54 protein-coding genes (2 of these 54 running past the window's edge) are annotated in these 56,712 nt (G+C 68.5%); 41 read left to right on the top strand and 13 right to left on the bottom strand.

The features are described 5' to 3' along the window. The 13 genes from AC1DTW_RS13520 to ntrC all read left to right on the top strand — a co-directional run. Positions 1–114: the 3' portion of an iron-containing alcohol dehydrogenase gene (locus AC1DTW_RS13520; RefSeq protein ID WP_477981660.1), read on the top strand. Its footprint begins 1,026 nt before the window's first position; the window shows 114 of its 1,140 coding nt (coding positions 1,027–1,140); its start codon lies beyond the left edge, outside the window; the stop codon is at positions 112–114. Between the two features lies 1 nt (position 115). Next, positions 116–946, top strand: coding sequence for a gamma-glutamyl-gamma-aminobutyrate hydrolase family protein (locus AC1DTW_RS13515; protein WP_477981659.1), 831 nt, complete (start codon positions 116–118; stop codon positions 944–946). Further along, complete coding sequence (locus AC1DTW_RS13510; RefSeq protein WP_477981658.1) at positions 943–2,313, top strand: aldehyde dehydrogenase family protein; 1,371 nt, start codon at positions 943–945, stop codon at positions 2,311–2,313. Before AC1DTW_RS13515 ends, AC1DTW_RS13510 begins: the two co-directional genes overlap by 4 nt. 84 nt (positions 2,314–2,397) lie before the next feature. Then, positions 2,398–3,066 (top strand): HAD family hydrolase, encoded by a 669-nt coding sequence (locus tag AC1DTW_RS13505; protein ID WP_477981657.1) that lies wholly within the window; start codon positions 2,398–2,400, stop codon positions 3,064–3,066. Positions 3,067–3,183: 117 nt separating this feature from the next. Then, positions 3,184–4,002, top strand: coding sequence for a TIGR00266 family protein (locus AC1DTW_RS13500; protein ID WP_477981656.1), 819 nt, complete (start codon positions 3,184–3,186; stop codon positions 4,000–4,002). Then, the gene (locus tag AC1DTW_RS13495; protein WP_477981655.1) at positions 4,002–4,832 is read left to right on the top strand and encodes a creatininase family protein; all 831 of its coding nucleotides are present in this window, start codon (positions 4,002–4,004) and stop codon (positions 4,830–4,832) included. The genes AC1DTW_RS13500 and AC1DTW_RS13495 overlap by 1 nt, the downstream gene beginning before the upstream one ends. Positions 4,833–4,896: 64 nt before the next feature. Further along, positions 4,897–6,180 (top strand): YncE family protein, encoded by a 1,284-nt coding sequence (locus tag AC1DTW_RS13490; protein ID WP_477981654.1) that lies wholly within the window; start codon positions 4,897–4,899, stop codon positions 6,178–6,180. A 23-nt stretch (positions 6,181–6,203) separates the two neighbouring features. After that, complete coding sequence (locus tag AC1DTW_RS13485) at positions 6,204–7,115, top strand: EI24 domain-containing protein (protein ID WP_477981653.1); 912 nt, start codon at positions 6,204–6,206, stop codon at positions 7,113–7,115. A 15-nt stretch (positions 7,116–7,130) separates the two neighbouring features. Further along, complete coding sequence (locus AC1DTW_RS13480; protein WP_477981652.1) at positions 7,131–7,925, top strand: competence/damage-inducible protein A; 795 nt, start codon at positions 7,131–7,133, stop codon at positions 7,923–7,925. Positions 7,926–8,159: 234 nt separating this feature from the next. Further along, positions 8,160–9,578 carry a type I glutamate--ammonia ligase gene (gene glnA, locus AC1DTW_RS13475; RefSeq protein WP_477981651.1) on the top strand — a complete coding sequence of 473 codons (1,419 nt, stop codon included), beginning with the start codon at positions 8,160–8,162 and terminating at the stop codon, positions 9,576–9,578. Positions 9,579–9,739: 161 nt separating this feature from the next. Continuing rightward, positions 9,740–10,249, top strand: coding sequence for a hypothetical protein (locus AC1DTW_RS13470; RefSeq protein WP_477981650.1), 510 nt, complete (start codon positions 9,740–9,742; stop codon positions 10,247–10,249). 77 nt (positions 10,250–10,326) lie between these two features. Then, positions 10,327–11,349 carry a nitrogen regulation protein NR(II) gene (glnL, locus tag AC1DTW_RS13465; protein WP_477981725.1) on the top strand — a complete coding sequence of 341 codons (1,023 nt, stop codon included), beginning with the start codon at positions 10,327–10,329 and terminating at the stop codon, positions 11,347–11,349. Between the two features lie 66 nt (positions 11,350–11,415). Continuing rightward, positions 11,416–12,936 carry a nitrogen regulation protein NR(I) gene (ntrC, locus tag AC1DTW_RS13460; protein WP_477981649.1) on the top strand — a complete coding sequence of 507 codons (1,521 nt, stop codon included), beginning with the start codon at positions 11,416–11,418 and terminating at the stop codon, positions 12,934–12,936. A gap of 25 nt (positions 12,937–12,961) precedes the next feature. Here ntrC and xth read toward each other — a convergent pair whose 3' ends face one another. Further along, positions 12,962–13,732: an exodeoxyribonuclease III gene (gene xth, locus AC1DTW_RS13455; protein WP_477981648.1), complete on the bottom strand. Its 771-nt coding sequence runs from the start codon at positions 13,730–13,732 to the stop codon at positions 12,962–12,964. A 230-nt stretch (positions 13,733–13,962) separates the two neighbouring features. On the opposite strand from xth, the gene AC1DTW_RS13450 reads away from it, so the two are divergent. After that, complete coding sequence (locus tag AC1DTW_RS13450) at positions 13,963–16,797, top strand: ATP-binding protein (protein ID WP_477981647.1); 2,835 nt, start codon at positions 13,963–13,965, stop codon at positions 16,795–16,797. Between the two features lie 5 nt (positions 16,798–16,802). Here AC1DTW_RS13450 and AC1DTW_RS13445 read toward each other — a convergent pair whose 3' ends face one another. The 4 genes from AC1DTW_RS13445 to AC1DTW_RS13430 all read right to left on the bottom strand — a co-directional run bounded on the left by AC1DTW_RS13445 (position 16,803) and on the right by AC1DTW_RS13430 (position 19,464). Continuing rightward, positions 16,803–17,474: a PEP-CTERM sorting domain-containing protein gene (locus tag AC1DTW_RS13445; protein WP_477981645.1), complete on the bottom strand. Its 672-nt coding sequence runs from the start codon at positions 17,472–17,474 to the stop codon at positions 16,803–16,805. 194 nt (positions 17,475–17,668) lie between these two features. Then, positions 17,669–18,244, bottom strand: coding sequence for a DUF4337 domain-containing protein (locus AC1DTW_RS13440; protein WP_477981644.1), 576 nt, complete (start codon positions 18,242–18,244; stop codon positions 17,669–17,671). 3 nt (positions 18,245–18,247) lie between these two features. After that, entirely contained in the window at positions 18,248–18,745 is a 498-nt protein-coding gene (locus tag AC1DTW_RS13435; protein ID WP_477981643.1) for a dihydrofolate reductase, read from the bottom strand. Between the two features lie 35 nt (positions 18,746–18,780). Further along, complete coding sequence (locus AC1DTW_RS13430; RefSeq protein ID WP_477981642.1) at positions 18,781–19,464, bottom strand: GntR family transcriptional regulator; 684 nt, start codon at positions 19,462–19,464, stop codon at positions 18,781–18,783. A 144-nt stretch (positions 19,465–19,608) separates the two neighbouring features. On the opposite strand from AC1DTW_RS13430, the gene scpA reads away from it, so the two are divergent. The 9 genes from scpA to AC1DTW_RS13385 all read left to right on the top strand — a co-directional run bounded on the left by scpA (position 19,609) and on the right by AC1DTW_RS13385 (position 31,669). Continuing rightward, entirely contained in the window at positions 19,609–21,765 is a 2,157-nt protein-coding gene (gene scpA / locus AC1DTW_RS13425) for a methylmalonyl-CoA mutase (RefSeq protein ID WP_477981641.1), read from the top strand. A 4-nt stretch (positions 21,766–21,769) separates the two neighbouring features. After that, entirely contained in the window at positions 21,770–22,768 is a 999-nt protein-coding gene (gene meaB / locus AC1DTW_RS13420; protein WP_477981640.1) for a methylmalonyl Co-A mutase-associated GTPase MeaB, read from the top strand. A 7-nt stretch (positions 22,769–22,775) separates the two neighbouring features. Continuing rightward, entirely contained in the window at positions 22,776–24,308 is a 1,533-nt protein-coding gene (locus tag AC1DTW_RS13415) for an acyl-CoA carboxylase subunit beta (protein WP_477981639.1), read from the top strand. A 14-nt stretch (positions 24,309–24,322) separates the two neighbouring features. Continuing rightward, positions 24,323–26,353: an acetyl-CoA carboxylase biotin carboxylase subunit gene (locus AC1DTW_RS13410; RefSeq protein WP_477981638.1), complete on the top strand. Its 2,031-nt coding sequence runs from the start codon at positions 24,323–24,325 to the stop codon at positions 26,351–26,353. Between the two features lie 13 nt (positions 26,354–26,366). Then, entirely contained in the window at positions 26,367–26,834 is a 468-nt protein-coding gene (locus AC1DTW_RS13405; protein WP_477981637.1) for a VOC family protein, read from the top strand. A 114-nt stretch (positions 26,835–26,948) separates the two neighbouring features. Continuing rightward, positions 26,949–27,599 (top strand): glutathione S-transferase family protein, encoded by a 651-nt coding sequence (locus tag AC1DTW_RS13400; protein ID WP_477981636.1) that lies wholly within the window; start codon positions 26,949–26,951, stop codon positions 27,597–27,599. A 12-nt stretch (positions 27,600–27,611) separates the two neighbouring features. Continuing rightward, the gene (locus AC1DTW_RS13395) at positions 27,612–28,583 is read left to right on the top strand and encodes a flavin-nucleotide-binding protein (RefSeq protein ID WP_477981635.1); all 972 of its coding nucleotides are present in this window, start codon (positions 27,612–27,614) and stop codon (positions 28,581–28,583) included. A 43-nt stretch (positions 28,584–28,626) separates the two neighbouring features. Then, on the top strand, positions 28,627–29,163 hold the full coding sequence (def, locus tag AC1DTW_RS13390) for a peptide deformylase (RefSeq protein WP_477981634.1): 537 nt from the start codon (positions 28,627–28,629) through the stop codon (positions 29,161–29,163). A 184-nt stretch (positions 29,164–29,347) separates the two neighbouring features. Then, a complete protein-coding gene (locus tag AC1DTW_RS13385; protein WP_477981633.1) occupies positions 29,348–31,669 on the top strand; it encodes a DUF6600 domain-containing protein in 2,322 nt (773 codons plus the stop codon). A gap of 22 nt (positions 31,670–31,691) precedes the next feature. Here AC1DTW_RS13385 and AC1DTW_RS13380 read toward each other — a convergent pair whose 3' ends face one another. Next, a complete protein-coding gene (locus AC1DTW_RS13380) occupies positions 31,692–32,372 on the bottom strand; it encodes an arylesterase (RefSeq protein ID WP_477981632.1) in 681 nt (226 codons plus the stop codon). Between AC1DTW_RS13380 and AC1DTW_RS13375 the strand changes: the two genes are divergently transcribed. Next, positions 32,371–33,054, top strand: coding sequence for an ABC transporter ATP-binding protein (locus AC1DTW_RS13375; RefSeq protein WP_477981631.1), 684 nt, complete (start codon positions 32,371–32,373; stop codon positions 33,052–33,054). The two genes, AC1DTW_RS13380 and AC1DTW_RS13375, sit on opposite strands and share 2 nt — an antisense overlap. 59 nt (positions 33,055–33,113) lie before the next feature. Here AC1DTW_RS13375 and AC1DTW_RS13370 read toward each other — a convergent pair whose 3' ends face one another. From AC1DTW_RS13370 to AC1DTW_RS13350, 5 genes are read right to left on the bottom strand one after another with little or no spacing between them, the layout of a single operon-like run. Next, complete coding sequence (locus AC1DTW_RS13370) at positions 33,114–33,932, bottom strand: peptidylprolyl isomerase (RefSeq protein WP_477981629.1); 819 nt, start codon at positions 33,930–33,932, stop codon at positions 33,114–33,116. A 23-nt stretch (positions 33,933–33,955) separates the two neighbouring features. Continuing rightward, positions 33,956–34,225: a BolA family protein gene (locus AC1DTW_RS13365; RefSeq protein ID WP_477981628.1), complete on the bottom strand. Its 270-nt coding sequence runs from the start codon at positions 34,223–34,225 to the stop codon at positions 33,956–33,958. Further along, positions 34,225–34,875, bottom strand: a complete 651-nt coding sequence (locus tag AC1DTW_RS13360; protein WP_477981627.1) for a septation protein A — start codon at positions 34,873–34,875, stop codon at positions 34,225–34,227. Before AC1DTW_RS13360 ends, AC1DTW_RS13365 begins: the two co-directional genes overlap by 1 nt. A 28-nt stretch (positions 34,876–34,903) precedes the next feature. Beyond that, the gene (gene msrB / locus AC1DTW_RS13355) at positions 34,904–35,302 is read right to left on the bottom strand and encodes a peptide-methionine (R)-S-oxide reductase MsrB (protein WP_477981626.1); all 399 of its coding nucleotides are present in this window, start codon (positions 35,300–35,302) and stop codon (positions 34,904–34,906) included. Then, positions 35,299–36,831: a protein adenylyltransferase SelO gene (locus tag AC1DTW_RS13350; RefSeq protein ID WP_477981625.1), complete on the bottom strand. Its 1,533-nt coding sequence runs from the start codon at positions 36,829–36,831 to the stop codon at positions 35,299–35,301. The genes msrB and AC1DTW_RS13350 overlap by 4 nt, the downstream gene beginning before the upstream one ends. Before the next feature lie 188 nt (positions 36,832–37,019). Here AC1DTW_RS13350 and AC1DTW_RS13345 point away from each other — a divergent pair, with 188 nt between their 5' ends. The 17 genes from AC1DTW_RS13345 (at position 37,020) to AC1DTW_RS13265 (ending at position 56,055) form a co-directional block, all read left to right on the top strand. Then, entirely contained in the window at positions 37,020–38,297 is a 1,278-nt protein-coding gene (locus AC1DTW_RS13345) for a branched-chain amino acid ABC transporter substrate-binding protein (RefSeq protein ID WP_477981624.1), read from the top strand. 113 nt (positions 38,298–38,410) lie between these two features. Next, positions 38,411–39,445, top strand: coding sequence for a branched-chain amino acid ABC transporter permease (locus AC1DTW_RS13340; protein ID WP_477981623.1), 1,035 nt, complete (start codon positions 38,411–38,413; stop codon positions 39,443–39,445). A 4-nt stretch (positions 39,446–39,449) separates the two neighbouring features. Next, on the top strand, positions 39,450–40,793 hold the full coding sequence (locus AC1DTW_RS13335; protein ID WP_477981622.1) for a branched-chain amino acid ABC transporter permease: 1,344 nt from the start codon (positions 39,450–39,452) through the stop codon (positions 40,791–40,793). Further along, entirely contained in the window at positions 40,790–41,575 is a 786-nt protein-coding gene (locus tag AC1DTW_RS13330; RefSeq protein ID WP_477981620.1) for an ABC transporter ATP-binding protein, read from the top strand. Before AC1DTW_RS13335 ends, AC1DTW_RS13330 begins: the two co-directional genes overlap by 4 nt. After that, positions 41,575–42,270 (top strand): ABC transporter ATP-binding protein, encoded by a 696-nt coding sequence (locus AC1DTW_RS13325; protein WP_477981619.1) that lies wholly within the window; start codon positions 41,575–41,577, stop codon positions 42,268–42,270. The genes AC1DTW_RS13330 and AC1DTW_RS13325 overlap by 1 nt, the downstream gene beginning before the upstream one ends. Before the next feature lie 139 nt (positions 42,271–42,409). After that, positions 42,410–44,503 (top strand): 3-hydroxyacyl-CoA dehydrogenase NAD-binding domain-containing protein, encoded by a 2,094-nt coding sequence (locus AC1DTW_RS13320; RefSeq protein WP_477981618.1) that lies wholly within the window; start codon positions 42,410–42,412, stop codon positions 44,501–44,503. A gap of 30 nt (positions 44,504–44,533) precedes the next feature. Then, positions 44,534–46,009, top strand: coding sequence for a M20 family peptidase (locus AC1DTW_RS13315; protein ID WP_477981617.1), 1,476 nt, complete (start codon positions 44,534–44,536; stop codon positions 46,007–46,009). An 11-nt stretch (positions 46,010–46,020) separates the two neighbouring features. Beyond that, positions 46,021–46,635: an HD domain-containing protein gene (locus AC1DTW_RS13310; RefSeq protein ID WP_477981616.1), complete on the top strand. Its 615-nt coding sequence runs from the start codon at positions 46,021–46,023 to the stop codon at positions 46,633–46,635. Between the two features lie 16 nt (positions 46,636–46,651). Next, entirely contained in the window at positions 46,652–47,827 is a 1,176-nt protein-coding gene (locus tag AC1DTW_RS13305; RefSeq protein WP_477981615.1) for an acetyl-CoA C-acyltransferase, read from the top strand. Between the two features lie 25 nt (positions 47,828–47,852). Then, a complete protein-coding gene (locus AC1DTW_RS13300) occupies positions 47,853–49,697 on the top strand; it encodes an acyl-CoA dehydrogenase (RefSeq protein ID WP_477981614.1) in 1,845 nt (614 codons plus the stop codon). A 210-nt stretch (positions 49,698–49,907) separates the two neighbouring features. Next, on the top strand, positions 49,908–50,111 hold the full coding sequence (locus AC1DTW_RS13295; RefSeq protein ID WP_477981613.1) for a hypothetical protein: 204 nt from the start codon (positions 49,908–49,910) through the stop codon (positions 50,109–50,111). Then, entirely contained in the window at positions 50,108–50,902 is a 795-nt protein-coding gene (locus tag AC1DTW_RS13290; RefSeq protein ID WP_477981612.1) for an SDR family oxidoreductase, read from the top strand. The genes AC1DTW_RS13295 and AC1DTW_RS13290 overlap by 4 nt, the downstream gene beginning before the upstream one ends. A gap of 13 nt (positions 50,903–50,915) precedes the next feature. Next, positions 50,916–51,353, top strand: coding sequence for a PaaI family thioesterase (locus AC1DTW_RS13285; protein WP_477981611.1), 438 nt, complete (start codon positions 50,916–50,918; stop codon positions 51,351–51,353). Between the two features lie 16 nt (positions 51,354–51,369). Continuing rightward, positions 51,370–52,386, top strand: a complete 1,017-nt coding sequence (locus AC1DTW_RS13280) for an NADP-dependent oxidoreductase (RefSeq protein WP_477981610.1) — start codon at positions 51,370–51,372, stop codon at positions 52,384–52,386. 118 nt (positions 52,387–52,504) lie between these two features. Next, entirely contained in the window at positions 52,505–54,154 is a 1,650-nt protein-coding gene (locus tag AC1DTW_RS13275; RefSeq protein ID WP_477981609.1) for an isovaleryl-CoA dehydrogenase, read from the top strand. A 29-nt stretch (positions 54,155–54,183) separates the two neighbouring features. Beyond that, positions 54,184–55,113 (top strand): glutathione S-transferase family protein, encoded by a 930-nt coding sequence (locus tag AC1DTW_RS13270; RefSeq protein ID WP_477981608.1) that lies wholly within the window; start codon positions 54,184–54,186, stop codon positions 55,111–55,113. 30 nt (positions 55,114–55,143) lie between these two features. Next, positions 55,144–56,055, top strand: a complete 912-nt coding sequence (locus AC1DTW_RS13265) for an SDR family oxidoreductase (RefSeq protein WP_477981607.1) — start codon at positions 55,144–55,146, stop codon at positions 56,053–56,055. A gap of 17 nt (positions 56,056–56,072) precedes the next feature. Here AC1DTW_RS13265 and AC1DTW_RS13260 read toward each other — a convergent pair whose 3' ends face one another. Beyond that, positions 56,073–56,651 (bottom strand): hypothetical protein, encoded by a 579-nt coding sequence (locus AC1DTW_RS13260; RefSeq protein ID WP_477981606.1) that lies wholly within the window; start codon positions 56,649–56,651, stop codon positions 56,073–56,075. Continuing rightward, positions 56,648–56,712, bottom strand: partial view of a hypothetical protein gene (locus tag AC1DTW_RS13255; RefSeq protein ID WP_477981604.1) — the 3' portion only. The gene runs 370 nt beyond the window's last position; 65 of the gene's 435 nt are visible here — the last part of the coding sequence; its start codon lies off the right edge, out of view; it ends in the stop codon at positions 56,648–56,650. Before AC1DTW_RS13255 ends, AC1DTW_RS13260 begins: the two co-directional genes overlap by 4 nt.

Below are 56,712 nucleotides of genomic sequence, written 5' to 3'. Positions count from 1 at the left end.
CGCGAGCATTTCGCGCGGCTCGTCGAGATCGCGACCGCGGATGGCTGCCATGCGACGAACCCGCGCGCCTGCGCCCCCGCCGACTTCGAGCGCTTCTTCACGGAAGCCTTTTGACATGGCCCGCCCGCTGATCATCGGCATCTCTGCGCGCATTCACCACCCGGTGGGTCCGGTGCTCGACCTCGGCGGCGTCTACACCAAGACGCTGCATTACCTCGAACAGTCGGTGGCTCATTGGGTGCTCGCGAAGGAGGTGCTCGCGGTGATGATCCCGGCGATCGAGAGCGAAGGCCTGATCCAGCGCAGCGAGATGAGCCTGTCGTCGTACGCCGAGCACCTCGACGGCCTGGTGCTGCAGGGCGGTGCCGACGTGGCGCCCGAGAGCTACGGCGAGACGCCGCTGACGCCAGAATGGTCCGGCGACCGCGTACGCGACCGCTATGAGATCGATCTGTTCAACGCCTTCGTCGCCGCGGGCAAGCCGGTCATCGGCATCTGCCGCGGCTGCCAGCTGATCAACGTGGCGCTCGGCGGCACGCTGTTCCAGGACATTCCGACGCAGGTGTCGCAGGCCATCTCGCACCGCGACGCCGACCTGTACGAGCGCGCGCTGCACGACGTGAACCTTGTTGAGGGCACGCGCCTCGCGCAGATGTACCCGGGGGTGAAGCAGGCGAAGATCAACTCGATCCATCACCAGGCGGTGAAGGACCTGGGTCGCGACCTGGTCGTCGAGGCGCTCGGCGCGCCCGACGGCATCATCGAGGCGATCCGCTGGCGCGGCCCGAGCTACGTGTTCGGGATGCAGTGGCACCCCGAGTTCCTGGCGCTGAAATCGCTGGATACGAGCCAGCTCGATGGCAGCGCCATCCTCACCGACTTTCTCGCCACCGCACGCGCCGCCCGCGCCTCGTGGGGCCGCCCGCTCAAGAAACGCAAGACATGATGAAGATCCACAACCCTGCCACCGGCGCGCTGCTCGCCGAAGTCCCCGAAGCCACGCCGCAGATCGTCGCCGAACGCACGGCCGCGGCGCGGGCCGCGCAGCCGGCGTGGTTCGCACGGCCGCTGGCCGAGCGGCTCGAGATCCTGCAGCGCTTTCGGGTCGCGGTCGCCGCCGAGGTCGAGCCGCTGGCGGTCACGCTGACGGCCGAGGTCGGCAAGCCGATCCGCCAGTCGCGCAACGAGATCAACGGGCTGCTCGGCCGCATCGACTTCTTCCTCGCGCAGGCCGAGGCGACGCTCGGCGCACAACAGGTCGCCGACGACGGCGGCACGCGCGAGGTGATCAGCTTCGATCCGCTCGGCGTGATCGTCAACATCTCGGCCTGGAACTACCCGTACTTCGTCGGCGGCAACGTGTTCGTGCCGGCGCTGCTGGCCGGCAACGCGGTGCTCTACAAGCCGTCTGAGTTCGCGACGCTGACGGGCCTGCACATCGCGCGGCTGCTGCACGAATCGGGCGTCCCGCCGGACGTGTTCGTCGCGCTGGTCGGCGGCGGCGCGGTCGGTGCGGCGCTGCTCGCGCAGCCGATCGACGGCGTGTTCTTCACCGGTTCGCACGCGACCGGCAAGCGCATTGCCGAGGCGGTCGGCGCGCGCTTCATCAAGCTGCAACTCGAGCTCGGCGGCAAGGACCCGACCTATGTCGCCGACGACGCTGACGTGCAGGCGGCCGCCGAGTCGCTGGCCGACGGCGCGATGTACAACGCCGGCCAGAGCTGCTGCTCGGTCGAGCGCATCTACGTGCACGAGCGCATCCACGATGCATTCGTCGCGGCCTTCGTCGCGGCCGTGAAGGGTTTCAGGCTCGGCGATCCGGCCAGCGAGGACACCTACATCGGTGCGATCGCGCGTGCGCCGCAGCTCGATGTGCTCGACGCCCAGGTGGCCGACGCGACCGCGAAGGGCGCGCAGCTGCTGGTCGGCGGCCGGCGCCTCGCCGACCGCCCGGGCAACTGGTTCGAGCCGACCGTGTTCAGCGATGTCGACCACACGATGGCGCTGATGCGCGAGGAAAGCTTCGGCCCGATCATCGGCATCCAGAGGGTTGCCGATGACGCGCAGGCGCTGGCGCTGATGAACGACACACGCTACGGCCTGACGGCCGGCGTGTTCACGCGCGACGAAGCGCGCGCGCAGACGATCCTCGCGAAGGTCAACGCCGGCAGCGTCTACTGGAACTGCTGCGACCGCGTCAGCCCGCGGCTGCCGTGGTCGGGCCACGGCGATTCCGGCGTCGGCCTGACCTTGTCGACACTCGGCATCCAGACCTTCACACGGCCCCGCGCCTGGCACTTGCGCCGACCTTGACGTGAGCGCCGCGCCGGGCCGCCCCAAGCAAGCGAACACTCCCTCGGGGAGTCGCTGGCCGTACCCGGCCAGCGGAGGGCACCAATGACCCGGCTCGCGCTGTTCGACCTCGACCACACGCTGCTGTCCGGCGACAGCGACGAGCTGTGGTGCGAGTTCCTGATGGACCAGGGTCTGCTCGACCGTGCCGAGTTCGGGCCGCGCAATGCCGAGATGGCGCGGCGCTATCACGCGGCCAGCGTCAGCGCACAGGACTTCTGCGAGTTCTATGTCGCCACGCTCGCCGGCCGCACGCCGGCCGAGTGGCGCGGCGTCTGCGAGCGCTTCCTCGCCGAGGTGATTGCGCCGCTGATCCCGGCGTCGGCGCACGCGCTGATCGCATCGCATCGCGCGCGCGGCGACCGCCTGGTGCTGACCACCGCGACGAACCGCGTGCTGACCGAGCTGACCGCGCGGCACCTGGGCATCGCCGACCTGCTCGCGACCGAGGTCGAGCTGCTCGACGGCCGCTGCACGGGCCGGACCGCCGGCGTGCTGAACATGCGCGAAGGCAAGGTCACGCGCCTGCACGGCTGGCTGGCTGCGCAGGCGCTGCCGGCCGCGCTGCTCGCCGAGGCCGTGTTCTACAGCGACTCGAGCAACGACCTGCCACTGCTCGGGGCGGTCGGCGAAGCGGTCGTCGTCGACCCCGATGCATCGCTGCGGCGCCACGCCGATGCGGCGGGCTGGCGGGTGCTCGAACTGGCGCGCTGAGCTCGCCGCGGCTCGGCCCGCGGGCGCCGCGATAATCGCGGCTTTCCCGGCCGCGCGCACGTGCCCGACGCGCCGGGTTCAGCCGATCTGCAGTCTGAATCGAAAGGAGTTTCACCGATGGCAATGGACGTGGTCGACTACGAGATCAAGGGTTCCGAGATGCAGTTCGTCGAGGTCGAACTCGACCCCGGCGAGGCCGCGGTCGGCGAGGCCGGCAGCATGATGTTCATGGACGCCGGCATCGCGATGGACACGGTGTTCGGCGACGGTTCGCAAAGCGGCGCGAGCGCCGGCTTGTTCGGCAAGCTGCTCGGCGCCGGCAAGCGCCTCGTGACCGGCGAGTCGCTGTTCACGACGGTCTACACGAACCAGAGCGCGGGCAAGCTGCGCGTCGCGTTCGCGGCGCCGTACCCGGGCAAGATCCTGCCGATGGATCTGCGCCAGCTGGGCGGCATGCTGATCTGCCAGAAAGACGCGTTCCTTTGCGCGGCGCGCGGCGTTTCGCTCGGCATCTATTTTCAGCAGAAGCTGTCGGTCGGCTTCTTCGGTGGCGAGGGCTTCATCATGCAGAAGCTCGAAGGCGACGGCCTCGCGTTCGTGCATGCCGGCGGCACCGTCGTGAAACGCGAGCTGCGCCCGGGCCAGACACTGCTGGTCGATACCGGCTGCCTGGTCGCGATGACGCCGGACGTCGGCTTCGAGATCCAGTACGTCGGCAAGATCAAGACCGCGCTGTTCGGCGGCGAGGGGCTGTTCTTCGCGAAAGTCAGCGGCCCCGGCACGGTCTGGCTGCAAAGCCTGCCGTTCTCGCGCCTCGCCTCGCGCGTGTTCGCGGCGGCGCCGCAGCGCGGCGGATCGCGCGAAGAGGGCTCGGTGCTCGGTGGCTTCGGCGCCGGCGGCTTGCTCGGCAGCGTGCTCGGCGGAGACGACGACTGATGCGCACCGGGTCGTCGACGCGCGGGTCGGCCCGGGCCTGGCTGTTCGCGCTGCTGGTCGGCGTCGCCGGGCCGGTTGTGGCGGCGCCGTCGTCGAGCCCTTACCTCGAGGAGCTGACCTGGACCGAGCTGCGCGACCGCGTCGCCGCCGGCGCGACGACCGTGCTCGTGCCGATCGGTGGCACCGAGCAGAGCGGGCCGCACATGGCGCTGGGCAAGCACAACGTGCGCGCGCGCGTGCTCGCCGCGCGCATCGCGCAGCGGCTTGGCAATGCGCTGGTGGCGCCGGTGATGGCCTACGTGCCGGAGGGCGCGATCTCTCCGCCGGCCGCGCACATGCGCTTCGCCGGGACGATCACGATCCCGGATGCGACCTTCGAGGCGGTGCTCGAGTCCGCCGCCCGCGGCTTCCGCCAGCACGGCTTTCGCCATGTCGTCTTCCTCGGCGACCACGGCGGCTACCAGCACAGCGAAGAGAAGGTCGCGGCGAAGCTGAATCGCGAGTGGGCCGCGCAGCCGGGCTGCAAGGTGCATGCGCTGGTCGACTACTATCGCGTCACGCAGACGGCCTATGTGCAGGCGCTCGCCGGTCGCGGCTTCGGCCCGGACGAGATCGGCACCCATGCGGGCCTGGCCGATACCGCGCTGATGCTGGCGATCGACCCGTCCATGGTGCGGCAGGACGCGCTGGCGCAGGCCGCGAAGGCCGGTGCGCGCGAGGGCGTGCACGGCGATCCGCGCCGCGCCAGCGCCGAGCTCGGGCAGCTGGGGGTCGACGCGATCGTCGACAAATCCGTTCAACAGATCAGGCAACTGACGCAGGCGCGTTGAGCTCGTCGAAAATACCCGCGAAACCCGAAGACAGTCGGATGAAAGAGTCCAGATGAAGTTTGCGATGAAGAAGACCCTGGCCTGCGGGCTGGGCCTGGCGGCGCTGATCGGCCTGCTGGCCGCCAACCGCGTTCAGGGCGCCGCCGCGAGCGCGCCCACGACATCGGCTGCGCCGGCCGCGATCGTCCCGGTGCCCGGGATGGCGCCGGTGCCCGATCCGCGCAATCTCTACAGCGAGACCGCGGCCGGCAAGGTCGATGCCGCGCTGGGCGGCGATCTCGAGCGCGTCTACGTGCCGAACCTGCGCTCGAACGATGTCTACGTGATCGACCCCGCCGCGATGAAGGTGGTCGATCGATTCAAGGTCGGCGTCGGCCCGCAGCACATCGTGCCGTCCTGGGACATGCGCACGCTGTGGGTCACCAACAATGCCGAGGGCCGCACCGATGGCAGCCTGACGCCGATCGATCCACGCACCGGCAAGCCCGGCAAGCCGGTCGGCGTCGACGACCCGTACAACATGTACGCGACGCCCGACGGCAAGTCGGCGATCGTCGTCGCCGAGGCGCGCAAGCGGCTGGACTTCCGCGACCCGAAGACGATGGCACTGCAGTTCTCGATCGACACGCCGGGCTGCCCGGGCATCAACCACGCCGACTTCGCGATCGACGGCCGGTTCGCGATCTTCACCTGCGAGTTCTCGGGCTCGCTGGTCAAGATCGACCTGGTCGAGCACAAGGTTCTCGGCTACCTGCTGCTGCAGATGCCGGCGACGCGCTTCAAGGAGGTCAAGGGCGCGCCGCGCACCGCGCCCGGCCAGCCGTGGCAGCCCGGCGAGACCGAAATCTGCGCCGTCAACAAGGGCATGCCGCAGGACATCCGCAGCGCGCCCGACGGCAAGCGCTTCTACATCGCCGACATGCATGCCGACGGCGTGCACATCGTCGACACCGCATCGTTCAAGAAGGTCGGCTTCATCCCGACCGGGATCGGCGCGCACGGCCTGTACCCGAGCCGCGACGGCAAGCTCCTCTACGTCGCGAATCGCGGCTCGCACGAGATCCACGGCCCGAAGCTCGGCGACGGCGGCGTCACGGTGATCGACTTCGCGACCGAGAAGGTCACCGCGCGCTGGCCCGTGCCGGGCGGCGGCAGCCCCGACATGGGCAACGTCAGCGCCGACGGCAAGTGGCTGTGGCTGGCCGCGCGCTACGACAACGTCGTCTACCGATTCGACACGGGCAGCGGCGCGGTCGCGCAGATCAAGGTCGGCGCCGAGCCGCATGGGCTGACGGTGTGGCCGCAGCCGGGCCGGTATTCGCTGGGGCACACCGGCAACATGCGCTGAGCTGCGATCGCCGGGCCCGCATCGTGAAGAGACTGTTCGACTCGTTCTGGCGCGCCGCCGCCTATTGCCTGCACTTGCGGGTGATCGTGCTGTCGCTGCTGCCGCTGCTGCTGATGGCCGGCCTGGCCCTCGGCCTGGGCTACTTCTTCTGGGAGCCGGCGATCGACGCGGTGCGCTCGACCTTCGACTCCTGGGCGATCCTGAGGACGATGGTCGGCTGGCTCGACGGCGTCGGCCTCACGGGCCTGAAGACCGTGCTGGCGCCGATGATCGTGGTGTTCCTGACGACGCCGCTGATCGTCGTGCTGTCGCTGCTGCTGGTCGCCGCGTTCATGACGCCGGCGATGGTCACGCTGGTCGCGGGCCGGCGCTTCCCGCTGCTCGAGCGCAAGCATGGCGGCTCGTTCCTCGGCAGCACGTTCGGCGCGCTGTGGGCGACGCTCGCGGCGCTGCTCGCGCTGCTGGTCTCGATCCCGTTGTGGTTCGTGCCGCCGCTCGTGCTGATCGTGCCGCCGTTGATCTGGGGCTGGCTGACCTACCGCGTGATGACCTACGACGTGCTCGCCGAGCACGCCAGCGCCGACGAGCGGCGCGAGCTCGTCCGGCGGCATCGCACGACGCTGCTCGGCATGGGCGTGCTGACCGGCTACCTCGGCGCGGCGCCGTCGCTGGTCTGGGCCTCGGGCGCGCTGGCGATCGTGTTCGCGCCGGTGCTGGTGCCGGTCGCGGTCTGGATCTACACGCTGGTGTTCGCGTTCTCGGCACTGTGGTTCGCGCACTTCACGCTGGCGGCGCTGCAGGCGCTGCGGGCCGAGCGCGAGCCGTTCGAGATCCTGCCGCCGCGCGGCACCGCGCGGCGCGACGCCGAGCCGATCGACGACACGCGCCTGACGCCGCTGCCGCCCGGCGATGCGGCCGGCAGCCCTTCCCACTGAGCTTCGAGAGCCTCCATGAACTTCGGCCTGATCATCATCGGCGACGAGATCCTCTCGGGCAAACGCGCCGACAAGCATCTGCCCAAGGTGATCGAACTGCTGGGTGCGCGCGGCCTCGAGCTGAGCTGGGCGCGTTACGTCGGCGACGATCGGGCGCGCATCACCGCCGACCTGAAGCACGCGTTCGAGTCCGGCGATGTCGTGTTCTCGTGCGGCGGCATCGGCGCGACGCCCGACGACCACACGCGCCAGTGCGCTGCGGCCGCGCTCGGCGTGCCGCTCGCACTGCACCCGCAGGCGCGCGAGCTGATCCTCGAACGCATGCGTGACACGGCGCGCGAGCAGGGCATTCCGTTCGAACCCGAGCGCCACGACAACGTGCACCGGTTGAACATGGGCGTGTTCCCCGAGGGCGCGACGATCATCCCGAACCCGTACAACAAGATCGCCGGCTTCAGCGTCGACAAGGTCCACTTCGTGCCGGGGTTCCCGGTGATGGCCTGGCCGATGATCGAATGGGTGCTCGACCGGCACTACGCCGAGCTGCACGGGCAGGGCGCGACGCGCGAGAAATCGGTCATCGTGTTCGGCGCGATGGAGGCGACATTGACGCCGCTGATGGAGCGCATCGAGGCGCAGTTCGACGGTGTCAAGGTCTTCAGCCTGCCCAGTGTCGACCACGCGTCCTACGGCCGGCACATCGAACTTGGCGTCAAGGGCCGCCCCGAGCTGCTCGATGCGGCGTACCGCGTGCTGCTCGACGGGCTCGCCGCGCATGGCGCGAAACTCGGCCCGGAATTGGTGCGATAGCGCGCCCCGGTACAGTGCGGACGCCTGCACCGATCCGGAGCCTGATTTCGTCGCCGGCCTGCAGCCCGCGCCCGGTGCGGCTTCGGGCTTGGCCGGCAGCGCCGGCGAGGCGTCGCGGGCATGCTTTCTGCTACATTCCTGTGCGCGTTTTTTGGGCCTGTGATCGGGCCTTTTGAAGGCCGACCCCGCATTTCCCCTCCCCAATCCCCCGAACAATTCCACCAGGAGTTCCAGATGGCCAGCAAGACCGTTGCCGACGTGATGAAGATGGTCAAGGAGAACGAAGTCAAGTTCGTCGACTTTCGCTTCACCGACACCCGCGGCAAAGAGCAGCACGTCAGCGTGCCGGTATCGCATTTCGACGAAGACAAGTTCACCGCCGGCCACGCGTTCGACGGCTCGTCGATCGCCGGCTGGAAGGGCATCGAAGCCTCGGACATGCAGCTGATGCCCGACCCGAACACCGCCAACATCGATCCGTTCTTCGAAGAGCCGACACTGATCCTGACCTGCGACGTGGTCGAGCCGTCCGACGGCAAGCCCTACGAGCGCGACCCGCGTTCGCTCGCGAAGCGCGCCGAGGCCTACATGAAGGCCTCGGGCCTGGGCGACACCGCGTTCTTCGGCCCGGAGCCCGAGTTCTTCGTGTTCGACAGCGTGCGCTGGGGCAACGACATGTCGGGCTGCTTCTCGAAGATCGAATCCGAAGAGGCCGCCTGGAACAGCGGCAAGGAATACGAGCACGGCAACTCGGGCTACCGCCCGAGCGTGAAGGGCGGCTACTTCCCGACCCCGCCCGTCGACTCGTTCCAGGACATGCGCTCCGAGATGTGCCTGGTGCTCGAGTCGCTGGGCATTCCCTGCGAAGTGCATCACCACGAAGTGGCCAACGCCGGCCAGATGGAAATCGGCACCAAGTTCAGCACGCTGCTGCAGCGCGCCGACTGGGTCCAGCTGCAGAAGTACGTGATCCAGAACGTCGCCCACAGCTACGGCAAGACCGCGACCTTCATGCCCAAGCCGATCGTCGGCGACAACGGATCGGGCATGCACGTGCACCAGTCGGTCTGGAAGGACGGCAAGAACCTGTTCGCCGGTGACGGCTACGCCGGCCTGAGCGAATTCGCGCTGTTCTACATCGGCGGCATCATCAAGCACGCGCGCGCGCTGAACGCGATCACGAATCCGGGCACGAACTCGTACAAGCGCCTCGTGCCGGGCTACGAAGCGCCGGTCAAGCTGGCGTACTCGAGCAAGAACCGCTCGGCGTCGATCCGCATCCCGCACGTCGCGAACCCGAAGGGCCGCCGCGTCGAGGCGCGCTTCCCGGATCCGCTGATGAACCCGTACCTCGGCTTCTCGGCGATGCTGATGGCCGGCCTGGACGGCGTCGAGAACAAGATCCACCCGGGCGAAGCCGCCAGCAAGGACCTGTACCACCTGCCGCCGGAAGAAGACAAGCTGATCCCGACCGTCTGCCACAGCCTCGACCAGGCGCTCGACTACCTCGACAAGGACCGGGCGTTCCTGACCAAGGGCGGCGTGTTCACCGACGCCTACCTCGACGCCTACATCGAGCTGAAGATGGCCGAGGTGACGCGTTTCCGGATGGCGACGCACCCGGTCGAGTTCGACATGTACTACACGCTGTAAGCCTTGCCCTCGCGGCATTGCGCACGGCAGGGGGGACGGCGGGAGCCGTCCCCTTTTGCGTTCGGCGCGGCCAAGGGAACCCGCTGCGCGACAATGGACTCCAGCACTGTTGTCGGCGCCGATTCGCTGCGCCGCGTTGAACAGGCCAGGAGACTCACCGCATGAAGTTCGTTGCCGCTGGTCCCGTTCTGCTTTCGATCGTGCTGTCGAGCGCCGCCACATTGCTGGTGCCGTTCAGCGCCGCGCGCGGCGCCGACGGCACGACGATGTACCGCTGCCCCGGCAACGAGTACAACAACACGCTGAGCCCGAAGGAAGCCAAGGACAAGGGCTGCAAGACGATCGAGGGCGCGCCGATCACGATCATCCAGACCGTCAAGCCGCGGGCGCCCGTGGCGAGCTCGGGGCCGGCCGGCAGCAAGGTCGACCCGGCCGAGCAACGCGCACGCGACAGCGACGCGCGCCGCATCCTCGAAGCCGAGCTGAAGCGCGAAGAAGACCGCCTGGCCGCGATGCGCGCCGAGTACAACAACGGCGAGCCCGAGCGGCAGGGCAACGAGAAGAACTACCAGAAGTACCTGGATCGCGTGGCCGACATGAAGTCTGCGATCGCCCGCAAGGAAAGCGACATCGCGGCGCTGAAGCGCGAGATCGCCAAGCAGCCGCAGTGAAGCGCCTGCCGACGCCGCTCGACGCCCCCGTTCCTCTCGGCTCGGCGGCGTACGCCGCGTTCGACCACCTCGCAACGATGGTCGCGGTCGTCGCGGTCGACGGCCAGTGCGTGTTCGCGAACGCGTCGTTCGAGAGCGTGCTCGGCCTGTCGCGCCGCAGCGTGCAGCGCGGCTCGGTGTTCGACTGGTTCGTCGACCCGCAGCGCCTGCGCGACACCGTCGTCGCGGTGAGCCGCAACGACTACGCGACGAGCCGCCTCGAGGCGCTGCTGCGTCGTCCCGGCGCGCTGCACGGCGAGCCGCTGCCGGTGCATGTGATCGTGAACCAGATGGAGGGTTCGGGGCACGTCATCGTCGAGCTGGTCGAGATCGAGCAGCAGACGCGTCAGGATCGCGAAGAGCGCGCGCTCGACCAGGCGCAGGTCACGAAGGAGCTGATCCGCAACCTCGCGCACGAGATCAAGAACCCGCTCGGCGGCATCCGCGGCGCGGCGCAGTTGCTCGAGATGGAGGTCGAGTCGCGCGCGCTGCACGAGTACACGCAGGTCATCATCGGCGAGGCCGACCGGCTGCAGGCGCTCGTCGACCGGCTGCTCGCGCCGCACCGCAAGCCGCATGTCGTCAGCGACGTCAACATCCACGAGGTCTGCGAGCGCGTGCGCGCGCTGATCCAGGCCGAGTTCCCGCGTGGCCTGGCGATCGAGCGCGACTACGACATCTCGATCCCCGACTTTCGCGGCGACCGCGAGCAGCTGATCCAGGCGGTGCTGAACATCGCGCACAACGCCGCGCAGGCGCTGGCCGAGCGCATGGCCTTCGGCGATGCGCAGATCACGCTGCGCACACGCATCGCGCGCCAGGTCACGCTGGGCAAGCAGCGCTATCGTCTGGCACTGGACTTGCATATTGAGGACAACGGCCCGGGCGTGCCCGAGTCCATTCGGGAACGAATCTTCTACCCGCTGGTATCGGGGCGGGACGGCGGCTCCGGACTGGGGCTCACGCTCGCGCAGACCTTCGTGCAGCAACACCTCGGCACGATCGAATGCGAGAGCGAACCGGGCAGGACCATTTTCAAGATCGTGATTCCGTTGCCCTGACGAGTCGATCGGCGCCACAAGCGCTGACCAGCGACGCAGGAGCAGTCAGAGAACGCAGGGCAGGGCATGAAACCCATCTGGATCGTTGACGACGACCAATCCATCCGCTTCGTGCTGGAGAAGGCGCTGGCGCGCGAAGAATTCGCGGTGCGCAGCTTCACGAACGCACGCGATGTGCTGCTCGCGCTCGACGACGACGAGCCGCAGGTGCTGGTCTCCGACATCCGCATGCCCGGCGGCTCGGGCATCGAGCTGCTTGCCAAGGTGCGCGAGCGCATGCCGGCGCTGCCGGTGATCATCATGACCGCCTACTCCGACCTCGACAGCGCCGTCAGCGCGTTCCAGGGCGGCGCCTTCGAGTACCTGCCGAAGCCCTTCGATGTGCCGAAGGCGGTCGAGCTGATCCGCCGCGCGGTCGAAGAGAGCGTGCGCGAAGAGGTGCGCGACGACAAGGCCGCGCAGATGCCAGAGATGCTCGGCCAGGCGCCGGCGATGCAGGATGTCTTTCGCGCGATCGGGCGGCTGAGCCAGAGCATCGTCACGGTGCTGATCACCGGCGAGTCGGGCTCGGGCAAGGAGCTCGTCGCGAACGCACTGCACAAGCACAGCCCGCGCGCCAGCGGGCCGTTCGTCGCGATCAACACCGCGGCGATCCCGAAGGACCTGCTCGAGTCCGAGCTGTTCGGCCACGAGCGCGGCGCCTTCACCGGCGCGCAGACGACGCGCCGCGGGCGCTTCGAGCAGGCCGACGGCGGCACGCTGTTCCTCGACGAGATCGGCGACATGCCGTTCGACCTGCAGACGCGCCTGCTGCGCGTGCTGAGCGATGGCCAGTTCTACCGCGTCGGCGGCCACAACCCGATGCGCAGCAACGTGCGCGTGATCGCCGCGACGCACCAGAACCTCGAAGATCGCGTGCGCCAGGGCGCGTTCCGCGAAGACCTGTTCCACCGCCTGAACGTGATCCGCCTGCGCCTGCCGGCGCTGCGCGAGCGCGCCGAAGACGTGCCTTCGCTGACCCGCTTCTTCCTGCAGAAGAGCGCGAAGGAACTCGGCGTCGAGGCCAAGCGCATCACCGATGCGGCGCTCGCGCGGCTGATGCGCTTCGACTTCCCCGGCAACGTGCGCCAGCTCGAGAACATCTGCCACTGGCTCACCGTGATGGCGCCGGCGCAGATGATCGAGGCCAAGGATCTGCCGCCCGAGCTCGCGAACGAGACCTTCGCCGCCGAGATCGCGCCGGTCGCGCCGGCACGCGTCACGAAGGAAGCGCCGGTCGCCGAGCTGGCGCAGGCCAGCGCCTCGGCGGCGCCGATCGCGCCGGTTGTCGCGCCGGCTGCACCGATCGCCGCCGCGGCGCCGCCGGTGGCGTTGCACTGGCTGACCGGTCTCGAGCAGGATGCGCGCGCCCTGCTGCAGGCCGGCGACCCGCAGGTCTGGGACACGCTGACCCACAAGTTCGAAGCCCAGCTGATCCGCACCGCGCTCGAGATCACGCGCGGCCGCCGCATCGAGGCCGCGCAGAAGCTCGGCATCGGGCGCAACACGATCACCCGCAAGATCCAGGAACTCGGCCTCGACGATTAGGCCGAGGTCCGGTCCAAGACAAGCTTCAGTCGAGCTTGAGCTCGGCGATCACCGGCGCGTGATCGCTTGGGCGCTCGTTCTTGCGCGTCAGCCTGTCGATCACGCAGCTCGTCACGTGCGGCTTCAGCGCCTCGCTGACGAGGATGTGGTCGATGCGCAGCCCCTTGTTCTTCTGGAAGCCGAGCATCCGGTAGTCCCACCAGCTGTACTGTTTGGGCGGCTGCTCGAAGAGGCGGAACGAGTCGTGCAGGCCGGCTGCCAGCAGCGCCTTGAAGTGCGCGCGCTCGTCGGTCGTGCACAGCACCTGGCCGGACCACGCGACAGGATCGTGGACATCGCGGTCTTCGGGCGCGATGTTGTAGTCGCCGAGCAGCGCGAGCCGCGGGTGCACCGCCTGCTCCAGCGCGATCCAGTCGCGCAGCGCGGTGAGCCATGCGAGCTTGTACGGGAACTTTTCGCTCTCGACCGACTGGCCGTTCGGCACGTAGGCGCCGATGATGCGCACGCCGCCCACGGTGCCGGCGATCACGCGTGCCTGGGCATCGTCGTGGCCGGGGATGTTGCGCACGACATCCAGCGCGGGCAGCTTGCTGATCAGCGCGACGCCGTTGTAGGTCTTCTGCCCGAACCAATGCACCTGGTAGCCGGCGGCCGCGATCTCGGCCTGCGGAAACTTGTCGTCGGCGAGCTTGGTTTCCTGGAGGCACAGCACATCGGGCTGGTGCAGCGTGAGCCAGTCCAGCAATTGCGGCAGGCGCACCGCGAGCGAGTTGACGTTCCAGGTGGCGAGTTTCAAAGGCGGTCCTCGGTCGTCGTGTTCGGTGAGCGCATCTCCTGCAATGCGCAGATCGGTCTGGCCGTCCATCGTACAGGGGACAGGCGGGGCATCAAGGTAGGGATGGGCAGGCCCCGGCGCACACCGGACAGGTAAACTTCCGAGATGCTTGTTTCTGTCGGGGCAGTGCCGGAACCGTGGCCCGTCGATGGTCGGGAGGTCGCGCATTTTGGTGCGGGATTTCGCTCGGCATGAGTGAGTCGCGTGCGCTGCTCCTGACCGATGTGGTCGACAGCACCCGGCTCTCGCAGGAGCTCGGTGACGCGGCGATGGCCGAGGTCTGGGCGGCGCACGATCGCGTCGCACGGTCGCTGCTCGATGCGCGCGGCGGGCGCGAGATCGACAAGACCGACGGCATGCTGCTGATGTTCGATACGGCAGCCGATGCGGTCCGCTACGCGCACGACTACCACCGCGCGCTCGCCGGCCTGCCGGTGCCGCTGACCGCACGCGCCGGGCTGCACGTCGGCCCGGTGATCCTGCGCGAGAACAGCGCCGACGACGTCGCCCGAGGCGCGAAGCCGCTCGAGGTCGACGGCCTGGCCAAGCCGATCGCGGCGCGCGTGATGTCGTTCGCGCTTGCCGGGCAGACGCTGCTGACCGCCGATGCGCGCGAGGACCTCGGCAAGACGGCGCTGAAGGTGGTTTCTCACGGCCACTGGATGGTCAAGGGTGTCGCCGAGCCGCTCGAGGTGTTCGAGGCGGGAGACGACGACGCGCCTTTCATGCGGCCGCCCGACAGCGAGAAGTGCTTTCGCGTCGTGCGCACCGGAGACTGGTGGCTGCCGGTCCGCGACATCCCGAACAACCTGCCGCACCAGCCGACCTCGTTCATCGGGCGCGAGCGCGAACTGGCCGAGGTCAAGGCGCTGATGGGCAGCGCGAAACTGCTGACGCTGCTCGGCATGGGCGGGCTCGGCAAGACGCGTCTTTCGCTGCAGGTTGCCGCCGAACTGATCCACCTGTTCCCCGATGGCGTCTGGTTCCTCGACCTCTCCCCGATCCGCGACGCCGATCTCGTGGTCGCCGAAACCGCACAGGTGCTCGGCGTGCGCGAGGACGCGGGCCGGACGCTGCTGCAGACGCTTTGTGCCCACCTGAAGCCGCAGCGCGCGCTGCTGATCCTGGACAACTGCGAACACGTCATCGGTGTCTCGGCGGAGCTGGCGAACGCGGTGCTGAAAGCGGCGCCCAACGTGCGCATCCTGGCCTCGAGCCGCGAGGCGCTGCGCACGCCCGGCGAGCAGGCCTATCCGGTCTCGCCGTTGCCGGTGCCGGCCCGCGGCGACGGGATCGACCTGCTCTCGCGCTCGACCGCAGTGCGGCTCTTCATGGACCGGGCGCAGCTGCACAAGCCGAGCTTCTCGCTGAACGAGCGCGACGCACCGATGATTGCCGAGCTGGTCGCGCGGCTCGAAGGCATCCCGCTCGCGCTCGAGCTCGCCGCGGCGCGGCTGCGCTCGTTGAGCGTCGCCGACATCAACGCGCGCCTGAAAGACCGCTACAAGCTGCTGACCGGCGGCGCCCGCGTGCTTCAGGAACGGCAGCAGACCTTGCGGGCGCTGGTCGACTGGTCGTACGAACTGCTCGAGGCCGAAGAGCGCACGGTGCTGACGCGACTCTGCGTCTTCATCGGCGGCTTCGATCTGGCGGCGGCCGAGGCAGTCTGCAGCGCCACCCCGCTCGAGCCCGACGACGTTCTCGACCTGCTCGGTTCGCTGGTGGAAAAGTCGCTCGTGATGCTCGAGGAACGGGACGACGGCGCGCGTTACCGCATGCTCGAGACGATCCGCGAGTACGCGCACGAGAAGCTCGAGCAGGGCGGCGATGATGATCTCGCCGCCACCTCGGCGCGGCACTGCGAGCATTACTTCGCGATGGCGAAGGCGGCGAACCGCGGCCTGTCGGGACCCGAGCAAGCCGACTGGATCTGGCGCATCGAGACCGAGCTGGACAACATCCGCACCGCGACCGCGTTGTCGCTCGCCGGCAGCGTCGACCCGTTTATCGCGGTGAAGTTCGCCGTCGCGATGCAGGGCTTCTGGATCCTGCGCGGTTATTCCACCGAAGGGCGAAACATCGTGCGGTCCGCGCTGGCGCTGCCGGCGATCCAGGAATCGCCGGTGGCCCAGGCGTGGGCGCTGTATGTCGGCGCCGCGCTGGCCGAGAGCCAGAGCGATTATGCCGAAGCGCGCGAGATGCTCGAGACCTGCCTCGAACTGCGCCGCGAGCTGGCCAGCGAGGTCGACATCGCCGCGACCCTGTCAACCCTGACGCCGGCGCGCCTGTACGCCGGCGACGCCGAGGGCGCGGCGGCAGGCGAGCGCGAGGCGCTCGACATATTCCGTCGGCTCGGCGACCGCGTCGGCGAGGCGATCGGTCTGCTGCACCTGGGCCAGATCGGCGTCTTCCTCGGCGACGATGCCGAGGCGTGCGCGCAGCTCGACGCCTGTCTCGCGATCGCGCGCGCGATCAAGCACCAGGAACTCGAAGGCGAGTGCGAGCTCGTGCTCGGCGAGTCGTTGCTGCAGACCGACAACCTCGCGCAAGCGGAGGTTCGCTTCAAGCGTTCGCTGACCGTCTGCAGCGAGGCCGGCGACAAGCGCGGCGCGGCGAACGCGCAATGGTGGCTCGGCAAGGTCGACGTGAGGCAGCGCGAGCTCGGCTCGGCGCGTCACCGGCTCGGCGAGGCGGTCGCGGCGTTCCGCGCCTTCGAGATGCGGGAGGAGATGATCGGCTGCCTCGAGGACCACGCGGTGCTCGCGTTCGCCGAGGGCCGTGCCGAGCTGGCGGCGAGCCTGGCGGCGGTCACGGCGACCTGGCGCGACCGCCTCAATCTGCGTCGCTCGGCGTTGAGCGAGCAGCGCTGGCAGGCCGAGCTGCAGTCGATGCGACAGGCATTGAGCCCGACTGCCTTCGATGCGGCGTGGCGCGAGGGCGCCGACTGGCCGATCGACCGCGCGATCAACGCCGCACGTGAATCGCTGCAGGCGGCCGAGTCGGCGGCGACCGCGACGGCCGCCTGAAGCGATCAGGCCTGCGCGGCCTGCCGGCTGCGGCGGCGCGCGACCCAGCCGAGCACGCCGAGTCCGGCCAGCATCAGCGAGTAGGTCTGCGGCTCCGGCACGGCGGGCGTGATGGTGCCCACAGCGGCATTCGCCGAGTACCCGCATTCATTCGTGCTGAACGGCGTGCACACCTGCGACGCGGTCGTCGGCTTCGTGTACACGAGTTGCGCGGACGTGCCCTCGTACAGGTACAGGCTGAACGCATAGGCGCCGCCGCCGGCGATCGCGAGTGACGCGCCGCTCGGCACGACGGCGTCGAAGAACCCGGTGTCGATCCCGACGAGCTGGCCGCCGGCGATGTCGAGACCGCTGATGAAGACGTTCGTGTTCAGGTTGAACGACTCGAGGACCGTGCTCGGCGAAGCGACGTCGTAGAACTCGAGCGTCGCGCTCAGCACCGAGAACCCGGCGCACGCGCCGGTGGCGCCGTACGAGCCGTCGGCCTGGCCGAGGCAGGACGCGGGCACGTCGAAGGATGCCGAGGCCTGCCAGCCCAGGCTGGCGAAAGGGGCGCCGTAGGCCGGGTCCCACTTGCCCGTGTAGACCGCGGCCTGCGCCGAACCGACTCCAGCGATCGCCCCGAGAAGAGCGATCGCCGCGCCGACAGAAGCGGCCCGAACGCGTTTTACAGCCATGTTGTTCACCCTGAATGTTGTGAAGCATCAGCACACTCGAACCCAGCGGGTACGACTGCACTGCACCGGAGAACCAGCTCGCCGACGAAGAATTCTAGGGACCGACGCAACATCCGTGTGTCATCCGCACACCCCTGTCTCGGGGGGAGGCACACCACCTCTTCAGGGGGGTGGCGCGCGCCGCCACGCGGCGTTCAGACGTGGAACCATGCCATCCCACCGAGCACGACGCCGATGCCGCTGAGCAAGAACACGCCCTTCTCGAGCCTCTTGCTGCGCGTCAGCAACGCGATCGCCGCCATCGCGATCGCGATCTGCAGCGCGGTCGTGGCCTGGGCCCAGCGGTGGTGCTGGTGGAGCTGTTCATCGCTCTTGCGATCCCATTCCTTCGACTCGTCCTCGAGCTTCTTCGCCGCGACCATGATCTCGTCCTTCTCGCCGCGGTAGCGCTTCGCTTCGGCGGCGTAGAAGGCCTTGCGCGGCTCGGGCGCCAGGTCGAACGCGAGCTCGGCGAGGTTCTGCTTGGCGCTCTTGGCCTGGTAGAACGCCCACTGGTTCGCGGCCTCGGTCTTCTTGATCGCGGCGTCGTTCTTGTGCAGGCCGGCGTTCGATTGCGTCGCGCCGCCCATGTACGCGAACAGCGCGCCGACCGTGGCGATCACCGCGGTGGCGACCGCCAGTTGCCCGGCCATGCCCTTCGGCTCGTGCTGCGCGGCGTGTTCGAGCTCGTGGTCGTGCGGGCCGTGCACGTGAAATCCGTGGTCCGACATGTCTCAGGTTCCTTCGGTTCTTTGGTAGGTGGCAAAGCTGTAGCCGGTCTGCGGTTCGCGCGAGGTGCAGGCGAAGCGGGCGCGGTCCCAGCGCGGAAAGAAGGCATCGCCGTCGAGATCGGCGTCGATCTCGGTCAGCACGAGCTCGTCGGCGAGCGGCAGCGCGAGCGCGTAGATCTCGGCGCCACCGATCACGAAGGCTTTCGGCGTGCCGGCGAGCAGCGCCAGCGCGGCGGGCAGCGAATGCACCGCCTCGGCGCCGTCGGCATGCCAGTCGGCGCTGCGCGTGATCACGAGGTTGCGCCGCCCGGGCAGCGGGCGAAAGCGCGCCGGCAGCGAGTCCCAGGTCTTGCGGCCCATGATCACCGGGCAGCCCATGGTCACGCGGCGAAAGTGCTTCAGGTCTTCTGGCTCGTGCCACAGCAGGCCGTTGTCCTTGCCGATCGTGCCGTTGCGGGCGACCGCGGCGATCAGTGCGAGCCGGGGGGTGGGGCGGTTCATGCGCGCGATTGTCGCAGTGACGCATCGCGCCTCCATCAAGTCAGGGAGGCGGCCTCCTTGCCGTTCGCGAAGTGCCGGCGCATCAGCTGCTGCGCACGCTCGCCGTTGCGCGCCTTCAGCGCGGCCATGATCTGGCGATGCTCCTTCAGCGAGGCCTCGAGGCGGCCCTGCTTGAACAGCGAATGGTGGCGGTTCAGCTTCATCACCTTGCGCAGGTCGGCGACGAGCTGGTTGCGCCAGCGGTTGTCGGCGATCTCGAGCAGCTTCATGTGGAAGCGCTCGTTCGCGGCGAAGAAGCGATCGCGTTCGCCGACCTCGTCCTCGAGTTGCTGGTGCAGGGCGGCGAGTTCGGCGATCTGCGCGGCGTTGGCCCGCTGCGCGACGACCATCGCGGCGTCGCTCTCGAGCAGCGCGAGCAGGTGGTAGACCTCGGCGAGGTCGCGCTCCGAGACCTCGGTGACATACGCACCGCGGCGCAGCTTCATCGTCACGAGGCCCTCGGCCGCGAGCACCTTCAGCGCCTCGCGCAGCGGCGTGCGGCTGATGCCGTACTCGGCGGCCAGGGCCTGCTCGTCGATCCAGCTGCCCGGGTGCAGCGTGTGGCCGAGGATGCGGCTGCGCAGACGCTCGGCGACCTGCTCGTACAGCGCGCTCTCGCGCAGCACCGGCGTGCGTGCCGCACCGCCAGGTCGGGAGGGTTCCGGAAGAAGATTCGCCATGACCGCCGATCTGCCGATAGAATTCAATTCTGAATTATGCGCGCCTGGCGGTGAGGCCGTCCAGTCCTGTGGCGCTCGCTGCGACCCAATTCGCCCATCCGGTCATATTCTTGGGGGTGGCGCTGCCAAGAGAGAGAACCCGACATGTCGAACGACAAGATCCTGAACTCCGACTCGCTCGCCGCGTGGCAGCGGGCCGCCGCAAAGTCGGCGCCCGGCGGCGACGCACACGCACTCGACTGGCTGACGCCGGAGGGCATCCGCGTCAAGCCGCTGTACACCGCGGCCGACCTGCAGGGCCTAGCGCACACCGACACCTTGCCCGGCTTCGCGCCTTTCGTGCGCGGCCCGCAGGCGACGATGTATGCGGTGCGGCCGTGGACGATCCGCCAGTACGCCGGCTTCTCGACCGCCGAAGCCTCGAACGACTTCTACCGCAAGGCCCTGGCCGCGGGCGGCCAAGGCGTCAGCGTCGCGTTCGACCTCGCGACGCACCGCGGCTACGACAGCGATCATCCGCGCGTCACCGGCGATGTCGGCAAGGCGGGTGTCGCGATCGACAGCGTCGAGGACATGAAGATCCTGTTCGACGGCATCCCGCTCGACAAGGTCAGCGTCAGCATGACGATGAACGGCGCGGTGCTGCCGGTGCTCGCCGGCTACATCGTCGCGGCCGAGGAGCAGGGCATCGCGCAGGAGCAGCTCAGTGGAACGATCCAGAACGACATCCTGAAGGAGTTCATGGTTCGCAACACCTACATCTTTCCGCCCGAGCCGAGCATGCGCATCGTCGGCGACATCATCGAGTACACGGCGCAGAAGATGCCGAAGTTCAACTCGATCTCGATCTCGGGTTATCACATGCAGGAGGCCGGCGCGAACCAGGCACTCGAGCTTGCGTTCACGCTGGCCGACGGCCGCGAGTACGTGAAGGCGGCACTCGCGAAGGGGCTCGACGTCGACGAGTTCGCGCCGCGCCTGAGCTTCTTCTGGGCCATCGGCATGAACTTCTACCTCGAGGTCGCGAAGATGCGCGCGGCGCGGCTGCTGTGGTGGAAGATCATGACCGCGTTCGAGGCGAAGAACCCGAAGAGCCTGATGCTGCGCACGCACTGCCAGACCTCGGGCTGGAGCCTGACCGAGCAAGACCCGTACAACAACGTGGTGCGCACGACGATCGAGGCGATGGCCGCGGTGTTCGGCGGCACGCAGAGCCTGCACACGAACGCGCTCGACGAGGCGATCGCGCTGCCGAGCGAGTTCAGCTCGCGCATCGCGCGCAACACGCAGCTGATCATCCAGGAGGAGACGCACATCCCCAGCGTCGTCGACCCCTGGGCCGGCAGCTACATGATGGAGAAACTGACGCAGGACATGGCCGACGCGGCCTGGCAGATCATCGAGGAGGTCGAGCGCCAGGGCGGCATGGTCAAGTGCGTCGCGAGCGGCTGGGCCAAGCTGAAGATCGAGGCCAGCGCGGCCGAGAAGCAGGCGCGCATCGATTCGGGCAAGGACGTGATCGTCGGCGTCAACAAGTACAAGCTCGCGAAGGAAGACCCGATCGAGACGCTAGCCATCGACAACGCGATGGTGCGCGAGAACCAGGTCGCGCGGCTGAAGCAGCTGCGCGCGACGCGCGATACCGCGCAGACGCAGGCGGCGCTCGCGGCACTGACGACCTGCGCAGAGACCGGCGCGGGTAACTTGCTCGACCTGTCGATCAACGCGGTGCGGCTGCGCGCGACGGTCGGCGAAGTTTCCGACGCGCTCGAGAAGGTCTGGGGCCGGCACCGCGCCGACACGCAGAAGGTGACCGGCGTCTACGCCGCGGCCTACGACAGCGCCGAGGGCTGGGCCGCGCTCCAGTCCGAGATCGCCCAGTTCGCCGAAGACCAGGGCCGGCGCCCGCGCGTGATGATCGCCAAGCTCGGCCAGGACGGCCACGACCGCGGCGCGAAGGTCGTCGCCACGGCCTTCGCCGACCTCGGCTTCGACGTCGACATCGGCCCGCTGTTCCAGACCGCCGAGGAGTGCGCGCGCCAGGCGATCGAGAACGACGTCCACGCGGTCGGCGTCAGCACGCTCGCCGCCGGGCACAAGACGCTGGTGCCGGCGATCATCGAGTCGCTGAAGGCGCAGGGCGCCGACGACATCATCGTGTTCGTCGGCGGCGTGATCCCGCGGCAGGACTACGAGATGCTGTTCGAGGCCGGCGTGAAGGGCATCTACGGCCCCGGCACGCCGATCCCGGCGAGTGCGAAGGACGTGCTCGAGCAGATTCGCGCCAGCGTCAAAGCCTGAACGCGTGGCACTCGATCGCGTCGATCAGGCCTTGTTCGACGGCGTGCGCGCCGGCGATCGGCGCGCGCTCGCGAAGGCGATCACGCTGCTCGAATCGACGCGCGCCGACCACCGCTCGCGCGCCGACGAGCTGCTGAACGCGCTGCTGCCGCACACCGGTCATGGCATGCGCCTGGGCATCTCGGGCGTGCCGGGTGTCGGCAAGTCGACCTTCATCGAGGCGCTCGGGCTGGCGCTGATCGCGCAGGGCAAACGCGTCGCGGTGCTGGCGATCGATCCGTCGTCGAGCGTCTCCGGCGGCTCGATCCTCGGCGACAAGACGCGCATGGAGCGCCTCTCGATCGCACCCGAAGCCTACATCCGGCCGAGCCCGGCCTCGGGCACGCTCGGCGGCGTGGCCGAGAAGACGCGCGAGACGATGCTGGTCTGCGAGGCGGCCGGCTACGACGTCGTGATCGTCGAGACCGTCGGCGTGGGCCAGAGCGAGACGGCGGTCGCGAGCATGACCGACATGTTCGTGCTGCTGCAGCTGCCGAACGCCGGCGACGACCTGCAGGCGATCAAGAAGGGCGTGATGGAGCTGGCCGATCTGGTCCTGATCAACAAGGCCGACATCGACCCCGACGCCGCGACCCGCGCCCAGGCCCACATCAGCAGCTCGCTGCGGATGTTCGGCGCGCATGCCGCGCCCGGCCACTGGGTCACGCGCGTGATGCAGCTCAGCGCGCTGAGGGGCCAGGGCGTGGGGGCGTTCTGGGCCGGCGTCGAGGAGTTCCACCGCCTGCGCCGCGCGAGCGGCGAGTTCGAGGCGCGCCGCAGGAAGCAGGCGCTGGCCTGGATGTGGGACATCGTCCACGCGCGGCTGCACGCCGACTTTCGCCATCATGCGGCGGTGCGCGGTGCGCTGCCGCAGACCGTTCGTGACGTGACCGAGGCGCGCACTGCGCCGTCGTCCGCCGCGCGCCAATTGCTCCAACTGTTCGAACGACAGGAACCGAGGTAGACCGACCATGCACGACATCATCCAGCAGCTCGAAGCCAAGCGCGCCCGCGCGCGCCTGGGCGGCGGCGAGAAGCGCATCGCGGCGCAGCACGGCAAGGGCAAACTGACGGCGCGCGAGCGCATCGAGCTGCTGCTCGATACCGACACCTTCGAAGAGTGGGACATGTTCGTCGAGCACCGCAACCACGACTTCGGCATGGCCGACAACCGCCCGCCGGGCGACGGTGTCGTGACCGGCTACGGCATGATCAACGGCCGCCTGGTGTTCGTTTTCAGCCAGGACTTCACGGTGTTCGGCGGCGCGCTCTCCGAAGCGCACGCCGAGAAGATCTGCAAGGTGATGGACCAGGCGATGAAGGTCGGCGCGCCGGTGATCGGGCTGAACGATTCGGGCGGCGCGCGCATCCAGGAAGGCGTCGCGTCGCTGGGCGGCTACGCCGAAGTGTTCCAGCGCAACGTGATGGCCTCGGGCGTCGTGCCGCAGATCAGCATGATCATGGGGCCGTGCGCCGGCGGCGCGGTGTACTCGCCGGCGATGACCGACTTCATCTTCATGGTGAAAGACAGCTCCTACATGTTCGTCACCGGCCCCGAGGTCGTGAAGACCGTGACGCACGAGGAAGTGACGGCCGAAGACCTGGGCGGCGCATCGGCGCACACGACGAAGAGCGGCGTCGCCGACCTCGCGTTCGACAACGACGTCGACGCGCTCGCGATGCTGCGCCGCTTCTTCAACTACCTGCCGCTGAACAACCGGGAGAAGGCGCCCCGGCGGCCGAGCACCGACCCGGCCGAGCGCATCGACCTCTCGCTCGACACGCTGGTGCCCGACAACCCGAACAAGCCGTACGACATGAAGGAGCTGATCGTCAAGACGGTCGACGACGGCGACTTCTTCGAGCTGCAGCCCGACTATGCGAAGAACATCGTGATCGGCTTCGGCCGGATGGACGGCCAGGCCGTCGGCATCGTCGCGAACCAGCCGCTCGTGCTCGCCGGTTGCCTCGACATCAAGAGCAGCATCAAGGCCGCGCGCTTCGTGCGCTTCTGCGATGCGTTCAACATCCCGGTGCTGACCTTCGTCGACGTGCCCGGCTTCATGCCCGGCACCTCGCAGGAGTACGGCGGCATCATCAAGCACGGCGCGAAGCTGCTGTATGCGTATGCCGAGTGCACGGTGCCGAAGATCACCGTGATCACGCGCAAGGCCTACGGCGGCGCCTACGACGTGATGAGCTCGAAGCACCTGCGCGGCGACGTCAACTTCGCGTGGCCCAACGCCGAGATCGCGGTGATGGGGGCGAAGGGCGCGGTCGAGATCATCTTCCGCGAGGAGAAGGGCGATCCCGCCAAGCTCGCGGCCCGTGAGGCCGAGTACAAGGCCAAGTTCGCAAACCCCTTCGTCGCCGGCGCACGCGGCTACATCGACGACGTGATCCAGCCGCACGAGACGCGCAAGCGCATCTGCCGCTCGCTCGTGATGCTGCGCGACAAGAAGGTCGACGACCCGTGGCGCAAGCACGGGAACATTCCGCTGTAGCTCGAAAGTCCTCGATGTTCACAAAAATCCTGATCGCCAATCGCGGCGAGATCGCCTGCCGCGTCATCAAGACCGCGAAGAAGATGGGTATCGCGACCGTCGCGGTCTACTCCGAGGCCGACCGCGACGCGCTGCATGTCGAGCTCGCCGACGAGGCCGTGTTCATCGGCGCGGCGCCGAGCCGCGAGTCCTACCTCGTGATGGACAAGATCATCGAAGCGTGCAAGCAGACCGGCGCGCAGGCGGTGCACCCCGGCTACGGCTTCCTGAGCGAGAACGAGGCGTTCGCGCGCAAGGTCGAGGAAGAGGGCATCGTCTTCATCGGCCCGAAGCACGCGGCGATCGCCGCGATGGGCGACAAGATCGCCTCGAAGAAGCTGGCCGGCGACGCGCAGGTCAACACGATCCCCGGCCACAACGCGGCGATCGACACCGCCGAGCATGCGGTCGAGATCGCGAAGGGCATCGGCTACCCGGTGATGATCAAGGCCTCGGCCGGCGGCGGCGGCAAGGGCTTGCGCGTCGCGTTCGACGACAAGGAGGCCTTCGAGGGCTTCACCTCGTGCCGCAACGAGGCGCGCAACAGCTTCGGCGACGACCGTGTGTTCATCGAGAAGTTCGTCGAGGAGCCGCGCCACATCGAGATCCAGGTGCTCGGCGACGCACACGGGCACTGCGTCTACCTGTGGGAGCGCGAATGCTCGATCCAGCGCCGGCACCAGAAGGTGATCGAGGAGGCGCCGAGCCCGTTCCTCGACGACGCGACGCGCAAGGCGATGGGCGAGCAGGCGGTTGCGCTGGCGAAGGCCGTGAACTATCAGAGTGCTGGCACGGTCGAGTTCGTCGTCGGCAAGGACAAGAGCTTCTACTTCCTCGAGATGAACACGCGGCTGCAGGTCGAGCACCCGGTGACCGAGTGCATCACCGGGCTCGACCTGGTCGAGCAGATGATCCTTGTCGCGGCCGGCGAGCCGCTCGGGTTCACGCAGGAACAGATCGCGCGCAAGGGCTGGGCGATCGAGTGCCGCATCAACGCCGAGGATCCGCTGCGCAGCTTCCTGCCGAGCACCGGGCGCCTGGTCGCTTTCGAGCCGCCGGTGCAGACGATGCAAGCGGCCGCGCCGGTGCCGGCAGACGGCGGCATCCGGGTCGACACCGGCGTCTACGAAGGCGGCGAGATCCCGATGTACTACGACTCGATGATCTGCAAGCTGATCGCGTATGGCCGCGACCGCACGGGAGCGATCGCGAAGATGCGCGACGCGCTCGATGCGTTCGTGATCCAGGGCATCTCGAGCAACATTCCTTTCCAGGCGGCCTTGCTCGCGCACCCGAAGTTCGCTGCCGGCGACTTCAACACCGGCTTCATCGCCGAGCAGTACCCGACGGGCTTCACGCGCGCTTCGGTCGAGCACGACGATCCGAGCTTCCTGCTCGCGCTCGCGGTCGCGACGAACCGCCGCGTGCTCGCGCGCTCGGCCGGGATCAGCGGGCAGCTGCCGGGCCACGAGTTGCAGGTCGGCGAGGCGTTCATCGTCGTGCGCACCGATGCCGACGGCACCCGCCACGAGACGCCGGCCAGCGTCCGGCTCGCGGGTGACGTGTTCGATGTGACGGTCGATGGCCGCGCCTACCCGATCCGCTTCGCCCGGCCGCTGCGCGACACCGCAATGCACGGCGATCTCGCCGGCACGCCGTTCTGCGCGCAGATCGAGCGCCTGATGCTGGCGTACCGCGTGACGCACCACGGCGCGCAGGTCGAGGTGCGCGTGCTGTCGCCGCGCGCGGCGCAGCTCAACGCGCTGATGCCATTCAAGGCGCCGCCGGACCTGTCGAAGTTCCTGCTCTCGCCGATGCCGGGGCTGCTGGTCGACGTGGCCGTCGCGGCCGGACAGGCGGTGCGCGCCGGCGAGAAGCTCGCGGTCATCGAGGCGATGAAGATGGAGAACATCCTGATCGCCGCGCACGACGGCGTGGTCGCCAGCGTGGCGGCGGCGAAAGGCGAGAGCCTCGCGGTCGATCAGGTGATCATGGAATTCGAGTGACGAGGGATCTGCGATGACGACGACACGGCCGTTCAAGGTGCTGGGCATCCAGCAGGTGGCGATCGGCGCGCCCGACAAGGCGAAGCTGCGCACGCTGTGGGTCGAGAAGTTCGGCCTGGCGCTGACCGGCAACTTTCGCTCCGAGCGCGAGAACGTCGACGAGGATATCTGCGCGATCGGCAGCGGCCCGCACAAGGTCGAGGTCGACCTGATGGAGCCGATCGATCCTTCGGCCAAACCGGCGGTGCACGCGACACCGCTGAACCACATCGGCCTGTGGATCGACGACCTGGCCGCCGCGGTCGAGTGGCTCGCTGCGAACGGCGTGCGCTTCGCGCCCGGCGGCATCCGCAAGGGCGCGGCCGGATTCGACATCTGCTTCGTGCACCCGAAGGGCAGCGACGAGTTCCCGGTCGGCGGCGAGGGCGTGCTGATCGAGCTGGTGCAAGCGCCGCCCGAGGTGATCGCGGCGCTCGGCTGAATCGTCATGCCGCGCTGTTCCGCGCGGCGCAAGAGTCAAATGCCGGCGGCGGTGGTTCCGCAGCATGGGCGGGGCGTTCAAGATGCGGGCCTTCACAGCCACGAGCCCTGCACCATGACGACGAACCCGCGACCCGCGCAACCGATCCGCCTGCATCACCATCCGCTGTCAGGCCACGTGCACCGCGTGGAGTTGTTCCTGTCGCTGCTCGGCCTTCCGTGCGAGAGGGTCGCGGTCGACATGACCGGCGGCGAGACACGCAGCCCGGAGTTCCTCGCCCTCAACCCGTTCGGGCAGCTGCCCGTGATCGAGGATGGCGAGGTCACGATCGCCGACAGCAACGCGATCCTGGTCTATCTGGCGCGGCGCTACGACGCGTCGGGTGCCTGGTTGCCGAGCGACGCGATCGGTGCCGCGCGCGTGCAACGCTGGTTCAGCGTCGCGGCCGGGCCGCTGGCTTACGGGCCGGCGAGCGCGCGCGTCGCGGTGCTGTTCGGCCGGCCGCGCGATCCGGCGCCGCTGAAGGCCGCGGCGCGCCTGTTCGGGCTGATGGAGCAGCACCTCGCGCAGCAGCCCTTCCTGGCCGCGGCGACGCCGACGCTCGCCGATGTCTCGCTGTACAGCTATACCGCGCATGCGCCGGAGGGCGGCGTCTCGCTCGATCCCTACCCGAACTTGCGTGCGTGGCTGGCCCGCATCGAGGCCTTGCCGGGCTTCGTCGACATGCTACGCAGCCCGGTGGCCGAGCCGCTCGCGCTGGCTTGATCGGGGCCATCGATGGCTGCGATCTTCCATGCCGGCGAGCTTGCGATGCAGCGCCGCGCCGGTGTCGCCGCGCGCCTGCATGAGATCGGCGACAAGGTGATCCGCGATCACATGCCGGATCAGCACCGCGCGTTCTTCCGGCAGCTGCCGACGCTGGTTGTCGGCAGCGTCGATGCGCAGCGCCGGCCGTGGGCTTCGATGCTGGTCGGCGAGCCGGGCTTCGTCGGCGATCGGGACGCGCGCCATCTGCGTGTCGGCGCATGGCCCGATGCGGGCGATCCGCTGGCGTCGCATCTCGCGATCGGTGCGCCGCTGGGCCTGCTCGGCCTCGAACCGTCGACGCGGCGCCGCAATCGCATGAACGGCCGAGTGGTCGCGATGCCGAACACGGGGCACTTCGAGGTCGAGGTCGACCAGAGCTTCGGCAACTGCCCGCAGTACATCCAGGCGCGCACGCCGCACCGGGTCGACGAGCGCGGGCATGCTGTGCACCCGCTCGGCCCGTCGCTGAACGCGGCGGCGCGTGCGCTGATCGAGGACGCCGACACGCTGTTCATCGCGAGTGCGACGCCGGCGTTGGCGTCGGCGGCCGCAGCACAGGCGGGGCGCAGCGCTGGCGTCGATGTCTCGCATCGCGGCGGCAAGCCAGGCTTCGTGCGCGTCGACCGAGACGATCGCGGCGCGGCCGTGCTGACCTGGCCCGACTTTCGCGGCAACTTCTTCTTCAACACGCTCGGCAACCTGGTCGCCCATCCGCACGCCGGTCTGCTGTTCGTCGACCACGCAAAGGGCGATCTGCTGCAACTCAGCGGCCACGCCGAGGTCATCGCCGAGGGGGCCGAACTGCGTTCCTTTGACGGCGCGCAATACCTCGTCCGATTGCGCGTCGACGCGGCGGTGTGGCGTCCGAAGGCGCTGCCGCTGCGCTGGTCGGCACCCGAGGCGGCGCCCCAGCTGGCTGCGACTGGCGCCTGGGCGCGTTGACCGCGACGGGGATGCCCCGGCGCGGCGGCGCTACAGTCATGGCATGGCGATTCGAGAAATCCTGAAGATGGGCGATCCGCGGCTGCTGCGCATCGCCAAGCCGGTCGAGGCCTTCGGCACGCCGGCGCTGCGCGCGCTGATCGACGACATGTTCGAGACCATGCATGCGGTGCAGGGCGCGGGTCTCGCCGCGCCGCAGATCGGTGTCGACCAGGCGCTGGCGATCTTCGGCTTCCGCCAGAACCAGCGCTACCCGGACGCGCCCGCGGTGCCCGAGACCGTGCTGATCAACCCGACGATCACGCCGCTCGACGACACCGAGGAAGACGGGTGGGAAGGCTGCCTCTCGGTGCCCGGGCTGCGCGGTGTCGTGCCACGCTTCGCGCGCATCCTGTACACCGGCTTCGATGCCGAGGGCCGGCCGATCGAGCGCGAGGCCGAGGGCTTTCATGCGCGCGTGGTGCAGCACGAATGCGATCACCTGATCGGCAAGCTGTACCCGATGCGCGTGCGCGATTTCTCGCGCTTCGGCTACACGAGCGTGCTGTTCCCCGATCTCGATCCCGGCGCCGACGAGTGATCGGCCGCGCGCCCGTGGCGCGATGGATGTCGGCTGTCGCGTGGATGTAAACGGGCGTTTCTCCTACGGGCACCGGGTCGTCCGGATGATCTCCGGCGGCGTTGTGGAAAGGCAGCATGGCGCCACTGGTGCCGCGTTGCAGGGGGCGCGCCGCGCCCCGAACGGAGAAGCGCTGATGATCTCGATGCCAAGACGATTGCTCCTCGGCTTCGGCCGGATGCTGGCCGCGGCCACGGTCGCACTGACTGTCTTGACGCTTGCCGGCCCGGCATTCGCGCAGGCGGGCGATGCCGATCCGCCCGGCCGCGTCGCGCGGCTGTCGGATCTGGAAGGCCAGGTCTGGCTCTACAGCCCGGACGGCGGCGAATGGGTCAGCGCCGCGCGCAACCGGCCGCTGACCAGCGGCGACCGCATCGCCACCGATGCCGGCGCGCGCGCCGAATTGCAGGTCGGCTCGACGACGCTGCGGCTCGATGGCCAGACCGAGCTCGAGGTCGTGCGCCTCGACGACGAGCAGGTCGCGCTGTCTCTGCACGACGGCAGCGCGATGGCCCGCGTACGCGATCTGGCCGGTGCCGGCCAGCTCGAACTCTCGACCGACGAGGGCCGCTTCGTGACGCTGCGCGCCGGCACCTATCGCTTCGACCGCACGAACGGTCGCACCGACCTCAGCGTCTACGCCGGAGAGGCCCGCTACGAAGGGTCGAACAGCGGCATGCCGGTCACGGCCGGCCAGCGCGCCGAGTTCTGGATCGACTCCGGCGGCGTCGCGCAGTACAGCCTGTCGGCGCCGGCGAACGACGCATTCGCCGGATGGAGCAACGACCGCGACCGCCGCGTCGTCGGCACGATTGCGCAGCGCTACGTCTCGCCCGAGATGACCGGCGCCGCCGAGCTCGATGCCTACGGCCGCTGGGAGCAGACACCGGACTACGGCTCGATCTGGATCCCGACCGCGGTCGAGGCCGACTGGGCACCGTACAGCCACGGCCACTGGATCTGGGTCCGCCCGTGGGGCTGGACCTGGGTCGACGACGCACCCTGGGGCTTCGCGCCGTTCCATTACGGCCGCTGGGTCTACCTGCGCAGTCGCTGGTGCTGGACGCCGGGGACGCGCATCGCGCGCCCGGTCTACGCGCCGGCGTTGGTCGCGTGGGTCGGCGGGCCGAGCGCCAGTGTGTCGGTCACGATCGGTGGCGGGCCGGCGGTCGGCTGGTTCCCGCTTGCACCGCGCGAGGTCTACGTGCCGAGCTACCGCGTCAGCCCGGGCTATGCGCGCAACGTCAACATCACCAACGTCACCAACGTCACGGTGATCAACAACACCTTCGCGAACCCGCAGGCGCCGCGCGAATTCGTGAACCGGCGCGCGCCGAGCGCGATCACGGTCGTGCCGTCGAGTGTGCTGGCCGAACGCCGCCCAGTCGCGCCGGCCGCCGCGCAGCTGCGCCAGACGCAGTGGGTGCGCGAGCTCGCGCAACAGCCTCGCACGACCGCGCTCGTCGCGCCGCCGGTGGCCGCGCCGCCCGCACCAGCGCGCAGCCCCGATCCGCGCGCGGCGGTCAAGCCGCCGCCGGGCGCGCGTCCGGACCGCAACGAGGCTGGCCGGGATCGTGATCGCAGGCCGCCCACGCAGCAGCAAGCGCCCGCCGCCACCGCGCAACAGGCGCCACCCACCGCAACGCAAGCTGCGCCGCAACCAACGCCCCAGCCGGCGCCGAATGTGCCGGGACGCGCGGCGGCTCCGCCGCCCAACGCCAACCAGCCTGCGGCGGCCGCCAACCGGCCGCCGCAGGCCGAACCCGGCCAGCACCGGCCTGACGCAGTACCGCCGCCTCCGGGCCGCATGCCGCGCGAGCGCACGGCCCCCGAGAACGCGGCAGGCACCGCGCCGCGCGCGCCAGCCGCCGCGGCACCCGCCGCGCCTGCACCAGCGCCGACGCCGACGCCAGCGCCAACGCAGCGCCCGCTCGCGACGCCGCCGCAGACACAGGAAGAGGGCCCGAACATGCGGGCGCGCCCGATTCAGCGTGGCGAGGAGCGCGAACGGCGCTCGGAGGAACGTCGCCCGGTGCCACCGCCGTCGCGCACCGAAGCGCTGCCGCCAACGGTCGAGGCGCGACCACAGGCCGTGCCGGCGCCGCGCGTCGAGCGCGCGACACCGCCGGCGGCGAGCGAGCGTCCGACCCCGGCGCCAGCGGTCGAGCGTCCGGCACCGACGCCGCCGCCACAGCGCATCGAGCGTCCAGCGCCGCCGCCGCAACAACAGCAGCCGCAGCGCATCGAGCGCCCTGAGCCGCCGCAGCAGCCGCGTGTGGAGCATCCTGTACCAGCGCCGCGTCCGGTCGAGGTGCCCGCGCCGCGGGCGGTCGAGGCACCGCGGCCGGTGGCACCTCCGGTCCACGCGACCCCGCCGCCGCCGCGCGCCGAGCCGCCGCGAGCGCAACGGCCCGAGCCGAAAGGCGAGGAGCCGAAGCGCGGCGACCCGCGCGACCAGCAGAAGTGAGCGGCGCGCGGGCGCGCCGCGATCAGCGTTTGCGCAGCAGCGGTTCGAGCGCCTGCCAGACGTTGTCCAGCATCTGCGGGTGCGCCGCCGCGGTCGGGTGAATGCGGTCGGACTGAAACAGCGCCTCGGCCTGCGGGCCGTCGGCAACGCCCTTCAGCAGAAACGGCACCAGCGCTGCGCCCTCGGCCTTCGCAACGCTGGCGAACAGCGCGGCGAACTGCTCGCCGTACTGGCGGCCGTAGTTCGGCGGCAGCTGCATCCCGACGATCACGACCTTCGCGCCGCCCGCCTTCGCGGCCTTCGCCATCGCCGCGAGGTTGTCGCGCGCAGTCGCCAGCGGCAGGCCGCGCAGCGCGTCGTTCGCGCCGAGTTCGAGCACCACGATGTCGGGGTGCTGCTGGCCGAGCAGGGCAGGCAGCCGCGAGCGGCCGCCCGATGTCGTGTCGCCGCTGATGCTCGCGTTGGCGACCGTCGCGGCCACCTTGTGTTCGGCGAGGCGCGTCTGCAGCAACGCGACCCAGCCGCTGCCGCGCTTCAGGCCATATTCGGCCGAGAGGCTGTCACCGACGACGAGGATGCGCGCGGCGTCTGTCGGGCGCGCCGCACCTTGCGCACAGGCCGGCAGCACCGCGACCGCGAGCGCAAGCGCGGTACAGTGCGCCAGCCATTTCCGCCGAGCGCGGCGAACCCCATCGTCATCCATGTCTGAACCCATCATTGCCGTCGAGCGCGTCACCAAGCAAGTGCAGGACTCCACCGGCACCTTGACCATTCTCCATGAGATCGATTTTTCGCTGCTGCCGCGCCAGTCGGCCGCGATCGTCGGCGCCTCGGGCTCGGGCAAGAGCACCTTGCTGTCGATCATCGCCGGACTCGACACGCCGACCACCGGCACCGTCAAGCTCGCAGGCACCGATCTGTTCACGATCGACGAAGACGCGCGCGCCGCGGTCCGCGCCGCGAAGGTGGGATTCGTGTTCCAGAGTTTCCAGCTGCTCGGCAACCTGAACGCGCTCGAGAACGTGATGCTGCCGCTCGAGCTGCAGGGCCGCAGCGATGCGCGCGCGCTGGCGACCGAGATGCTGCAGCGGGTCGGCCTGGGCGAGCGGCTGCGCCACTACCCGAAGGTGCTGTCGGGCGGCGAACAACAGCGGGTGGCGCTGGCGCGCGCGTTCGTGGTGCGGCCGAGCGTGCTGCTCGCCGACGAGCCGACCGGCAGCCTCGATTTCGCGACCGGCGAAACCGTGATGGAGCTGATGTTTGCGCTGAACCGCGAAGCCGGCACGACGCTGGTGCTGGTCACGCACGACCGCAACATCGCCGCACGCTGCGACCGCCAACTCCACATCGAGGCCGGCCGCGTCGCTGCAACCGCCAACGCGTAGCCGAAAGGCCAGCCCAGAAACCGAGCAAGGGCGCCAGCGGCGCCCTTGTAGCAGTGCGCCTAATTACTGAATTTGTAATCTGTCTTCGCCTTCGCGCGCACCTCGTCGCGATACGCGCCGAGCTTCTGCTGCTCCATGCGCTGCTTCAGCTGCCCCTTGACATCGTCGAAGGGCGGGAACTGCGCCTCGCGCGTGTCGTCGAGGCGGATGATGTGGAAGCCGAACTGCGACTTGACCGGCTCCTGCGTCATCTCGCCCTTCTTCAGCTTGGTCATCGCCTGCGAGAACTCGGGCACGTACGAGCTCGGGGCCGCGAAGTCGAGGTCGCCGCCGTTGGCGCCCGATCCCGGGTCCTTCGAGTTCTTCTTCGCGAGGTCTTCGAAATTCGCGCCACCCTTGATCTGCGCGATCAGCGCCTTCGCCTCGTCTTCCTTCTCGACCAGGATGTGGCGCGCGCGGTACTCGGTGCCGGCCGACTGCGCCTTGAACTTGTCGTACTCGGCCTTGACCTCGGTGTCGCTGACCGGATGGGCCTTCTTGAAGTCGGCGAACAGCGCGTTCGCGAGCACCTGCTGGCGTGCCTGCTCCATCTGGGTCTTGTACTCGGGCGTCGCCGCGAGGCCGCGCTTTTCGGCCTCCTGCGTGAAGATCTCGCCGAGCACCAGCGAGTCGCGCACGCGCTGATCGAGGTCGGGCGGCAGCTGCTGGCCCTGTGCCGTGGCCTGCTCCTGGACCTGCTTGATCAGCGTGTCGGCGCGGGCCTTCGGCACCGGCTTGCCGTTGACGATCGCGATGTTCTGCGCCTGCGCAACCAGCGGCAGCGCGAGGGAGGCGGACAGCAGCAAAGCGGCGCCCGCAGCGAAATAGGTCTTCTTCATGAGCGTGGGGGGAGTTGGAGGGTTCACTCTGATTCATCGGGCGCGCGCGCCTCGATGGCCAAGGCATGGATGCCCCGCGGGATCAGCAGTTGCAGTGAATCATATATGAGCCGATGCCGCGCCAGGCGTGACAAACCGTTGAAGCGCTCGGCCGTGATCCGGACCGTGAAATGGCGGCCCTCGCGGGCACCGGCGTGACCCGCGTGCAGGTGGCTGTCGTCGAGCACCTCGAGCTTCAGCGGGTGCAGCGCGGCGCGCAGTCCGGCCTCGATGTCGGATGACGTGACGCCCATCAGGGCCGCCGATCGGGCGCCGGAGCCGGGCCGGGTTCCGGCTCCATGTGCTTGCTGATGTAGAAGCCCTGCGCGACCATGAAGACCAGCATCAGGCCGGTCACGCCGAAGGCCTTGAAGGTGAACCAGGTCGAGGTCGTGAACGTGTAGGCGACGTACAGGTTCAACAGCCCGAGCAGGCCGAAGAACGCGATCCAGGCCAGGTTCAGCCGCTGCCAGACCGGCACCGGCAGCACCAGCTGCTCGCCGAGCATCGTCTGCAGCAGGTTCTTCCGGAACAGCGTCTGGCTGATCCAGAACGCGAGCCCCATGACCCAGTACAGCACGCTCGGCTTCCACTTGATGAAGGTCGCGTTGTGGAACCAGATCGTCGCGCCGCCGAGCAGCACGACGAGCGCGAAGGTCACCCACAGCATCATGTCGACGCGCTTGCCGCGCGACAGCAGGTAGCTGATCTGCACCCCGGTGGCGATGATCACGACGATTGTCGCGAGCAGCGCGGAAGCCTCCTCGGTGCCGACGACGCCGCCCGAGACCATGAAGCCGAAGTGATCGGTGGCGAAGTGCGCGGCCCAGTCGGCGTTGCGGTCGGCGTACTTGCCGACGCCGAAGAACAGCAGCAGCGGCAGGAAGTCGAGAAAGATCTTCATCGGCGGGGCGCCGAGCGGCGCGGCAGCATCATTTGGGCGCGAAGTCTATCGCGGCCGAGTTGATGCAGAAGCGCTCGCCGGTCGGCTTGGGCCCGTCGGGGAACACGTGGCCCAGGTGCGAACCGCACTTGTTGCAGCGCACCTCGACCCGAACCATGCCGTGGGTCTTGTCGACCACGCGCTCGACGACCTCGCTGTTGATCGGCTCCGAGTAGCTCGGCCAGCCGCAGCCGGCGTCGAACTTGGTGTCGGACTTGAACAGCGGCGTGCCGCAGCCGACGCATTGGTACTGACCGTCGCTCCAGTGATCCCAGTACTTGCCGCTGAACGGCCGTTCGGTGGCGGCATGACGCGCGACCTCGAACTGCATCGGGTCGAGCTGGGCCTGCCATTCGGCTTCGGTCTTCTTTACTTTGTAGTCGGTCATGATGAACAGGAGACTTCGATGGTGGATGCCCATTCGGGCGGGAAGCCGGCATAGACGGCGCTTGCGGCGGCGTCTTGTTCGTCGAACGGGCGCTGCAGAACTTTCAGCAGCTGCCGCGTCTCGGTGAAGTCGCCGGCCTGCGCGGCGCGGATCGCCACTTCGGCCAAATGGTTGCGAAGCACGAACTTGGGGTTCACGCGGTTCATCCGCAAGGCCCGTTCGGCGTCGACGCTGGTTTCGCGCGCGAGCCGTTCGGCATAGCGCGCGGCCCAGGCGTCGTAGGCCGGGCGATCGATGAACAGGTCGCGCACATCCGGGTTCGCGGCGCCCGTCGCGGTCGAGAAGCCGGCCAGGCGCCGGAAGCTGATCGTGAAGTCGCATCGGTCGGCCGCCATCAGGCGCAGCCAGTCGTCGACGAGCGCGCCGTCACCGTCTTCCGACGTGCGCAGCCCGAGCTTCGCGGACCAGCGCGCCAGCAGCGCATCGGCGAACGCACGCTTGTAGGTCTCGAGCGCGGCCAGCGCCAGATCGGAATCCTCGATCAACGGCAGCAGGGCCTGCGCGAGCGCGTGCAGGTTCCAGAACGCCACGCTCGGCTGGCGTGCCCACGCGTAGCGGCCCTGGTGGTCGGAGTGGTTGCAGATGTGGCCGGGATCGAACGCATCGAGAAAGCCGAACGGGCCGTAGTCGATCGTCAGCCCGAGGATCGACATGTTGTCCGTGTTCATCACGCCGTGGCAGAAGCCGACGGCCTGCCAATCGGCCATCAGCGCGGCGGTGCGCAGCGTCACCTGCTCGAGCAGTGCGGCGCAGGGGCTCGCGGCGTCGCGGCACGTCGGGTAGTGCTGCGCGATCACGAAGTCGGCAAGCTGGCGCAACTCGCCGTAGCCGCGTTGCTCGAAGCCGGCGTGGTGCGCGAAATGCTCGAAATGCCCGAAGCGGACGAAGCTCGGCGCGGCGCGCGTGACGACCGCGGCGGTCTCGATCGTCTCGCGCCGCACCGGCAGCGCCGAGCCGGTCACGCACAGCGCGCGCGTTGTCGGGATGCCCAGGCCGTGCATCGCCTCCGAGCCGAGGAATTCGCGGATCGATGAGCGCAGCACCGCGCGGCCATCGCCCATGCGCGAATAAGGGGTTTGGCCGGCGCCCTTCAGCTGCAGCTCCATCGGGCCGGCCGGCGTGTCGAGTTCGCCGAGCCACAGTGCGCGGCCGTCGCCGAGCTGGCCGGCCCAGACACCGAATTGGTGACCGCTGTAGACGGTTGCAAGCGGTTGCATGCCCGGCCAGACGCGGTTGCCGCTGAAGACCTCGAGCGCATGCAGCCCGGGCCGGCTCGCCCAGTCGGCGGGCAGGCCCAGCAAGGCCGCGCAATCATCACTGGTGGCGACCCAATGCGGGTCGGGCAGCGTCTGCGCGGGTAGCGCGGTGAAGAAGGCCTCGCCGAGTGACCGGTACCGATTCGGCCAGGCCAATCCAGCCGCCGAGTCGGTGCCGGAAAGATCGGCGATCGCAGGTTCCACGATGTTCATGGCGGCGAGTTTAGCGACCGGTCGACGCTGCGGCAGGCGCATGGACAAGCGCGCACGAGACACCATGCCGGTGCGTCGTGCGCGGGGCGCTGTCCCGGGCGCGACAGCGCTTTGGGGTAGTCCCTGTAACCCCACGCGACGCACTTCCGTTACCTTTGCGGGCGATCACAAATCCCTCGGAGACCACCATGAAGTTTGCTAGCAAAACGCTGACGCGCCGCGTGTTCAACCTCGCTGTCGGCGCCGCACTGGTCGTCTCTGCCGGCGCTGCGATGGCCCAGGCCAAGCCGCTGGCCGGGCAGACCGTCAAGCTGATGTGGATCGATCCGCTCACCGGCCTGATGGGCCCGGTCGGCACGAACCAGGTCAAGACCCAGCAATTCCTCGCCGAGCGCTTCAATGCCACGAACCCGGCCGGCGTGAAGTTCGAGATCGTGCCGGTCGACAACAAGCTGAGCCCGACCGAGAGCCTGAATGCGCTGAAGTCGGCGATCGACCAGGGGATCCGCTACGTGATCCAGGGCAACGGCTCGTCGGTCGCGGTGCCGTTGATCGACGCGATCAACAAGCACAACGAGCGCAACCCCGGCAAGGAGATCGTGTTCCTGAACGAGGCCGCGGTCGACCCCGATCTGACGAACAGCAAGTGCAGCTTCTGGCATTTCCGCTTCGATGCCGACACGACGATGAAGATGGAGGCGATGACGACCTACATCAAGGACCAGAAGGACATCCACAAGGTCTACCTGCTGAACCAGAACTACTCGCACGGTCAGCAGGTCACGCGCTACGCGAAGGAGAACCTGAAGCGCAAGCGCCCGGACATCGAGATCGTCGGCGACGACCTGCACCCGCTTGCGCAGGTGCGCGACTTCGCCCCGTACGTCGCAAAGATCAAGGCCTCGGGCGCCGACACCGTGATCACCGGCAACTGGGGTTCAGACCTTGCGCTGCTCGTGAAGGCCGCGAACGAAGGCGGCTACACCGGCAGGTTCTTCACCTACTACACCGGTGTCACCGGCACGCCGTCGGCACTCGGCCAGGGCGGTGCCGGCAAGGTCTACCAGATCGCCTACGCCCACTACAACCTGGGCGGCCAGATGGACGAGATCATGAAGGGCTTCAAGACCAAGTTCAACGACGACCTGTACACCGGCTCGGTCGTGCGCCAGTTCGAGTTCCTCGGCGCCGCGATGGCCAAGGCCAAGTCGACCGACCCGGTCAAGGTCGCGTTCGCGATGGAGGGCATGAAGATCAAGAGCGCGTTCGGTGGCGAGGTCGAGATGCGCAAGACCGACCACCAGCTGCAGCAGACGCTGTACATGACCGTCTGGCAGAAGGCCGACGCGAAGTACCCGTATTCGCCCGAGAACACCGGCATGACGCTGGCGCCGGTCGCGACCTACGAGCCGTACGTGTCGAGCACGCCGACGAGCTGCCAGATGGTGCGTCCTTCGGGCGGCTGATACTCGCAGCTCCCGCGCAGGGCCCGATCGGGGACGACCCGTCGGGCCTTGTTCGTCAACAGGCCCTGGCCTGACCTGACTTTCCGCAATCGCACCCGCGAGACCGCCCCACGATGGAGTTCTTCACGATATCGATGCTCAACGGCCTGAGCTACGGGCTGTTGCTGTTCATGCTGAGCTCGGGCCTGACGCTGATCTTCAGCATGATGGGCGTCCTGAACTTCGCGCATGCGAGCTTCTACATGGTCGGGGCGTATGTCGCGTACTCGATCACGCGCGTCGTCGGCTTCTGGCCGGGGCTGTTCCTCGCGCCGCTGGTGGTCGCGGCGCTCGGTGCGGCATTCGAGAAGTACTGCCTGCGCCGGGTCCACAAGTTCGGCCACGTGCCCGAGCTGCTGATCACCTTCGGCCTCTCGTACGTGATGCTCGAGCTGGTGCAGCTGATCTGGGGCCGCACGGCGGTCGATTTCCAGCCGCCCGAGGCGCTGCGCGGGCCGCTGTTCACGCTGGTCAACTCGTCGATCGACGGCATGCATCTGCTGTGGGGCGCGGCGCCCGCGGCGATGTGCGCGAGCGCCGATGCCGCGGTGCGCATCGTCTGCTCGCCGTTCCCGGCGACGCGCGGCTTCATGATGTTCATCGCGCTGGTGATGCTGGTCGCGCTGTGGCTGATGCTGACGCGCACGCGCATCGGGCTGGTGATCCAGAGCGCGCTGACGCACCCCGAGATGGTCGAGTCGCTCGGCCACAACGTGCCGCGCGTGTTCATGCTGGTGTTCGGCGCGGGCGCGGGTCTCGCGGGCCTGGCCGGCGTGATCGGCGGCAGCACCTTCGTGACCGAGCCTTCGATGGCGGCGACGGTCGGTTCGGTGATCTTCGTTGTCGTCGTTGTCGGCGGCATGGGCTCGCTGGCGGGCGCGTTCGTCGCGTCGATCCTGATCGGCGTGCTGCAGACCTTCGCGGTCGCGCTCGACTACTCGGTGCTCGGCGCGCTCAAGTCGATCGGCCTGACGCTCGGGCCGGCCGCGGCCGACCATTCGCTGTTGAAGCTGACGCTGGCGCAGGTGGCGCCGATCCTGCCGTACCTGTTCCTGGTGCTGATCCTGATCTTCAGGCCCAAGGGCCTGATGGGCACGCGCGAAGGCTGAACCGATGACGACGAATTCAGCTCCCCTGGCCGCCGCCGAACTGCGTGCGACGCAGCCCGCATCGAACCGCCGCTATGGCGCGATGGGCCCGCGCGATCTGATCATCTGGGCGCTCGCGATCGTCGTGATGCTCGTTGCGCCGATGCTGTTCCGCAGCAGCCTGGGCATCACGATGCTCTCGCAGATCGGCATCGCGATCGTCGCCTGCCTGTCGTTCAACATGTTGCTGGGGCAGGGCGGGATGCTCAGCTTCGGCCACGCGGTGTACTCGGGGCTCGGCTCGTTCGTCGCGATTCACGCGCTGAAGGCGATCGGCGACGGGTCCTTTCCGATTCCGGTCGGCCTGCTGCCGCTGGTGGGCGGCGCGGCCGGGTTGTTCTTCGCGGTGCTGTTCGGCTTCGTCACGACGAAGAAGTCGGGTACGACCTTCGCGATGATCACGCTGGGCATCGGCGAGCTGGTCTTCGCGGCCTCGCTGATGATTCCCGAGTTCTTCGGCGGCGAGGCGGGTGTCGCGGCGAACCGCGTCGTCGGCAAGCCGGTGATGGGCATCACGTTCGGGCCGCAGATCCAGGTCTACTACCTGCTCGCGATCTACACGATCCTGTGTACCGCCGGCATGTACGCGTTCACGCGCACGCCGCTGGGCCGGATGCTGAACGCGGTGCGCGACAACCCCGAGCGGGTCGAGTTCATCGGCTACGACACGCAGCGGGTGCGCTACATCTCCTTCATCATCGCCGGCTTCTTCGCCGGCGTCGCGGGCGGCATGTACGCGCTGAACTTCGAGATCGCGACCGCCGAGGTCGTCGGCGCAGCGCGTTCAGGCGCGTACCTGCTGTTCACCTTTCTCGGTGGCGCCACCTTCTTCTTCGGGCCGATCATCGGCGCGGTGCTGATGGTGGTCGCGTTCGTGCTGCTGTCCGAGATCACGAAGGCCTGGCTGCTCTACCTCGGCCTCGTGTTCCTGCTGATGGTGATGTACGCGCCGGGCGGTATCGCGAGCCTGATCATGATGAACCTGCGCGTCGCGAAGTTCGGCAAGCTGGGCCGCGTGCTTGGCTGGTACGTGCTGCTCGCGCTGACGGGCGCCGTGATGTTCTTCGGCATCGCGGCGATGATCGAGATGGTCTATCACGCGCAGCTGAACGAGGCGCTCGGGCCGGTGATGCGCTTTCTGGGGATCGAGTTGAACGTGCAGGCGACAGCCAGTTGGGTGGGTGCCGCGGTGGTCGCGGCGGTCGGGAGCGGTTTGTTCGAGTTCACGCGCCGACGCTTCGCGCTGCAGTGGGGCGAGGTGCAGGGCGAGATCGAAGCGGCGATCCGCGCGCGGGAGGCGCAAGCATGAGCGCCGCCCCCTGTGCGATCGAGCTGAAGGCCTTGCGCAAGTCCTTCGGCAAGACCGAGATCATCCGTGGCGCGGACCTGGCCGTCGCGCCGGGCGAGCGGGTCGCGATCATCGGGCCGAATGGTGCCGGCAAGTCGACGCTGTTCAACCTGATCAGCGGCCGCTTTGGCGCTACCAGCGGCGAGATCCTGCTGAACGGCCAGCGCATCGACGGGCTCAAGCCTTACGAGATCAGTCGCCTCGGGCTGGCGCGCAGCTTCCAGATCACCAACATCTTCGGTCGGCTGTCGGTGTTCGAGAACCTGCGCTGCGGTGTGCTCTGGGCGATGGGCTACAAGTACGCGTTCTGGAAGTTCCTCGCCGGCCTGGACGATGCGAACCAGCGCGCCGAAGCGCTGCTGCACGATATCCGCCTGGACCGCAAGCGCGACACGCTGGCGATGAACCTGACCTACGCCGAGCAGCGGGCGCTCGAGATCGGGATCACGATCGCCGGCGGCGCGAACGTCGTGCTGCTCGACGAGCCGACCGCCGGCATGAGCAAGAGCGAGACGAGCCGTTTCATCGAGCTGATCCGCGAGGTCACGGTCGGCAAGACGCTGCTGACCGTCGAGCACGACATGGGCGTGGTTTTCGGTCTCGCCGACAAGATCGCGGTCCTGGTCTACGGCGAGGTGATCGCGTTCGACGTGCCCGAGGCGGTGCGCGCGAATCCGAAGGTTCAGGAGGCCTATCTCGGATCGGTGCTCGCCGATGCGCAGGCGGCGGAGGCGGGACACTGATGTTGCAATTACAAGGGCTGCACGCCTACTACGGCAAGAGCCACATCCTGCACGGCGTCGACATGAAGGTCGGCGAGGGCGAGATCGTCAGCCTGCTCGGGCGCAACGGCTCGGGCCGCTCGACGACCGTCAAGACCATCATGGGACTGGTGCAGGGCGAGGGCTCGGTGAAGTTTCGCGACCACGAGATCCTCGGCCATCACGCGTTCGACATCGCGCACCGCGGCATCGGCTACGTGCCGGAGAACCGCGACATCTTTCCGAAGCTCACGGTCGAGCAGAACCTGATGCTCGGCGAGAAGCGCAAGAAGAAGAACCCACGCTGGTCGTTCGGCGACATGTACAAGATGTTTCCGCGCCTGAAGGAGCGCGAGCACACCGAGGCCGGCGTGCTCTCGGGCGGCGAGCAGCAGATGCTGACGCTGTGCCGCACGCTGATGGGCGACCCGGACCTGATCATGATCGACGAGCCGACCGAAGGCCTCGCGCCGAAGATTGTCGAGCTGGTGGCGCAGTACCTGAAGACCCTGAAGGAGCGCGGCGTGTCGGTGCTGCTGGTCGAGCAGAAGCTGACGATCGCGCTCGAAATCTCCGAGCGCTGCTACGTGATGGGCCACGGCAGCATCGTCTTCGAAGGAACACCCGCAGCCTTGCGCGGCGACGCCTATATTCGGAAGGAATGGCTCGAAGTCTGACCGCAGCTCTCGGGCCAGCGACGTCTTGGGGCTGTCATTCAGGGAGGGCGCTGTCACAGCAGAGACAGCGCCTTCTTTTCTTGCCGACCTAGAATCGAACGATCGTTCTTTTTCTGCCGACCACCCTGGGGACACAAGCATGAGCGCCAACTACGAACTCCGCGGCAACGTCGCGGTCATCACGCTGGACAACCCGCCCGTCAACGGCCTCGGCCACGCGACGCGCCTGGGCATCACGAGCGGCGTCGAACGCGCCCAGTCCGACCCGGCCGTCAAGGCGATCGTGATCACCGGCGCCGGCAAGGCCTTCTCGGGCGGCGCCGACATCAAGGAGTTCGGCACGCCGAAAGCGCTCGCCGAGCCGAACCTGCTCAGCGTGATCCTGGCGCTCGAGGCATCGACGAAGCCGATCGTCGCGGCGATCCACAGCGTCTGCATGGGCGGCGGGCTCGAGCTCGCGCTCGGCTGCCATTACCGCGTCGCTGCGCCAGGCACGCAGGTCGCGCTGCCCGAGGTGAAGATCGGCCTGATCCCCGGCGCCGGCGGCACGCAGCGGCTGCCGCGCGTGATCGGGGTCGAGAACGCGATGAACATGATCGTCAGCGGCGAGGCCGTGAAGAGCGAGATGCTCGCGCAGGCGCCGGGCCAGAAGCTGTTCGACAAGCTCGTCGACGGCGACCTGATGGCCGGCGCGCTGGCCTACGCCGCCGAGGTGGCTGACAAGCGGCCGCTGCCGCTGGTGCGCAACCTGAAGGTCACGCACCCGAATGCCGATGGCTACGTGCAGTTCGTCAAGAACATGGTCGGCGGCATGTCGAAGAACTTCCCGGCGCCGCTGAAGTGCGTCGAGGCGGTCGCCGGCTCGCTGAAGTTGCCGTTCGATGCCGGCATGAGGCTCGAACGCGAGATCTTCACCTCGCTGATGTTCACGCCCGAGTGCAAGGCGCTGCGCCATGCCTTCATGGCCGAGCGCGCGACGAGCAAGATCCCCGATGTGCCGGCTGACACCCCAGTGCGCGAGATCAAACGCCTCGCGGTGATCGGCGCCGGCACGATGGGCGGCGGCATCGCGATGAACTTCCTGAACGCCGGCATCCCGGTGACGATCCTCGAGATGAAGCAGGAGGCGCTGGACAAGGGGCTGGGCATCATCCGCAAGAACTACGAAGCGCAGGTCAAGAAGGGCAAGCTCAAGCAAGACAAGCTCGACGCGCGCATGGCGTTGCTGAGCACGACGCTGAACTACGCCGACCTGAAAGACGCCGACATGGTGATCGAGGCCGTGTTCGAAGACCTCGGCGTGAAGGAGACCGTGTTCAAGACGCTCGACGAGGTGATGAAGCCCGGCGCGATCCTCGCCAGCAACACCAGCACGCTCGACGTCAACAAGATCGCGGCCTTCACGAAGCGCCCGCAGGACGTGATCGGCATGCACTTCTTCAGCCCCGCCAACGTGATGAAGCTGCTCGAGGTCGTGCGCGGCGAGAAGACCGCGAAGGACGTGCTCGCGACCGTGATGCAGATCGGCAAGAAGATCAAGAAGACCACGGTGGTCTCCGGCGTCTGCGACGGCTTCATCGGCAACCGGATGATCGAGCAGTACTCGCGCCAGGCCGGCTTCCTGCTCGAGGAGGGCTGCACGCCGGCGCAGGTCGACAAGGCGATGGAGAAGTTCGGCATGGCGATGGGCCCGTTCCGCATGGGCGATCTCGCGGGCAACGACGTCGGCTGGTACATCCGCAAGCGCCGTTATCTCGAGAAGCCGAACCTGCGTTATTCGAAGACCGCCGACCTGCTGTGCGAGATGGGCCGATTCGGCCAGAAGACCGGCGCCGGCTGGTACGACTACGTGGCCGGCAAGCGCGACGCGATCCCGAGCCCGGTCGTCGTCGAGATGATCGAGAAGCACCGCAAGGAGCTGGGCGTCACGCCGCGCAAGATCGGTGACGACGAGATCGTGCACCGCCTCGTCTACGCGCTCGTCAACGAGGGCGCGAAGATCGTCGAAGAGGGCATCGCGCTGCGCGCCTCCGACATCGACATGGTGTACCTGACCGGCTACGGCTTCCCGCTGCACCGCGGCGGGCCGATGAACTACGCCGACACGGTCGGCCTGTTCAACGTCGTCGCGGCGATGAAGCGCTTTGCGGCCAACCCGCTCGACGACGCCGAGTTCTGGCAACCGGCGCCCTTGCTCGCGAAGCTGGCGGCCGAAGGCCGCAGCTTCAGCTAGGGCGTCGATTGAGACGCCAGGGCCGCTGACATGCGCAAGCTGTTCGCGCTGTTGGGCATCGTCGTCGGCGTGCTGGCCATCGTGGTCGGTGCGAAGACCTTGCTGACGCCGTCGAAGCAGCTGACCGTTGCCGCGGCCGCGCCGGTGCAGGTCGACGCGGCCGCGGCGGCGGCGCGCCTCGGTGCGGCGGTTCGCTTCAAGACGATCGCGTCGAGCACCGATGTCGACGCGAACGCCGCCGAGTTCGGCAACCTGCACGCGCTGCTGCAGACGAGCTTTCCCAAGGCGCACGCGGTGCTGCAGCGCGAGGTCGTCGGCCGATACGGCCTGATCTATACCTGGCCCGGCAGCGACCCTTCGGCGCCGGCGATCGGCCTGATGGCGCACCAGGACGTGGTGCCGATCGCGCCCGGCACCGAGGGCGACTGGCAGCAGCCGCCGTTCTCCGGCACGCTTCGCGACGGCTTCGTCTGGGGCCGCGGCGCGTGGGACGACAAGGGCAACCTGATGTCGATGATGGAGGCGGTCGAACTGCTCGCCGGCTCGGGCTTCAAGCCGCGCCAGACGATCTACATGATCTTCGGCCACGACGAAGAGATTGGCGGCCTGCGCGGCGCGGCCGAGATCGCGAAGCTGTTCAAGCAGCGCGGCATCCGGCTCCAATTCGTGCTCGACGAAGGGCTGCTGATCACCGACGGCGTGCTCGCCGGGCTGAACCAGCCCGCGGCGCTGGTCGGCGTCGCCGAGAAGGGCTACTTGAGCCTGCTGCTGACCGCGAGCGCGACGCCCGGCCACTCGTCGATGCCGCCGCCGCAGGCCGAGGCTTCGGCGATCGGGATGATGAGCGCGGCGCTGGCCCGACTCGAAGACCATCAGATGCCGCTCGCGGTGCGCGGCCTGTCGCAGGAGATGTTCGAGACGCTGGCGCCGGAGATGAGCGGGCCGAACCGCGTATTCCTGTCGAACATGTGGCTGTTCAAGCCGATCATCGAGCAGCAGTTGAAAAAGGGAGCGAGTACGAACGCCTCGCTGCGCACGACGACGGCTTTGACCGTCTTCAACGCCGGCAACGCCGACAACGTGCTGCCGGGCCGCGCGAGTGCGACGGTGAACTTCCGCCTGCTGCCGGGCGACAGCGGCGATGCGGTGGTCGCGCATGTCGCCGATACGCTGCAGAACCCGTCGATCAAGATCGAGAAGGCGCCGGGGATGTCCGAGGCGTCGAAGGTCGCGGCCACCGATGCGCCGGGCTTCCAGCTGATCAACAAGACGCTGCGCCAGCTGCACCCCGACGTGATCGTCGCGCCCGGGCTGATGATCGGCGCGACCGACTCGCGCCACTTCGACGGCGTTGCCGACAACGTCTACAAGTTCTCGCCGGTGCGCGCGAAGTCCGAAGACCTGAAGCGCTTTCACGGCACCAACGAGCGCATCTCGATCGACAACTACGTCGAGCTGATCCAGTTCTATCACCAGCTGATCGGCAACTCGGCGCCCGCGCCCTGAGGAGACATGCGATGAACGACAGCACGAACACCCGGGCAAGCTTCACGCGCATGGAGGCGAGCACGCAGGACGACTGGCGCAAGATCGCCGGCGAGTTCATGCCGTTCGCGCGCCAGCTGCCCGATCGGCTGATCAGGCACCTGAAGCTGCTCGAGGGCGACTACGGCGGCTTTCCGGTCGACCGCTACACGCACTCGCTGCAGACCGCGACGAATGCACTGCGCGCCGGCCGCGACGAGGAGTACGTGGTCTGCGCGCTGTTCCACGACATCGGCGACACGCTCGGCAGCTTCAACCACTTCGACATCGCCGCGGCGATCCTGAAGCCCTTCGTCAGCGACGAGAACCTGTGGATGGTGCAGAACCACGGCATCTTCCAGGGCTACTACTTCTTCCACCACATCGGTCTCGATCGCAACCTGCGCGACCAGTTCCGCGGCCACGCGCACTTCGAGCGCACCGCAGAGTTCTGCGATCTGTACGACAACCCGGCCTTCGATGCGAAGGCCGAAACGCTGCCGATGAGTGCGTTCGAACCGATGGTGCGGCGCGTGTTCGCGCAGCCGCGCAACAGCATCTACAAGGCTTCCTCGGCCGTCTCGGGCGCCGAAGCCACCAACGCTTGATCCACAGGAGATAGACATGACCAGCGCCGTGATCGTTTCAACCGCCCGGACCCCGCTAGCGAAGAGCTGGAAGGGTGCCTTCAACATGACGCACGGCGCCACGCTCGGCGGCTTCGCCGTGAAGGCCGCGGTCGAGCGCGCCGGCATCGACCGCGCCGAGGTCGACGACGTGATCATGGGCTGCGCCACACCCGAAGGCGCGACCGGCAGCAACATCGCGCGCCAGATCGCACTGCGCGCCGGCCTGCCGATCACGACCAGCGGCATGACGGTGAATCGCTTCTGTTCGAGCGGCCTGCAGACGATCGCGATGGCGGCGCAGCGCATCATCGCCGGCGAGTCCGATGTGCTGGTCGCCGGTGGCGTCGAGAGCATCTCGTGCGTGCAGAACGAGGCCAACCGCCACATGGGCGCCGACCCGTGGCTGGTCGAGCACAAGCCCGAGATCTACTGGAACATGCTGCAGACCGCCGAGCAGGTCGCGAAGCGCTACAAGATCGATCGCGAGCGGATGGACCGCTACGGCGCCCAAAGCCAGCAGCGCGCAGCGGCCGCGCAAGAGGCCGGCAAGTTCAACGACGAGATGATCGCCTGCACCGTGATGGCCGGCGTGGCCGACCCCGTGCTGGGCCTGCGCACGAAAGAAGTGACGATCAAGGCCGACGAGGGCATCCGCGCCGGCACCACGTACGAAGGCATCAAGGACCTGCGCTCGGCGCTGCCCGGCGGCCTGATCTCGGCCGGCAACGCGAGCCAGTTCAGCGACGGCGCCGGCGCCTGCGTGCTGATGAACGAAGCGCTGGCATCGAAGCGCAACCTGAAGCCGCTCGGCCGCTTCCTCGGCTTCGCGGTCGCCGGTTGCGAGCCCGACGAGATGGGCATCGGCCCGGTCTTCGCGGTGCCCAAGGTGCTGAAGAAGTTGGGCCTGAGCGTCGCCGACATCGACCTGTGGGAACTGAACGAGGCCTTCGCGGTGCAGGTGCTGTACTGCGCCGACACCCTGGGCATTCCGATGGACCGGCTGAACGTCAACGGCGGTGCGATCGCGGTCGGCCATCCGTACGGCGTCAGCGGCCAGCGCCTGACCGGCCACGCGCTGATCGAAGGCAAGCGCCGCGGCGCCAAGAAGGTCGTCGTGACGATGTGCATCGGCGGCGGCATGGGCGCGGCCGGCGTGTTCGAGGTGCTCTGACCGGCGGCTGCCAACGGATTTCGCGATGACCTACCGACAGACCGCCGACTTCCTGCTCTACGACTGGCTGGCCGTCGAGTCGCTCCAGCAGCGCACGCGTTTCGCCGATCATTCGCGCGAGACGTTCGCGTCGGTGATGGACACCTGCGAGAAGATTGCGCGTGAGAAATACGCGCCGTTCAACCGGCTCGCCGATACCGAAGAGCCCTGGTTCGACGGCGACAAGGTGCACCTGCCCGAGGCCAGCCATGCGGCCGCGAAGGCGTATGCCGAGTCCGGCATGCTCGCGGCCGCGCAGGACTACGAGATCGGCGGCATGCAGCTGCCCTGCGTCGTCGAGATGGCGGCGAACAGCTTCTTCTCGAAGGCCGGCATCGGCATCGGTGGTGGCGGCATGCTGACCAGCGGCAACGCGAACCTGCTGATGGTGCATGGCACGCTGGCGCAGCAGGAGGCGTTCGCGAAGCACGAGTTCGCGGGCCGATTCAGCGGCACGATGTGCCTGAGCGAGCCGCAGGCCGGCTCCAGCCTGTCCGACGTGGCGACGCGTGCGATCCCCGACGGCCCTGAATTCGAGAGCGATCCGCTCGGCCAGCGCTACCGCCTGCGCGGCAACAAGATGTGGATCAGCAACGGCGAGCACGAGCTCAGCGAGAACATCATCCACCTCGTGCTCGCGAAGATCCCCGGGCCCGACGGCAAGCTGATCCCGGGCACCAAAGGCATCTCGCTGTTCATCGTGCCGAAGAAGCTGGTCGGCACCGACGGCCAGCTGACCGGCGAACGCAACGATGTCGCGCTCGCGGGCCTGAATCACAAGCTCGGGTATCGCGGCATCCCGAACACCTTGCTGAACTTCGGCGAGGGCAAGTTTCCGCTCCGCGGTGGCTCCGGTGCCATCGGGTACCTGGTCGGCAAGCCGCACGAAGGGCTGCGCTGCATGTTCCACATGATGAACGAGGCGCGCATCGCAGTCGGCCTCGGCGCGACGATGCTCGGCTATGCGGGCTACGAGGCCTCGCTCGACTATGCGAAGAACCGGCCGCAAGGCCGACCGATGGGCGTCGGCGGCAAGGACGCCGCGAAGCCGCAGATTCCGATCATCCAGCACGCCGACGTGAAGCGCATGCTGCTCGCGCAGAAGAGCTACTGCGAAGGCGCGCTCGCGCTCGAACTGTATTGCGCGCGGCTCGTCGACGAGCATGCGACCGGCACGCCCGAGGCCGTGGCCGAAGCCGCGCTGCTGCTCGAGATGCTGACGCCGATCGCGAAGAGCTGGCCGAGCGAGTGGTGCCTGGAAGCGAACAGCCTGGCGATCCAGGTGCTCGGCGGCTACGGCTACACGCGCGACTTCCCGGTCGAGCAATACTGGCGCGACAACCGCCTGAACATGATCCACGAAGGCACGCACGGCATCCAGGCGCTCGATCTGCTCGGCCGCAAGGTCGTGATGCAGGGCGGTGCCGGGCTCGCGCTGCTCGTGGGCAAGATCGACGCCACCATCGAACGCGCGCGTGCCGTCTCGACGCTCGCCGACCACGCGACCGCGCTGGCCGCGGCGCTGAAGCATCTGGGCAGCGCGACCCAGGCCGCGTGGTCGACCGGCAGCCCCGACGAAGCGCTCGCGAACGCGACGCCGTACCTGCAGGCCTTCGGCCACACCGTGCTGGCGTGGATCTGGCTCGATGTCGCGCTGTGCGCGCAACCGAAGCTCGGCCGGGGCAGCGCCGACGACGACTCGATGCTGCACGGCAAGCTCGCCGCCTGCAGCTACTTCTTCCGCTACGAACTGCCGCGCGTCGCGGCATGGCTGAAGGTCGTCGAGACACGCGACCCGACCTGCCGGACGATGGACGAGGCGTGGTTTTGAGATGAAGGCTTCGCGCTCGCTGTCTGCTGTCGGCCCTTTGTTGCCCTCCGCGGCGGCCCGTCACCGCAGAGGCGCAGTGACCGCAGAGGGCCGCAGAGGAAATCACGTTCTTCTCCGCGTTCCTCTGTGTCCTCTGCGCCTCTGCGGTGAAGAACAGCGGTCGAAGTCCGCAATGGGCCGAGAGCGGACAACTGTGTCGGGGCGACCTGAATGACCACCGCCACCCGCATCCAGGCCTGGATCTGGATCCTGATCTACATCGGCATGATCCTGCTCGGCCTCGGGCTGTCGGTGCAGCGCGGCGATGCGGCGCTGGGCTGGGGCATCGCCATACCCGGCGTGGCGTTGATCGCGGTCGGCATCGTGCTGATCTGGGTCCGTTCGCGCATGAAGAACACCAAGGAGACGCCATGAGTACACCCGTCCAGAAACTTCTCGACCTCGGCGGCAAGACCGCGCTGATCACCGGCGGCTCGCGCGGCCTGGGCTTGCAGATGGCGCACGCGCTCGGCGAGGCGGGCGCGAAGATCATGCTGAGTTCGCGCAAGGCCGAAGACCTCGAACAGGCGGCCGCCGAACTGCAGGCCGCCGGCATCGATGCGCGCTGGATCGCCGCCGACTGCTCGAAGGAGGAGGACACGCGCCGCCTCGCCGACGAGACGATGGAGCGCATGGGCGAGATCGACATCCTCGTCAACAACGCCGGCGCAAGCTGGGGCGCGCCGGCCGAGGACCACCCGGTGCCGGCCTGGGACAAGGTGATGAACCTGAACGTGCGCGGCTACTTCATCCTGTCGCAGCAGGTCGCGCGCATCTGCATGATCCCGCGGAAGCGCGGCCGGATCATCAACATCGCGTCGATCGCCGGGCTGAACGGCAACCCGCCGGAGATGCAGACCCTGGCCTACAACACGTCCAAGACCGCGGTGATCGGCTTCACGCACACGCTGGCGGCCGAGTGGGGCAAGTACGGCATCAACGTCAACGCGATCTGCCCGGGCTTCTTCATGACGAAGATGGCGGCCGGCTTGATCACCTCGCTCGGCGAAGAGAAGATGGCCGCGAAGGCGCCGCTCGGGCGTCTGGGCGACGACGACGACCTGAAGGGCGTCGCCTTGCTCTTCGCGAGCGAGGCCGGCAAGCACATCACCGGGCAATGGCTTGCGGTCGACGGCGGGGTCAGCGTCGTGCTCGGCGCGGCTTGACGAAGCACCCGCCATGGGCCTGTCCTTCGGCGTTCTCATTCCGTTCGTCGAGCACCTCGGGTTCAGGCTCGAGCGCTTTGCGGGCGGCGAGTCGGAGCTGCGCTACACCGCGGCGCCCGAGCACCTGAACAGCTTCGCGGTAACGCACGGCGGCGCGTGCATGACCTTGCTCGATGTCACGATGGCGGCCGCGGCGCGCAGCGTGCAGCAGAACATGGGCGTCGTGACGATCGAGATGAAGACCACCTTCATGCAGCCGGCGCGCGGGCCGCTGATCGCCAAGGGCCGGCTGATCCACCGCACCGCGACGATGGCCTTCACCGAGGGCACGGTCTACGACGCGCAGGGCCGCGCCTGTTCGCATGCGACCGGCACCTTCAAGTATGTCAAGCGACTGCCGGTCAGCCCCACCGAAGTGAACGCGCTGCAGCCGCCACTTTCCACCGATTGAACCGAAGGAGTCTTCAATGACCACGAACCAGCAGATCCACCTCGTCTCCCGCCCCGCCGTCGAGGCTTCGACCGACAACTTCAGGCTCGTCGAGGTCGAGCTGCCCGAGCTGAAAGACGGCCAGGTGCTGGTGCGGCACCACTTCATGAGTCTCGATCCGTACATGCGCGGCCGCATGAACGACGCGAAGAGCTACGCCGCGCCGCAGCCGCTGAACACGGTGATGCAAGGCGGCACGGCCGGCGAGATCGTCGCGTCGAAGAACCCCGCCTACGCGGTCGGCGACAAGGTCGTCGGTTTCGGCGGTTGGCAGCAGTTCAGCATCGTCGATGCCGGCACGCCAGGCCTGCTCCGCAAGGTCGACACCACGCATGTGCCGCTGTCGGCGTACCTCGGCGCGGTCGGCATGCCGGGCGTGACCGCGTGGTACGGCTTGACGCAGATCTGCAAGCCGAGCGCCGGCAAGACGATCGTCGTCAGCGCCGCCAGCGGCGCGGTCGGCAGCGCGGTCGGGCAGCTCGCGAAGGCCAGAAAGTGTCGCGCCGTCGGCATCGCGGGCGGCGCCGACAAGTGCGCCTATGTCGTCGACGAGCTCGGCTTCGACGCCTGCGTCGACTACAAGGCGCACAAGGATCCGAAGGCGCTGTACGAAGCGATGAAAGACGCGACGCCGGACGGCGTCGACGGCTACTTCGAGAACGTCGGCGGTGCCGTGCTCGACGCGGTGCTGCCGCGCATGAACGCGTTCGGGCGGATCGCGCTGTGCGGGATGATCAGCGGCTACGACGGCGAGCCGATCCCGCTGAAGCAGCCGCAGCTGCTGCTGACGAACCGCCTGACGCTCGAGGGCTTCATCGTCAGCGAGCACATGGAAGTCTGGCCCGAGGCGCTGAAGGAACTCGGCACGATGGTCGCTACGGCCAAGCTGAAGTATCGCGAGAGCGTCGCGCAGGGCCTGGCCGCCGCGCCCGAGGCCTTTCTCGGGCTGCTGAAAGGCCGGAACTTCGGCAAGCAGCTTGTCAAGCTGATCTGACATGCACGGCCCCGCAGATCGTGACGAGCCCGACGCCCGGCCGCCCGAAGGCGGGCGAGATCCCCTCGGGGGATCGCTTGCGGTACACCGCGAGCGAGGGGCTGACATCACGCACGAGGTGCTCAACCAGAGCACCCCGCTGACGGGGCACAACCTGTACACGACCGACCGCGCGCTGCGCGACGCGCTGCAGTTCCATGCGCCGCAGGCGAGCGATCGCGAGAGAGTCGCGCTCGGCGCGCTGCTCGGCGACGCGGCGATGCAGACCCACGCGCGCCTGGCCAACCTGCACCGGCCCGCGCTGCACACGCACGATCGTTTCGGGCACCGCATCGACACGGTCGAGTTCCACCCGAGCTACCACGCGCTGCTCGGCGCCGCGGTCGGCGCCGGCCTGCACGCGACGCCCTGGGCGCAGCCGTCACCCGGCGCACACATCGAGCGCGCTGCCGGCTTCCTGATGTTCACGCAGCTCGAACCCTCGGTGCTGTGCCCGGTCTCGATGACCTACGCGGTGACGCCGGCGCTGCGCGGCAACGCGCCGGTCTTCGCCGATTGGTTCGACAAGCTCGCGAGCACGCACTACGACCCGCGCCTGCAGAAGGTCGAGGCCAAGAGCGGCGCCATGATGGGCATGGGCATGACCGAGAAGCAGGGCGGCTCGGACGTGCGCGCGAACACCACGCGTGCCGACTATCTCGAAGACACCGCGTGGGGCCGCTGCTATCGGCTCGTCGGCCACAAGTGGTTCTTCTCCGCGCCGATGTGCGATGCGTTCCTCGTGCTCGCGCAGACGCCTGCCGGGCTCTCGTGCTTCTTCCTGCCGCGCGTGCTGCCCGACGGGAGCCTGAACGCGATCGCGATCCAGCGCCTGAAGGACAAGCTCGGCAACCACGCGAACGCGAGCTCCGAGGTCGAGTTCAACGGCGCGCTCGCGTGGCTGGTCGGCGAAGAAGGGCGCGGCGTTCCGCAGATCCTCGAGATGGGCACGCTGACGCGCCTCGATTGCGCGCTCGGCACCGCGGGGCTGATGCGCGGCGCGGTCGCGCTGGCGCTGCATCACGCGTCGCAGCGCAGCGCGTTCGGCAAGCTGCTGGCCGATCAGCCGCTGATGCGCAACGTGCTCGCCGACCTCGCGCTCGAGAGCGAAGCCGCGACCGCGCTCGCGCTGCGCCTGGCGCGCGCGATCGACCGGCGCGACGATCCGTTCGAGGCGCTGATGCGCCGTGTGCTGACGCCGGTCGCGAAGTTCTGGGTCTGCAAGCGCGGCGCCGCGCTCGCACAGGAGGCGATGGAGTGCCTCGGCGGCAATGGCTACGTCGAAGAGCAGGGCGAGGGCGTGATGGCGCGCATCTACCGCGAGATGCCGCTGAATTCGATCTGGGAAGGCGCCGGCAACATCATGGCGCTCGACCTGCTGCGCGTCTTGCGCAAACGCGGCGGCGCGAACGCCGACGTGGTGCAGGCGCTGGCCACCGAACTCGCGAGCGCGCGCGGCGCGAACCCGCAGCTCGATCGTTTCGCCGACGCGCTGCTCGCGCGCTTCAACGACGCGGCCGACGGCGGGGGCGACGAGGCCGGCGCGCGTCGGCTCGCGCAAGACGTGGCGCTGGCGGTGCAGGGCGCGCTGCTGTGCCGTCACGCACCCGACTTCGTGTTCGATGCGTTCTGCCGTTCGCGCCTGGGTGGCGACGGCCCGCAAGTTTTCGGCACGCTGCCGGCCGGTGTCGATTTCGAATCGATCGCCCGGCGCGCCCATCCGCATTGATCGACTCAGACTGCACCGACGGGAACCCCATGTCCAACCTGATCCTGCACCACTACGCCGGCTCGCCGTTTTCCGAGAAGATGCGCCTGATCCTCGGCTTCAAGGGCCTGGCGTGGCATTCGGTGATCGTGCCGAACATGCTGCCCAAGCCCGACGTGCAGGCGCTGACCGGCGGCTACCGGCGCACGCCGTTCATGCAGATCGGCGCCGACATCTATTGCGACACCGCGCTGATGTGCCGCGTGATCGACAGGCTCCGGCCCGAGCCGCCGCTGTACCCGATGGCGACGACCGGGATCGCCGACATCATTGCGCAGTGGGCCGACACCACGCTGTTCTGGACCGCAGTGCCGTTCACGCTGCAGCCCGCCGGCGCGATGCACGTGATGCAGGGCGCGACCCCCGAGACGCTGAAGGCCTTCGGGGCCGACCGCGCGGCGATGAACCCGAACATGAAGCGCGCCACGGTCGCCGATGGCGCGGCCGCGCTGCACACCTACCTCGCGCGGCTCGAACACCTGCTCGGCGACGGCCGCCCGTTCCTGCTCGGCGCGCTGGCGTCGATCGCCGACTTCTCGGCTGCGCAATCGATCTGGTTCATCCACCTCGCGCCGCCGATCGCGGCGCTGCTCGAGGCGTATCCGGAGGTCGAAACCTGGTACCGGCGCGTGAACGAGTTCGGCCACGGCAGCCTGACGAAGATGACCAGCGCCGAGGCGATCGCCGTGGCGGCGAAGGGCGAACATGCGCCGCTGTCGTTCGTCGCCGAGCCCGGCCTCGCGCTCGGCGACGAAGTGACCGTGACGCCGACCGACTACGCGCACGACCCCGTCGCCGGCACGCTCGCGGGCCTGGGTCCGCAAGAGGTCGTGATCGCACGCACCGACGCGCGCGCCGGCACGGTGCACGTGCACTTTCCGCGCATCGCTTTCCAGATCAGGAAGCCACAACCCCAGTGACCCGTTGAAAACGAGAGAGAGCATCGAATCATGAAGACCTTCAAGGGCCACACGGCCGTGATCACCGGCGCGGCGTCGGGCTTCGGCCTGGAGGCCTCGCGCATCGCCGCCGGTCTGGGCATGAACATCGTGATGGCCGACGTGCAGCAGGACGCGCTCGACGCCGCGTCCGCCGAAATCGGGGCGCTCGGCGCGCAGGTGCTGCCGTTCCGGCTCGACGTGTCGAAGGCCGCCGAAGTCGAGGCGCTCGGCGCCGCCACCTTCAAGCGCTTCGGCGCACCGCACTTCGTCTTCAACAACGCCGGCGTCGGTGCCGGCGGCCTGATCTGGGAGACGACGCTGAAAGACTGGGAATGGGTCGTCGGCGTGAACCTGATGGGCGTCGCGCACGGCATCCGCGTGTTCACGCCGATGATGCTCGAGGCGGCCGCGAAGGACCCGGGCTACGAAGGCCACATCACGAACACCGCGTCGATGGCCGGGCTGCTGAACGCGCCGAACATGGGCGTCTACAACGCGACCAAGAGCGCGGTCGTCGCGATGAGCGAGACCCTCTACCAGGACCTGAAGCTCGTCACCGATCAGATCAGCGCGTCGCTGCTGTGCCCGTTCTTCGTGCCCACCGGCATCACGCAGAGCCAGCGCAACCGCCCGGCCGAGATGCTCGATGCCGACCGCAAGCTGACGCGCAGTCAGCTGATCGGCCAGGCGATGAGCGACAAGGCCGTCAGCAGCGGCAAGGTCAGCGCGGCGCAGGTCGCGCAGTTCGTGTTCGACGCGATCGCCGAGCGCCGCTTCTATGTCTACAGCCACCCGAAGTCGCTCGCGAGCGTGCAGGTGCGGCTCGAAGACATCATGATCCCGCGCAACCCGACCGACCCGTTCGCGCACAAGCCGGAGCTCGGCGAGGCGCTGCGGGCGCAGCTGCGCGAGGTCGGCTGAGCGGCGCTGCCCTCGCGCTACTTCGGCACGGCGGCGGACGCCTGGACGGCGTCGCCGAGCACGACTTCCGAGATGCCGGTCAGGCCTTGCGTGATGTTGGCACGCGCCGCGCCTTCGACCGCAAGCTGCAGGCGCTTGACGCCGACGAACGCGTCGCTCATCGTCGCCGTGTGAGCGCCGCTGATCGCCTTGCGCCACATGACCTTCTTGTCGCTCGKGCGCACGAGCGACCAGGCGGTTTCGAGCGTCACGGTGAAGCTCGCGCCGAAGCTCGGCTTCTCGATCTGGGTCACGGCCACGCTGAGCTGGTATTGGCCGGGGCGGCCCTGGACCACCTCGTTGAACACCTTGGACTCGAGGATCGACTTCTCGATCGCGGCCTTCAGGTCGGCGTTGGCGATGGCCGAGCTCCCCATGGTGCTCGTCTCGGCACCGCCGCTCGTCGTCACGCTGACGCTGAACGGATGCTGCTTGACGATCTTGGCCGGCGCGCTGACAGCCATCGCCTGCTGGCTCGCCGGCGCGGCGCAGCCCGTCAGCGCGGCAACGGTGGCGGCCAGGCTCAGGCCGCAGAGGATTCGTGCGAAGCGGTTCATGGTTTGACTCCCTTGTAGATGTTGGTGGTGACCTCGTCGACCATCTCCTTGGGCGACTTGC

The organism is Rhizobacter sp. P5_A1, assembly GCF_056400745.1.
Note: the sequence above shows the minus strand (reverse complement) of the source record. Positions and strands in the feature narration are given on the sequence as shown.

Coding starts and splice junctions, on each gene's coding strand:
- AC1DTW_RS13515 (WP_477981659.1), top strand. CDS start 116: ATGGCCCGCCCGCTGATCATCGGCATCTCTGCGCGCATTCACCACCCG.
- AC1DTW_RS13510 (WP_477981658.1), top strand. CDS start 943: ATGATGAAGATCCACAACCCTGCCACCGGCGCGCTGCTCGCCGAAGTC.
- AC1DTW_RS13505 (WP_477981657.1), top strand. CDS start 2,398: ATGACCCGGCTCGCGCTGTTCGACCTCGACCACACGCTGCTGTCCGGC.
- AC1DTW_RS13500 (WP_477981656.1), top strand. CDS start 3,184: ATGGCAATGGACGTGGTCGACTACGAGATCAAGGGTTCCGAGATGCAG.
- AC1DTW_RS13495 (WP_477981655.1), top strand. CDS start 4,002: ATGCGCACCGGGTCGTCGACGCGCGGGTCGGCCCGGGCCTGGCTGTTC.
- AC1DTW_RS13490 (WP_477981654.1), top strand. CDS start 4,897: ATGAAGAAGACCCTGGCCTGCGGGCTGGGCCTGGCGGCGCTGATCGGC.
- AC1DTW_RS13480 (WP_477981652.1), top strand. CDS start 7,131: ATGAACTTCGGCCTGATCATCATCGGCGACGAGATCCTCTCGGGCAAA.
- glnA (WP_477981651.1), top strand. CDS start 8,160: ATGGCCAGCAAGACCGTTGCCGACGTGATGAAGATGGTCAAGGAGAAC.
- AC1DTW_RS13470 (WP_477981650.1), top strand. CDS start 9,740: ATGAAGTTCGTTGCCGCTGGTCCCGTTCTGCTTTCGATCGTGCTGTCG.
- glnL (WP_477981725.1), top strand. CDS start 10,327: ATGGTCGCGGTCGTCGCGGTCGACGGCCAGTGCGTGTTCGCGAACGCG.
- ntrC (WP_477981649.1), top strand. CDS start 11,416: ATGAAACCCATCTGGATCGTTGACGACGACCAATCCATCCGCTTCGTG.
- AC1DTW_RS13450 (WP_477981647.1), top strand. CDS start 13,963: ATGAGTGAGTCGCGTGCGCTGCTCCTGACCGATGTGGTCGACAGCACC.
- AC1DTW_RS13445 (WP_477981645.1), bottom strand. CDS start 17,474: ATGGCTGTAAAACGCGTTCGGGCCGCTTCTGTCGGCGCGGCGATCGCT.
- AC1DTW_RS13440 (WP_477981644.1), bottom strand. CDS start 18,244: ATGTCGGACCACGGATTTCACGTGCACGGCCCGCACGACCACGAGCTC.
- AC1DTW_RS13435 (WP_477981643.1), bottom strand. CDS start 18,745: ATGAACCGCCCCACCCCCCGGCTCGCACTGATCGCCGCGGTCGCCCGC.
- AC1DTW_RS13430 (WP_477981642.1), bottom strand. CDS start 19,464: ATGGCGAATCTTCTTCCGGAACCCTCCCGACCTGGCGGTGCGGCACGC.
- scpA (WP_477981641.1), top strand. CDS start 19,609: ATGTCGAACGACAAGATCCTGAACTCCGACTCGCTCGCCGCGTGGCAG.
- AC1DTW_RS13415 (WP_477981639.1), top strand. CDS start 22,776: ATGCACGACATCATCCAGCAGCTCGAAGCCAAGCGCGCCCGCGCGCGC.
- AC1DTW_RS13410 (WP_477981638.1), top strand. CDS start 24,323: ATGTTCACAAAAATCCTGATCGCCAATCGCGGCGAGATCGCCTGCCGC.
- AC1DTW_RS13405 (WP_477981637.1), top strand. CDS start 26,367: ATGACGACGACACGGCCGTTCAAGGTGCTGGGCATCCAGCAGGTGGCG.
- AC1DTW_RS13400 (WP_477981636.1), top strand. CDS start 26,949: ATGACGACGAACCCGCGACCCGCGCAACCGATCCGCCTGCATCACCAT.
- AC1DTW_RS13395 (WP_477981635.1), top strand. CDS start 27,612: ATGGCTGCGATCTTCCATGCCGGCGAGCTTGCGATGCAGCGCCGCGCC.
- def (WP_477981634.1), top strand. CDS start 28,627: ATGGCGATTCGAGAAATCCTGAAGATGGGCGATCCGCGGCTGCTGCGC.
- AC1DTW_RS13385 (WP_477981633.1), top strand. CDS start 29,348: ATGCCAAGACGATTGCTCCTCGGCTTCGGCCGGATGCTGGCCGCGGCC.
- AC1DTW_RS13375 (WP_477981631.1), top strand. CDS start 32,371: ATGTCTGAACCCATCATTGCCGTCGAGCGCGTCACCAAGCAAGTGCAG.
- AC1DTW_RS13380 (WP_477981632.1), bottom strand. CDS start 32,372: ATGGATGACGATGGGGTTCGCCGCGCTCGGCGGAAATGGCTGGCGCAC.
- AC1DTW_RS13370 (WP_477981629.1), bottom strand. CDS start 33,932: ATGAAGAAGACCTATTTCGCTGCGGGCGCCGCTTTGCTGCTGTCCGCC.
- AC1DTW_RS13365 (WP_477981628.1), bottom strand. CDS start 34,225: ATGGGCGTCACGTCATCCGACATCGAGGCCGGACTGCGCGCCGCGCTG.
- AC1DTW_RS13360 (WP_477981627.1), bottom strand. CDS start 34,875: ATGAAGATCTTTCTCGACTTCCTGCCGCTGCTGCTGTTCTTCGGCGTC.
- msrB (WP_477981626.1), bottom strand. CDS start 35,302: ATGACCGACTACAAAGTAAAGAAGACCGAAGCCGAATGGCAGGCCCAG.
- AC1DTW_RS13350 (WP_477981625.1), bottom strand. CDS start 36,831: ATGAACATCGTGGAACCTGCGATCGCCGATCTTTCCGGCACCGACTCG.
- AC1DTW_RS13345 (WP_477981624.1), top strand. CDS start 37,020: ATGAAGTTTGCTAGCAAAACGCTGACGCGCCGCGTGTTCAACCTCGCT.
- AC1DTW_RS13340 (WP_477981623.1), top strand. CDS start 38,411: ATGGAGTTCTTCACGATATCGATGCTCAACGGCCTGAGCTACGGGCTG.
- AC1DTW_RS13335 (WP_477981622.1), top strand. CDS start 39,450: ATGACGACGAATTCAGCTCCCCTGGCCGCCGCCGAACTGCGTGCGACG.
- AC1DTW_RS13330 (WP_477981620.1), top strand. CDS start 40,790: ATGAGCGCCGCCCCCTGTGCGATCGAGCTGAAGGCCTTGCGCAAGTCC.
- AC1DTW_RS13325 (WP_477981619.1), top strand. CDS start 41,575: ATGTTGCAATTACAAGGGCTGCACGCCTACTACGGCAAGAGCCACATC.
- AC1DTW_RS13320 (WP_477981618.1), top strand. CDS start 42,410: ATGAGCGCCAACTACGAACTCCGCGGCAACGTCGCGGTCATCACGCTG.
- AC1DTW_RS13315 (WP_477981617.1), top strand. CDS start 44,534: ATGCGCAAGCTGTTCGCGCTGTTGGGCATCGTCGTCGGCGTGCTGGCC.
- AC1DTW_RS13310 (WP_477981616.1), top strand. CDS start 46,021: ATGAACGACAGCACGAACACCCGGGCAAGCTTCACGCGCATGGAGGCG.
- AC1DTW_RS13305 (WP_477981615.1), top strand. CDS start 46,652: ATGACCAGCGCCGTGATCGTTTCAACCGCCCGGACCCCGCTAGCGAAG.
- AC1DTW_RS13300 (WP_477981614.1), top strand. CDS start 47,853: ATGACCTACCGACAGACCGCCGACTTCCTGCTCTACGACTGGCTGGCC.
- AC1DTW_RS13295 (WP_477981613.1), top strand. CDS start 49,908: ATGACCACCGCCACCCGCATCCAGGCCTGGATCTGGATCCTGATCTAC.
- AC1DTW_RS13290 (WP_477981612.1), top strand. CDS start 50,108: ATGAGTACACCCGTCCAGAAACTTCTCGACCTCGGCGGCAAGACCGCG.
- AC1DTW_RS13285 (WP_477981611.1), top strand. CDS start 50,916: ATGGGCCTGTCCTTCGGCGTTCTCATTCCGTTCGTCGAGCACCTCGGG.
- AC1DTW_RS13280 (WP_477981610.1), top strand. CDS start 51,370: ATGACCACGAACCAGCAGATCCACCTCGTCTCCCGCCCCGCCGTCGAG.
- AC1DTW_RS13270 (WP_477981608.1), top strand. CDS start 54,184: ATGTCCAACCTGATCCTGCACCACTACGCCGGCTCGCCGTTTTCCGAG.
- AC1DTW_RS13265 (WP_477981607.1), top strand. CDS start 55,144: ATGAAGACCTTCAAGGGCCACACGGCCGTGATCACCGGCGCGGCGTCG.